We start from the raw sequence: 54,569 nt of genomic DNA, 5'->3' as shown, positions 1-54,569 counted from the left end.
ACCCGAGCAGCCGATCACCGTCATCCTCATGTCAGGCCGCCCGCGAACTGGCTGGCCGAGACCATCTCCGGGCCGAGGAAGCGCCGTCCGATGGTCTCGAACTCGTCGGGCGAGCCCGTAGTCACGAAGCTGTAGGCCGGGTCGCCGGTCTCGCGCATCAGGCCGGTCCCGACCAGCATCTTGTAGACGTCCTTGGCGCACTCCTCGGCGCTGCTGACCAGGGTGACGTCGTCGCCCATCACGTAGGAGATGACGCCGGTCAGCAGCGGGTAGTGCGTGCACCCGAGGATCAGGGTGTCGACGCCGGCCTCGGTGAGCGGGTCGAGGTAGTCGTGGGCGACGGCGAGCAGCTCGTCGCCGCCGGTGATCCCGGCCTCGACGAAGTCGACGAAGCGCGGACAGGCCCGGGTGGTCAGCTCGACCTGCGGAGCGGCCGCGAACGCGTCGTCGTAGGCCATCGACTCGGCAGTGGCCGCGGTGCAGATCACGCCGATCCGGCCGCTGCGGGTGGCGGCGACGGCCCGGCGGGTGGCGGGGTAGATCACCTCGACGACGGGTACGTCGTAGCGCTCGCGGGCGTCGCGCAGCATCGCGGCGCTGGCGGAGTTGCATGCGATGACCAGTGCCTTGACGCCCTCGGCCACGAGGTGGTCGAGGCACTCCAGTGCGTACTCGCGCACCTCGCTGATGGGCTTGGGGCCGTAGGGCTGGCGGGCGGTGTCGCCGACGTAGCGGATCGACTCGTGCGGCAGCTGGTCGATCACCGACCGCGCCACGGTGAGCCCACCGAACCCGGAGTCGAAGATGCCGATGGGGGCGTCCCGGAGTTCGGCGTCGGTGAGTGGCGGCACGAGGGAAGCGTAGGTGCTCACCAGCCTCAACCGCACGAGTGGCGACGGAGGTCACGTCGTGGCGTCCGAGCGGCGAGCGGACCCGCCGTAGGGTCGTCCTATGACGTTGCGTTCCCGGGCCGTGGCCACGCTGTGCCTGATCCCCCTGCTGACGGTCGCGTCGGCCACCGCCGCGCCACCTGCCCCCCCGGTCTCCCCGGACCCTGCCGGCCGCGCCGAGACCACGCCCCGCGTGCTCGCGATCTCGGTCGACGCACTCAACCCGCAGGCCATGACCAAGCTGGGTCGCGACGCGCTCCCGCACCTGTGGCGGCTCGTCGACGAGGGCGCGGCGACGCTCAACGCGCGCAGCCAGTACGAGCTCACCAAGACGCTGCCCAACCACACCAGCATGCTCACCGGGCGCCGGATCAACGCCGCCAAGGGCGGCCACGGCGTCACCTGGAACACCGACCGCCCCGGCACGACGGTCCAGAAGGCCGCCGGACACGGCGTCGCGTCGGTCTACACCGTGGTCCACGCCGACGGTGGCACGACCGCCTTCTTCGGCACCAAGCCGAAGTTCAGCATCTTCGAGCGCTCGTGGGACGCCGGCATCGACCGGATCGTCCTGCACGACGAGCAGGACCTCCGCGTGGTCAAGGCGGTGCGAGCCGACCTGCTGACGCAGCACCGCGCGTTCACGTTCCTGCACCTGGGCGTCGCCGACCGCACCGGGCACGACCACGGCTTCATGTCGCCGGCCTACCTCGACGCCGTACGCCGGGTGGACGCCCTCGTCGGCAAGCTCCTGGCCGCGATCGACAACCACGACGAGCTCGGCGACCTGGTCATCGTGCTGACCGCCGACCACGGCGGGGTCGGCCCGAGCCACTACCAGGTCAACGAGCTGGGAGACATGCGCGTGCCGTTCATGGCCTGGGGACCCGGCGTCGAGCACGGCGACCTCTACGCCATGAACCCCTCCTACGAGAACCCCGGCCGCACCCGGCCCGACCTCGCCGGCCGGCAGCCGGTGCGCAACGGCGACGTCGCCAACCTGGTCACCGACCTGCTCGGTCTGGGGCCGGTGCCGGGCAGCCGTTTCAACGCCACCCAACAGCTCCGAGTCTTGACCGACTGATATTCGCGAGTCGCCGCACAAGACCCCTCTTAGGGACACACTGGCGGCATGGTCCGACTCCAGGAGCTCATCGCGCTGGCTGCCGCGTCCGACGAAACATCCGCCGTCCAGTCCGTCGTCGACGAGCTGACGCTGCTGCTGGCGGCATCGGTCGAGCGCGAGCACGTCGTGGCCGCCGAGCTGGCCACGGTGCTGCTCGAGCAGGCCCGGGCGCGCAAGGTGGCCGAGGAGGAGCTGGCCAGCCTCACCCAGCGGGTCGACAACGCCCAGGCGCTGGCCAACATGGGCGACTACGACTGGCACATCCCGACCGACACCAACCGCTGGTCCGACCAGCTCTACCGGATCTACGGCCACGAGCCGCAGTCGTTCAACGCCACCTACGAGCGGTTCCTGGGTCACATCCACGCCGACGACCGCGAGCGGATCACCGCCATCCACCAGCACTCGTACGCCACCGGCGAGCCCTACGAGATGGTCGAGCGGATCGTGCGCCCCGACGGCGAGGTCCGCTACCTCTCCTCCAACGGCCAGGTCGTCATCGACGGCACCGGCAGCCCGATCCGGATGCGCGGCACGTGCATCGACATCACCGACCGGGTGCACGCCGAGGAGGAGCGCCAGGCCGCCGCCGTACGTCTCGGTGAGGCGCACGAGCGCCGCCGTCAGGCCTCCGAGATCAACGACAACGTCGTCCAGGGGCTGACCGCCGCGATCTACGCGCTGGAGCTCGAGGACTCCGAGCTCAGCTGGAAGTACCTCAAGGGCACGCTCGAGGCCGCGCGCAAGCTGATGGCCGACCTCGGTGGCACCGAGCCCGGTGACGAGGAGCGCGGCGACCTGCTGCGCACGACCGCGGCCGACATCGCGCCGACGATGTAGGAGCTAGCGCAGCTCGCCCAGAGTCGGCCACGGGTTGAACCGGCAGCCCCCGAGCCCCTTGGACTGCTGCATCATCACCGGCGCCAGTCGGCCCGGGCCGGGGCAGCCCGCGTGCCCACGGCCGAGCCAGTGGCCGGTCTCGTGGTTGACCACCATGTGCCGGTAGTCGCGCAGCACCCCGTTGGCCCTGTTCCAGGCGGGCGACGCGTGCTTCCACCGGGTCTGGTTGATGATCACGAACCGGCCCACCCGGCAGCTCCAGTCGCTGCTGCAGCCCGACGAGAAGACGGGCACCCGGGGCGCCTCGGCGAGCACCAGCGTGAACGAGCCGCCTCGGTCGACGCGCACGAACTGCACGCCCTTGGCCCGCCACCCGCGCGGGTCGCTGTAGGTCTCCTGGGCCAGGCGGGCGAAGTCGCGCACGCTCGTGGTGATCTTGCCGCGCGTCTCGACGTGGTAGGTGACGGTGCGTCGTACGTCGACCCGGTGCGCCACCTGCTCGGCACGCGGCGAGGTCGCGGTGGCGGGGTGGTAGCCCGCGGCCCGCACGACCACCCGGACCCGGACCCGGCGGCCGACGTCCTCGGGGGCGTAGTGGTAGCGGCGGTGGGTGGCGCCGGGGATCGGGCGGTTGCCGCGCAGCCACTGGTACGACGCCCGCTGCGGGTCGTGGGACCAGCGGCCCAGCGAGGCCTCGACGGTGTGCGTGAAGCGCTTGGTGCCGATCACGCCGGGCGGACGCCGGTTGTCCAGCCGTCCGCGCACGACACGGTCGGTCGGCTCCGAGGTCGCGGTGCCGGTGCCACCGTCGGTGCTGGTGGCCGTGACCCGGACCGCGAGCCGGTGGCGCAGGTCGGCCGGCTCGATCCGGTAGCCGCGTCCGGTCGCTCCCGGGATCGGCGTAGCGTCACGCAGCCACTGGTAGGTCACGGTGACCTCGGACGGCTCCCAGGCGCCGCGCCCCGACCGCAGCACCTCGCCGACCACGGCCGAGCCCTCGACGACGGGCGGCTGGGTGCTGACCGGGTCGACGGCGACGCCGAGTGCGGCGGCGGGGGTCACGAACCAGGCGGTGGCGCACAGGGCGAGGGCGAGAGCACGAGCGAACATTGGTCGACGGTATCCCGCCCAGCACCCTCGACACTTCGCCCTGCGCGGGAGCAGTATCAGCCATGACCCGAATGACTCCCCGAATCACCCACGTGGTCGTGCTCGCGCTCACTGTGCTCGTCGGTTTCTCCGGCGGCGCCGTCGCAAAGGCCAATTACGACGCCAAGAACGCGCACAAGGTCGACGGCAAGCACGCCGTGTCGGCCGGCGCCCCCGTCGCCAAGCGCAAGGGCAAGCTGGTGGCCACCAACGCCGCAGGCCGGCTCCCCAACAACATCATCGCGAAGGCGCCCGACGCAGCAAGGCTCGGTGGCTTCACCCATGCCCAGACCTCGGCGATGACGATCCCCCCGCAGGGCGTCGGCAGCAGCGGCGCCGCGATCGTCGGCGCCGACGGCGTCACCCTTCCGGCGGCCGGCACCGGCGAGCTGCGGTTCGGTGTGGTGGTCCCGCCCGACCACGTCCCGGACGCCCCGTTCGAGGTCGACGTCGTCTACCGGGAGGACAGCCCCGGCGCCTGCTCGTGGTCGGTGGCGACCTCCGGCCTGGAGGGCCCCGACTCCGACACCGGGTCGGACATCCACAACGGAGGCTGGCAGTTCCCCGGGAGCGGCAGCGGCTACAGCGGTCTCGTCTCGGTGCCGGCCGGTGACGGGTCGGTGCACACGCTGACCCTGTCCTGGCCGTTCCTGGACAACCCCGGCATGTTCATCCAGCTCGGGCTCGCGCGGGTGGGCGGCGACGCCGCGGACACCTGCTCGACGGTGTCGGTCTACGGCATCCAGCTGAGGTACTGACGAGCCGCCGAGGGCCGGCTCAGGCCCAGAGCTGGCCCTCGAGGCGGTCCTCGGCCTCGTCGATGGTGCCTTCGTAGGCGCCGGTGGAGAGGTACTTCCAGCCGCCGTCGCACACGACGAACGCGATGTCGGCGCTCTCGCCTGCCTTGACGGCCTTCGCGGCCTGGCCCAGCGCGGCGTGCAGGATCGCGCCGGTGGAGATGCCGGCGAAGATTCCCTCGAGCTCGAGAAGCTCACGGACCCGGCGGACGGCGTCGCGCGGACCGACCGAGAAGCGCGAGTCGATCAGGTTGGCGTCGTACAGCTCGGGGACGAAGCCCTCGTCGAGGTTGCGCAGGCCGTAGACGAGCTCGCCGTACCTCGGCTCGGCGGCGACGATCTTGACGTCGGGCTTGGCCTGACGGAAGTAGCGACTGACGCCCATCAGCGTGCCGGTGGTGCCGAGGCCGGCGACGAAGTGGGTGATGCCGGGGAGGTCGGCGAGGATCTCGGGGCCGGTGCCCTCCTCGTGGGCGAGCGCGTTGGCGGCGTTGCCGTACTGGTAGAGCATCACCCAGTCGGGGTGCTCGGCCGCGACCTTCTTGGCCACCCGCACGGCCTCGTTGGAGCCGCCGGCCGCCGGCGAGGACACGATCTCGGCACCCCACATGCGCAGCAGCTGGCGGCGCTCCTCGGAGGTGTTCTCCGGCATCACGCACACGAGCCGGTAGCCCTTGAGCTTGGCCGCCATCGCCAGCGAGATGCCGGTGTTGCCCGAGGTGGGCTCGAGGATCGTGCAGCCGGGGCGCAGCGTCCCGTCCTTCTCCGCCTCCTCGATCATCTTCAGCGCAGGACGGTCCTTGATCGAACCGGTCGGGTTGCGGTCCTCGAGCTTGGCCCAGAGGCGTACGTCGGGGCTCGGCGACAGCCGCGGCAGGCCCACCAGCGGGGTGCCGCCGACCGAGGCGAGCAGGTTGTCGTAGCGCATGAGCGGGGTGTCCTTCGGGATCGGCCGGGCGGGGGGCGTCAGCGCAGGAAGCGCTCGGGGTCGAAGTCGTCGAGCTCGATGATCCGCACGCGCGGGAGCGGGACGTTGAACGCCTGGACGTCGTCCTCGAGGTCGTGGATCTCGATGTCGAGGTCGTTGTACTGGATGCTGACGTACTCGTTGAGCCCGACGACGCCGATGCGGCGCCGGCCACCGAGGAGCCGCTCCAGGTGGGGCGCGAAGTCCGCGTCGTGGCTGACCAGCAGGACGTCGTCGTCGTGGCCGACCAGCGCGTCGAGGGTGCGCTGGATGCCGACGTCGACGACCTTCTCGTCACTGCGGCCGGCCAGCGGGATCGGCCGGTAGTCCATGGCCAGCAGCGCCTGGATGAAGCTGCCCGGCAGCTGGCCGTTGGAGGCGTTGAGGAAGAACAGGCCGACGACCGGCTGGTCCCACAGCGACGCGGCGTACGCCGTCACGCGCTCCCAGCGCGGGCGCTCCTCGGGCAGCGGGCGCCGTCCGAGCAGGGAGTTGCCGAGCGTGGCGTCGATGTTCTCGCCGTCGACGAGGACGAACGTCCTCCGGCCCGACACCTGGCCCGACAAGGGGCTCAGCCTCCGGCTACGGCCGGCAGCACGACGACCTCGTCGCCGTCGCTCAGCTCGGCGTCGAGGCCACCGATGAAGCGCACGTCCTCGTCGTTGACGTAGACGTTGACGAAGCGGCGCAGATCGCCGTTGTCGAGGAGACGCTCCTTGAGCCCGGGGTGGTTGGTCTCGAGGTCGTCGATCAGGGCGCTCAGGCTCGCGCCGTCACCGCTGACGGCCTTCTCACCGCCGGTGTAGGTGCGCAGGATGGTCGGGATCCGGACCTCGATGGCCATGTCAGAGACTCCTAGTTGCTGCTCAGTTGCGCGACGACGGCGACCTCTTCCTCGGTCACCTCGCCGTCGACGATTCTGTATGACCTGAACTCCACCGGGCCGTCGTTATTCCCGTGCTCGCGCGTGCTGACCAGCACGTAGTGGGCCTGGGGCTCCTGCGCGAGGCCGATGTCGGTGCGGCTGGGGTAGGCCCCGGTGGCGGTGTGTGAGTGGTAGATCACCACCGGCTCCTCGTCGTTCGCGTCCATCTGCTTGTAGAGCTGGAGCAGATCCATGGAGTCGAACTCGTAGAAGGTCGGGCTGCCGGCGGCGTTGACCATCTCGACCAGGCGCTCGGCGCGGTCGCTGCCCTGCGGGCCGGCGACGATGCCGCACGCCTCGTCGGGGTGGTCACGCTTGGCGTGCGCGACGATGGCGTCGTACGTCGCCTGGTCGATGGTCAGCACCACCCCAGGGTAGTGGGGTCAGGTCGTGAACCGGGTCGCCGTCTCGCCCGACAGACCGGCCTCGATCCGCTTCTGGAGGAACGGGCTCATCTCCGGCAGGCCGTCGAGGGGCCACCACCGCACGTCGGTGTTCTCGTCGTCGGCGACCCGCGCCTCGCCGGCCACCCAGGTGCACGCGAAGGTCAGGTCGAGGTAGACCCCGAGGTCACCGTTGGTGTGGGTGATCTGCGGACTGACGCTGACCGAGGCGAGCCGGTCGACCGTGACCTCGACGCCGGTCTCCTCGAGGGCCTCGCGCCGGGCCGCGACCGCCGGCTCCTCCCCCGGGTCGACGATGCCGGTCACCGGCGCCCACTGGCCGTTGTCGGCGCGCAGCGTGAGCAGCAGGTGCCCGTCTCGTACGACGATCGCGGTCACCGCCGGCAGCCAGAGCTCGCGGGTGCCGACGAGCTTGCGGAGCTCGACGACGAACGGGGGGATCGGCACGCCTCAGCCCTTGTTCTTCTTGTTCTTCTTCTTCTTGTCCTTGTCCGGAGTGCTGCTGCAGTCGAAGGTGGCGGTGACGCCGGCCTCGGCACCCTCGACGTCGAGGGCAGTGAAGTCCAGGTCGATGCCGGAGCGGTCGCCCCGGATGTCGAGGCCCTCGGCGCTCCCGGGCTTGTTGGCGAAGGTCCGGTCGCCCACGGTCACGGTGACCGACGTGGGGAAGTCGGGCCCCTCGGCGTAGGCCATGAGCAGGTTGTCACCGTTGACGGCCTGGTAGATCGCCTCCGGGCCGTCGGCGTCGCCGACCCGGACCGTCCCCCGGCCCTCCCACGAGGCGGTCGCGGCGCCTTCGACCTCGATCTTGACCTTGCACGGCCCCTGGGCACCAGGCGCGTTGGGGTCGTCGGTCGCCGGCGATGTCGAGGCCGGCGGGTCGTCGCCCTCGGGCTTGTCGTCACCGCTACAGGCGGTCAGAGCGGCGGCGAGTGCCAGGGCAGCGATGAGCAGTCGTGGAAAACGCATGGTCCGGAGTCTTTCATCCGCACCGTCGTCACCGACTCAGGGCATCGACCAGCGTCTCCTGGAGGTAGCCCACCCAGGCGTAGATGTCGTGGGCCTGGGCCCGTGGGTCGTCGTCGGGAAGGCTGAGCCAGTAGTCGTCGTCGTCCTCCTCGACGCCCAGCCGGCTGGCCAGCGCGAGGCGGACGTCGGTGAAGGAGCGCAGCCAGGTCTCGGCGGTCGGCTCGTCCAGCTCGACGTCGATCATCAGCCCGTCCTCGCTGAGCTGCTCGGGCAGCCCGGCCTCCTCGAGGGTGTCGATGACGGTGCAGGCCGCGGCGGCCTTGCCGTCGCGCAGTGCCCCCTCGGTGAACCGACGGAACTCCGAGGCGGCCTCCTCGTCGCCAGGGTAGGCGGTCGGGAACAGCCTGGCCAGCACCGGGTCCTCGGGCTCGGAGGTAGGCCCGGAGAAGTCCATCATCGCCTCGAACGGGTCCTGGTCCTCGCGGGGCACGGCCGACTCGTTGCGCAGCAGCTCGACCAGTTGGGAGGCCAGCGAGCGCAGCAGGTCGGCCTCGAAGCCGGTGAAGTTGGCGATGACCCGCTGGCTGCGGCGGTGCCGGGTGAAAGCTCCCACGCCGCTACTCGGACTTCTGGAGCGTGGCCCACAGGCCGTACTCGTGCATCGCCTGGACGTCGCGCTCCATCTCCTCGCGGCTGCCCGTGCTGACGACCGAACGGCCGTCCTCGTGGACCTCCATCATCAGCTTCTCGGCCTTCAACTTGTCGTACCCGAAGTGCTTCTGGAAGACGTAGGTGACGTAGGACATGAGGTTGACAGGGTCGTTCCAGACGATGGTCACCCAGGGGGTGGCCAGGACCGTCATCTCGTCGTGAGCGAGGTCCTTGTCGGTGTCTGGCTCGACCTCGACGGGGCTGGCAGCGGACACGGATCCATGGTGGCACACTCCCCGCATGCACTCAGGCACGGATCTCCAGACACGCCTCGACGACGGCGCTCTATGGCTCACGCTCGACCGGCCCGAGGTGTTCAACGCCCTCAGCCCGGAGATGGCCGTCGACCTCGCACGGCTGACCGAGGAGGCCGTCAGCCGCGACGACGTGCGCGTCGTCGTCCTGACCGGCACGGGGCCCGCCTTCAGCACCGGAGCGGACATCTCGGGCGACAACGCGCACGAGCAGTTCGACGTGCGCGCGATGGACGCGGCCAACCGGATCATCCGGGCCATCGTCGGCCTCGACAAGCCGGTGGTCGCGGCGGTCAACGGGATCGCCGCGGGCGTCGGCTGCTCGGCCGCACTGGCCTCCGACATCGTGGTCGCCGCGGAGTCCGCGAGCTTCCTGCTGGCCTTCACGAGGATCGGCTTCATGCCCGACGGCGGCGCGTCGGCGACCGTGGCCGCCTCCATCGGCCGGGCCCGGGCGATGCGGATGGGCCTGCTCGCGGAGCCGTTGTCGGCGCAGGAGGCCTACGACGCCGGCCTGGTCACCCACCTCGCCTCCGACGCGGACTTCCCCGCCGTCGTGGAGAAGATCGTGCGCCGTCTCGCCGCCGGCCCCCCACTGGCCCTCGCCGCCACCAAGCGCTCCATCAACGCCGCCACCCTGACCCAGCTGGAGCCCGCACTCGAACGAGAGCGCACCGGCCAGACGCTGCTGATGCGCACCGGCGACGTCGCCGAAGGCATGCGTGCCTTCAGCGAACGTCGCCGGCCCGTCTTCAGAGGTGAGTGATCACCAGGCGGTCACTGGGCCATCGGCACCTCGATCACGACCGGGTTGGCGTCGTCGGCGTTGACCACCACGGCCAGCCGGTCCGGCGCGCCGTCACTGAACTGCGCCGGGATCGTGACCTTCACCGACCCGTCACCGACGGCCTTTCCGACGACGTCGAGGAACCCGCCGTTGGCGTTGAGGGTGATCAGGCTCATCGGCTGGCCCGCGAACGGCTGCGGCAGGTTGATCTCGACCTCGTACGGGAAGGTCTGCTCCGGGGTGGGCGGCAGCGGGCGGTAGACCGTGGTGAACTGCCGAGGCTCCAGGATCAGGAACTGCTTGGTCCCGCCGTACATCTTCATGGTCGGGTCACCGAAGAGGTGCCACAGGTAGAGCTCGTTGCGGGTGTTGCCATCTCCCCCGGCGATCCCCGGTCCCGACGGCGGCGCCAGGCCGGCCAGGCGGAGCTTGCCGTTGACGAGCGCGTCGCCGACTCGCAGCTTGGTCGACGGGCCCTCACCGAGCAGCACGTGGGGCAGCAGGCCGTCGAGGAACCCGAGGCCGATCTGCGAGTTGTGCCAGCTCGGGGAGTTGCGCGTGTCACCGAAGGCGGCGACCGCCCCACCGGTCTCCTTCACCAGTGCCTGCTGGACGAACGACGTCTCGTCGTTGTCGTAGCTGGCACTCGCGCAGTTGATGCTCATCAGGACCGGCAGCTGGTCGTTGGTGTTGGTCAGGGCGTTGACCTCGGTGGTCGTGAAGTAAGGGTCACCCCAGCCGTCGGACCACCCGTGGTCGCGGTGGACCATCAGGAACCGGCCGGCGTTCCACGCCGCCGTCACGTCGGCCCCGTCGCCGTCCCAGGCGAACCCGGGCCGGAGCAGACCCGAGGGCAGCGCCGTGCCGTCGTTGAAGTGGGTCGGCGTCGTGGCGGGGTTGTCGTCGTAGATCCGGTCGACCGTCACCACCCGCCGCATCAGTCCCGTGCGCGCGGTCTCTGCGAACTGGATGAACGTCCGGTCCTCGCGGCCGTCGTTCACCTCGCCCGCGTCGTCGGTGTCCTGGAACTGCGCGGCGATGCTGGCCCGCGTGAGCATCGCGCCCGTGGGCGGCGTCGCCGTGTAGTGGTTGATCTTGGCGATGAAGTTCTGCAGCTCGGTCGTGGTGTTGCCCAGGATCCGGCCGACAGCGACGTCGGGCAGCTCGTCGGCGTTGTTAGCCGTCGAGTACGGGTTGTCCGAGGGGATGCCTCCCGGCCCGGTGGTGAAGGTGGGCACGTACTCGTCGTCGCCGATGATCGTGACGTAGCTCGGTCGGATGCAGGTGGCGCTGTTGAGGTGCGAGCGGATGAACGTCTGGATCGCCGTGGCTGTCGTTCCCAGGGCGCGCCCGAGCGTGTAGACCCGGGTGCGGAAGCCGTCGGCCGTCCGCGCGTCGGCGTAGGTCTGGGCCTCCGAGAAGGTGGCGGCGCTGGTGATGACCATCAGCTCCTCACCGCAGCGGTACGGCTCGAACACGCCGCCGTTGTGGATGAGCTCCTCGTTGAGGAGCCCACCGACCAGTCGCGAGGCTGACAGCTCCCACGGCGACGAGAGCGGGGCGTCGAAGCCCTTCCCGTTCTTGAACCTCACGTCGAACACCAGGTTGGTGAACACCTTGAGGGTGTCCGTGGACGGGGTGTACTGGGCCGTTGCCAGCCCCATCCGTCCGATGCGGACGTCGCGCGCGGTCCCCAGCAGGTCCGCGTCGGCCGGCCGCTGCGGGAAGGTGCCCTTGAGCGGTAGCTCCGCCACGAAGTCCGGCGCGCTGAAGGGCGGCGCGTCGAAGTCGGGTGCCGGCTCGTCGTCGACGGGCTCCGGCTGGGTGGGGAAGAGCTGCACGTTGTCGAGGGTCACGGATTTCGAGGAGGCGAGGTCGACCGAAACCTCGGCGCCTTCCGGCACTCCGAACAGCTCCGAGACGATCGGGATCCCCGGCTGCCCGGGCCGCCCCGGGGTCACCGTGTCGGGTGCCAGCAGCCTGACGTACGACTTGCCCCCGACCCGCTCGGGCATCATCACGACCCGCGGCATGGCCACCGCGAGCTTCAGGTGGTTGCCGGTGCTGGCCAGCACGGTCGTCTTGGAGTCGTCGCGGGTGCTCGGCGTGACGCCGCCCCCGCACTGCCGGGTCTTGGGGGACGCCAGCAAGAGAAGGCTGGCCCGGGTGGAGAGGGTGTTGAGACCCGCGAGCCGGTTGAGCGTCCGGGTCCTCAGCGCCTTGGGCCTGGGTCGCACCTTGGTGCCCTTGAGCACGGTCCGGTACCTCGCCAGCTCGGCCACCGAGCGGCACGGCGCGGCGGCCGCGTGACTGCGCGCCGCTCGGGAGAGCTTGACCAGCCGGGTGCGAGAGGGTGGCCTGACGGCCTTCCTGGACAGCTTGCCGGTCTGGGTGACGAGGGTCCGCAGCGCCTTGTTGGCGGCCGGGCTCGCCTTCTCGGACGACCGGGCAGGTTCCCGAGCCGACGGGGCGTCTCCGGTTGCGGCCGGCACAGAGGCGGACAGCGAGACGACGAGGACCGTCGTGGTCAGGAGAGCGAGTATGGAGCTGCGCAGTGAGCAGAGCGAAAGTCGGGGCATGGGGGAGGCCTACCGATCGATGAGGGGATGTCTTGACCGCGAGGCGCCCCCCAGGGGCTCACGCCACCACCTCGTGTTCAAGGTAGCCCCGGGCTCCGATGCCGAGGCAAGGGTGATATAGACCGGTTTCGACAATGGGAGGGGCTGGGGGATGAGCAAGAGAAGGCCGGACACGCTCGCGCCGCTGCGCGAGCAGAACTTCCGTTGGTACTTCTACTCCCGCCTGGTCAACATGGTCGGCGGCACCATGGCCAGCGTCGCGCTCGCGTTCGCCGTCCTGGAGGTGAGCGACTCCCCCAGCGCGCTCGGGACCGTGCTGGCGGCGATGAGCATCCCGATGGTGGTGTTCCTGCTCGTCGGTGGCGTGGTCGCCGACCGGTTCGGGCGCACGCTCGTCATCCAGTCGGCCAACGTCGTCTCCGGGCTGTGCCAGCTGGGCATCGCGTCGCTCGTGCTCAGCGGGCACGCCCAGGTCTGGCAGCTGGTCTGCCTGGCCGCGATCATCGGCACGTCGTCGGCCTTGAGCTTCCCGGCGCTCGCCAGCGTGCTGCCGCAGCTCGTCCCGCGCGACCAGCTGCAGCAGGCCAACGTGCTGATCTCGATGATGCGCGGGACGCTCACCGTCGTCGGGCCCTCGGTCGCCGGCATCCTGGTGGTCACGGTCGGTCCCGGCTGGGCGCTCGCGGTCGACGGCACGTCGTACCTCGCCGCCGCGGCCCTCCTGCTGCGGGTCAAGATCCCCGCGCCCGTGCGGCGTGAGGACGCCCCCTCGATGCTCGTCGAGCTCCGCGAGGGCTGGACGGTCTTCCGGTCCACGACCTGGCTGTGGGTCGTCGTCCTGGCGTTCGGCGCGCTCAACGCCATCCACTCCGGCGCGATCTCGACGCTCGGCCCGGTCCTGGCCAAGCAGAGCGACATCGGCGAGCGCGGGTGGGGCCTGATCCTGTCGGCCGAGGCGGTCGGGCTGCTGGCGATGACGTTGGTGATGACGCGGGTGCGGCTGGAGCGGCCGCTGCTGTTCGGGATGGTCGGCATCGGTGCGCTCGCGCTGCCGATGGTGATGCTCGGCCTCCATCCGCAGGTCGCCCCGGTGATGGCGGTGGCGGTCCTGGCCGGCGCCGGCACGGAGATCTTCAACCTCGGCTGGAACCTCGCCATGCAGGAGAACATCCCCGACGACATGCTCTCGCGCGCCTACTCGTACGACGCCCTGGGCTCGTTCGTCGCGATCCCCGTCGGGCAGCTGCTGTTCGGGCCGCTCGGCGTGGCCTTCGGGGTACAGCGGGTGATCCTGTTCGGCGGCCTCGCCTACCTCGCGATCGTCGCGCTCACCCTCGCGTCGAGGGCGGTGCGCACCCTGCCGCGCGTCAGCACCACTTCTGACGTAGCGCCCTGATCACCGTCACGTTGCGGTTGGTGGCGACGCCGAGGACCTTCTCGACGGCGGCGTTGCTCAGCGTCGCCTCGTGGTAGTTCTCCCCGAGCAGCAGGTGCACCGCGCGCCCGGCGACGTGCACGCGTTCCTCGGGGGTGCTGCGCTCCTCGATCGCCCGTGCCTGCGCCGGTGCGGGCGGGTCCTTGAGCAGCGAGACGTAGTGACGGCCCGCATGCCCGTCCCCCAGGCGGTCCGCCTCGGCGGCGATGTCGCACAGCTCGGCCTGGGTGAACACGATCGTCGGCACCTCGAAGCCCTGGGACGCTTCGTACGCGCGCTCGAGAGCGGCCTCGATCCTGGCGCGTGACCGCATGGCGGTGTCGAACCGGACATTTCCGGTGTTGATGTGCGTCGCCGCGTTCGTGAAGCCCGCGGCCTGCGTTGCCGCGACGATCGCGTCCTTGGGGAACTTGCGCTTCACGCCGAGGTTGATCGCCCGAAGAAACCCCACGTACGTGACCATTCCGGGATCATGCCAGTTCTCGGGATAGCCTCCAGGCATGTCGTCTGGGGAGACCGACGGACGTTCCTCGCGCTGGAACGTCCACCGAACTGAACGCCGCGCCGAACTGGTGGCCGCGGCGGTGACAGCCATCGACACTCACGGGCCCGATGTCAGCATGGCCCAGATCGCCTCCGAGGCCGGCGTCAGCAAGCCGGTGCTCTACCGCTACTTCGCCGACAAGCACGAGCTCCACGCAGCCGTGGGGCAGTGGGGGGCCGACGAGGTGCTGCGTCGAGTGGTCCCGGCGATGCTCGCCGATGGCCCCGTGCGCGACAAGTTCGCGGGTGCCATCGACGGCTACCTCTCGATGATCGAGGAGCACCACCAGCTGTTCGTAATGCTGGTGCGCCACCGCCCCGGGGGCGACCCGCTGGCCGACGGCAAGGTCAAGATCGTCTCGACCCTCGCGCACTTCCTCAGCGAGACGCTGCGCGGCCTCGGCCTCGACGACAGCGGTGCCGAGGTCTGGGCCCAGGGCATCGTCGGCAGCGGGCTGGCCATCGGCGAGTGGTGGCTCGAGACCCGCACGATGACGCGCGAGCAGGTCGGCGGCTACCTCAGCTCGTTCGCGTGGCACTCGATGGAGGGCACCGCCCGCGAGCTCGGCATGCCGCTTTCGGTCCTCGACGCCTGAGCCGCCTCAGAGGTTGCCGCGGGCGTCCTGCTCGCGCTCGATCGCCTCGAAGAGCGCCTTGAAGTTGCCCTTGCCGAAGCCGAGCGAGCCGTGGCGCTCGATGAGCTCGAAGAAGACGGTGGGCCGGTCGCCCAGCGGCTTGGTGAAGATCTGGAGCAGGTAGCCGTCCTCGTCGCGGTCGACCAGGATGCCCCGCTTCTGCAGCTCCTCGATCGGCACGCGGACGTTGCCGATCCGGGCGCGCAGCGCCGGGTCCTCGTAGTAGGAGTCGGGCGTCGTGAGGAACTCGACGCCGTTGGCCCGCAGGGCGTCGACCGAGGCGACGATGTCGTTGGTCGCGACCGCGAGGTGCTGGGCGCCGGCGCCCCGGTAGAACTCGAGGTACTCGTCGATCTGCGACTTCTTCTTGGCGATCGCAGGCTCGTTGAGCGGGAACTTCACGCGGTGGTTGCCGTTGGCGACGACCTTGCTCATCAGCGCGGAGTAGTCGGTGGCGATGTCGTCACCGATGAACTCGGCCATGTTCACGAAGCCCATGACCCGGTTGTAGAACGACACCCACTCGTCCATGTGGCCGAGCTCGACGTTGCCGACGATGTGGTCGAGCGCCTGGAAGAGGCGCTTGGGCTGTCCGTCGCGCTTGACCCAGGTGCTCTCCCGCGTGACGTAGCCGGGGAGGTAGGGGCCCTGGTAGCCGCTGCGGTCGACGAGCGTGTGGATCGTCTCGCCGTACGTCGCGATGGCCGCGATCCGGACCGTGCCGTGCTCGTCGGTGACGTCCTCCGGCTCGCGTACGACGGTCGCGCCGGCCTGGCGTGCCTGGGCGATGCAGCGGTCGACGTCGGGCACCTCGAGCGCGATGTCGACGACGCCGTCTCCGTGCCGGCGATGGTGATCGGCCAGCGGGCTGTCGGGGTCGACCGCGCCGTTGAGGACGAACTTGATGGAGCCCGACCTCAGCACGAACGACTTGTGGTCGCGCTGGCCGTTCTCGGGCCCGGAGTAGGCGACCAGCTCCATGCCCCAGGCCGACTGGTAGTAGTGCGCGGCCTGGGTGGCGTTGCCCACCACGAAGACGATGGCGTCCCAGCCCGTGACCGGGAAGACGTCGCCCTCCTCGTCGTACTCGACGAGGCCGACGAGTTGGCGCAGCTGCTCGAGCGTGAGGTCGGCCTTGAGCTCGTCGGCGGTCAGGGCGCCACCGGTGGAGGCAGTCGTCGTCATGGCGTCAGGGTGTCTGCTGCTGACATTTTGTGCAACAGTCCGATGAGCAAGTGTGCAACTTGTCCAAGAACGGAGCCTCACGTGGACGACCTGGACCGCAGAGTGATCGAGCTGTTCGCCGACGACCCCCGCATCGGCGTGCTCGAGGCGTCGCGGCGCCTGGGTGTCGCCCGCGGCACGGTGCAGGCACGCGTGGACAAGCTCACCTCCAGCGGCGTCATCACCGACTGGGGGCCCAACCTGTCCCCCGAGGCGCTGGGCTACCCGGTGACGGCGTTCCTGACCCTGGAGATCAAGCAGTCCTCGGGCCACGAGGCCGTGGCCGAGCAGCTCGCCGGCGTGCCCGAGGTGCTCGAGGCCTACACGATCACCGGTGCCGGCGACCTGTGGTGCCGGGTGGTCGCCCGCACCAACGCCGACCTCCAGCGGGTCATCGACCGGGTCGTGTCCCTGACCGGCGTCGAGCGCGCGTCGACGGTGATGGCCCTGGCGACGCAGGTCCCCTACCGGGTGCTGCCCCTGGTGCGCGAGCTCAGCTGAAGATCATGCAGCTGCTGGTCGCGTGCGCGACCAGCTTGCCGTGGGCGTCGAACACCTGCGCCTCGGCCAGCGCCGTACGCCGTCCGCGCTGGATGACCTTGCCCACGGCGCGCAGCAGGCCGGACTCGACCGTCGCCGGCCGCAGGAACTTCACGGTGAGGTCCAGCGAGGTGTAGCCCTCCCCGACCGCCAGCGTCGAGTGGACCGAGCAGCCGGCGGCGGTGTCGAGCATCGTCGACAGGACGCCGCCGTGCACGGAGCCCAGCGGGTTGTAGTGGCGGAGCTCCGGCGTCAGCTCGACCGAGATCGCGCCGCGCTCGCCGCCGAAGTTCACGAGCCCGAGGGTCTCGGCGATGGGAGGTGGCGGAAGCCGGCCGTCGCCGATCGCGAGGAGCTGCTCGTAGCCGTCCATCGCGGAGGGATCCACCTGAGTCTGAGTCATGGACCCAGCCTGCCTCGTCCTTGCTGGGTCTGTCAACAAGACCTAGGCTGCGCGCATGAGCCCGCACCCCGCTCCCCCGGCCCTCGCCTTCGCCACCGACAACTGCACCGTCGGCCGGACGATGACGATCCTCGGCGAGCGCGGGACGCTGGTGGTCCTGCGCGAGGTCTTCAACGGCGTACGCCGTTTCGAGGACATGCGGCGCCACACCGCGATGCCGCGCCAGGTGCTCACCAACCGGCTCGGGCTCCTGGTCGACCACGACATCCTGCGCAAGGAGCCCTACCAGGAGCCCGGCGAGCGGCTGCGCCATGAGTACCGCCTCACCGCCAAGGGGCTCGACCTCTACCCCGTGATGGTCGCGATCGCCGCCTGGGGCGACCGCTACGTCGCCGACCCCGAGGGCCCACCGGTCGAGTTCGCGCACCGCGACTGTGGTGCCCAGATGAACGCCGTCCTGGAGTGCGCCGACGGCCACCGCGTCGACGACGTGCGCCGGGTGGCGCCGCGTCCCGGCCCCGGGGCGCGTCCGTTCTAGCTCAGCGCAGCCGCTCGGCGACTCGGGCCGCGACCTCGACCACCTGCGGGCCGACGCCCTCCTCGTCGAGGTCGCCGAGCGTCACGATGCCCACGCTCGCCTCCAGTCCCTCGACGCCGAGCACCGGAGCGGCGAGGCCGCGCGCACCGGTCTGGAGCTCGCCGACGGTGAGCACGTAGGGCGTCGACTCCCCCGCCCGGCCGGCCAGGATCGCCTTGCCCGCGGCGCCCTGGGTGAGCGGGTGGCGCGAGCCGACCCGGTAGCTGACGTGGAAGTCGGTCCAGGACGGCTCGACGACGGCCAGGGCCTGGGCCTCGTCACCCTCGGCGACGGTCAGGTGGGCGGTGCAGCCGACCGACTCGGCCAGCTCACGCAGCAGCGGGTTGGCGACGTCGCGCACCAGCGGGTGCACAGCCGAGGCGAGGTGCAGCATGCCCAGGCCGATGTGGAGTCGTCCGCGCGCGGACCGACGTACCAGTGCGTGCTGCTCGAGCGTGCTGACCAGGCGGTAGACGACCGTGCGGTTGATGTCGAGGCGTACGGCGAGCTCGGAGATCGTGAGCCCGTCGGGCGCACCGGCGAGGACGCTGAGGACGCGCACCCCCCGGTCGAGCGTCTGGGAGGTCTCCGCGGCCATGGCCCCAGCCTAGGACGACTTGCGCGCCGCCCACTCCCGCACGCGGTTGATCCGGATCTGGAGCTGCTCGGCGTTGGCGACCGCGGCCGCCGGGCCGCCGCACTCCTTGCGGAGCGCGGCATGGGTGATGCCGTGCGCCTGTCCGGTGCGGTGGTGCCACGCAGCGACCAGCCCGTTGAGCTCGCGCCGGAGCACGGCCAGCTGCTCGTGGGCCAGGAGGCTCTCGGTGGCGTCGGTCGGGTCGGGCGGGAGCGCCGAGCGCTTCTGCTGCTTGGCGCGGTCGCTCTGCCGCTGCTGGAGCAGCTCGCGCATCTGGCCGGGCTCGAGCAGCCCGGGGATGCCGAGGAAGTCCATCTCCTCCTCGGACCCCACGTGCACCTCGCCCGCGTGGCCGAACTCGCCACCGTCGTAGAGCACCCGGTCGAAGCGCGCCTCCGAGCCGAGGGCCTCGAACGGCAGCCCCTCGTCGCCGGCCTCGGTGTCACCGGCCTCGGCCTGGGCGAGCAGCTCCTTCTCGGCGGCGAAGAGGTCACCCTCGTCGGAGACCTTGCGGCCCAGCACGTGGTCGCGCTCGACCTCCATCTCGGAGGCGAAGCCCAGCAGCGCCGGCACCGACGGGACGAACACCGACGCGCTCTCGCCGCGGGAGCGGGCACGCACGAAGCGGCCCACCGCCTGGGCGAAGAACAGCGGGGTCGAGGTGGTGGTGGCGTAGACTCCGACCGCCAGGCGGGGCACGTCGACCCCTTCGGAGACCATCCGTACGGCGACCATCCAGCGCGCCTCGCTGGTGGCGAACCCCGCGATCTTCTTCGACGCCGCCTTCTCGTCGGAGAGCACCACCACCGGCGGCTCACCGCTGATCCGGCGCAGCACCTTGGCGTAGGCGCGAGCGGAGTCCTGATCGGTCGCGATCACCAGCCCCCCGGCGTCGGGGACGTGGCGGCGCACCTCGGAGAGACGGCGGTCGGCCGCTTCCAGCACCGAGGGGATCCAGGAGCCCGAGGGGTCGAGGGCGGTGCGCAGCGCCTGGGAGGTGAGGTCCTTGGTCAGCGGTTCCCCCAGCCGCGCGGCGATCTCGTCGCCGGCGCGGGTGCGCCAGGTCATCTCGCCGGAGTAGGCCATGAAGAGCACGGGGCGCACGACGTGGTCGGCCAGCGCCTGCGCGTAGCCGTAGCTGTAGTCGGCGACCGAGCGGGGTACGCCGTCGGGGCCAGGCGCATAGGTCACGAACGGGATCGGGTTGATGTCGGAGCGGAACGGCGTGCCGGTCAGCGCCAGCCGGCGGGCGGCCGGCTCGAAGGCCTCGCGCACGCCCTCGCCCCACGACAGCGCGTCGCCGGCGTGGTGCACCTCGTCGAGGATGACCACGGTCTTGAAGCGCTCGGTGCGGATGCGCATCGCCAGCGGGTTGACCGCCACCCCGGCGTAGGTCACCGCCACCCCGAGGTAGTCGCTGGAGATCTTGCCCTTGCCCGCGGAGTACGCCGGATCGATCGGCACCCCGGCGCGCGCGGCGGCCTCGGCCCACTGGAGCTTGAGGTGCTCGGTGGGCGCGACCACGATGATCCGGTCGACGACGCGGCGGCCGAGCAGCTCGGCGGCGACGGACAGCGCGAACGTCGTCTTGCCGGCGCCGGGCGTCGCCACGGCCAGGAAGTCGCGCGGGGAGCGCTCGACGTAGTCGCGCATCGCCGCGGTCTGCCAGGCGCGCAGCGAGGGCGCCGTGCCCCAGGCCGCACGGTCCGGCCAGGCCGGGGTGAGCGCGGGAGTCAGTTCTGGGACGGGGGCGGCGGTGGCGTCGTGATGGTCAGCGCCTTCGGTCACTCGTCGGCGCCCTTGAAGTTCTCCCAGGCTTCCTTGCACTCCGGGCACACCGGGAACTTCTCGGGCGCGCGGCTCGGCACCCAGACCTTCCCGCAGAGGGCCACCACGGGGGTGCCCATCACCATCGCCTCGGTCAGCTTGTCCTTGTCGACGTAGTGAGAGAAGCGCTCGTGGTCACCCTCGTCGGTGGGGACGGTACGACGGTCCTGCTCGACGATGGTGTCCGTCTTGGTCGAGAAGCCGATGGAGGTCACGCCCCCAACTCTAAGCCCTGTCCGGGCCCGGGAAACCAGGTGGGATTCAGGCGAGCCGGCCATGGGCGGCCAGGGCCTGCCGCGGGTCCACGGGGTCGGCGCCGCCCGGGCGCACCTCGAGGTGCAGGTGGGGCCCGGTGACGTTGCCGGTGGAGCCCACGGTCCCGATCGGCTGGCCGGTGCGGACCCGCTGCCCGGTCGTGACCAGCTGCTCGTCCTGGTGGCAGTACCAGATCTCGGTGCCGTCCTCGAGGGTGACGACGGTCTTGTAGCCGTAGGACCCGTCGTACTCCACGAGGGTGACCATGCCTCCGGCGACGGCGCGGATCGTGGAGCCCTGCGCGGTGGCGAAGTCGAGGCCGGTGTGGGCGCTGGCCCAGTAGTAGTCGGAGGCGCCGAAGCGACCGGTGAGCCGGTAGTCGGTGACCGGGAGGGCCCACGGCGCGGGCTGGAACGTGTGCCCGGCGCGGACGAGGTAGGGGGGCGCCTGGACCTGGGCGCTCGTGGGGCGGACCGCGGGGGTCTCGGCGTACGACGTGCCGAGGAGGCCGACGGCGACGGCGGGCACCACGAGGAGGTGCTGGAGACGGAGGCGCATGGAACGGGCTGCTTTCTGGCGACGCTGCTTGCTCTTGCAAGCAGGGAGTTAGCAACCAGTGGGCCAGATGGGCGTCGGACGCCTCAAATCCGCCAGTCTCCAGGCGTAACCGCGGTCACACCCCGGTGCTAGCTGCCCCGCTCAAGAGGGTAAAACGGCGCGACGGAGGTCACGCCCAGGCCACGCGCAGGGGGGAGGTCAGTTGAGGTCGGGGTCGACCGGGCGCGTGGAGTGCCAGGCAAGGTCGCCGGGCTGACGGCGCATCACGTCGCGCCACAGGTCGGAGGGGTCCTCGCGGAAGACGTCGGCGGCGTGCGCCGGCACGACGTACCAGCTGCCCTCCTCGATCTCGCCCTCGAGCTGGTCGGCACCCCAGCCGGCGTAGCCCGCGAAGATTCGCAGCGAGTCCAGGCTGTCACCGAGCAGCTCGACAGGGGTGTCGAGGTCGATCAGGCCGAGCTGTCCGGTCACGGCACGGAACCCCACCGGGTTGTCGTCCGCCGACCTCAACAGGGCCACGGCGAGTGCGCCCTCGGTCATGACCGGGCCGCCCTGGAAGAGCACCTCGGGCTCGGTGACGACGTCGCGCCACGCGTCGAGCACCTCGGCCACCGGGAGCCCGGAGGGCCGGTTGAGGACGACGCCGAGCGCCCCGTTGTCATCGACGTCGAGCATCAGCACGACCGCGTCGACGAAGTTGGGGTCGTTGAGGGCAGGCGTGGCCACGAGGAGCATCCCCGCCGCCACCTGCGTCATCTCGCCATCATGCAACACCGTGCCGGCGCACGGCAGCCCCGCCTGCCCCCCAGCAGGCGGGTGGTCACGGACTCAGGCCGCCACGACCGCCTTGAGCCGGTCGAGAAGCGTGGGCCGGGCGTGCGCACCGCCGGGTACGACGACCGTCGAGACCCCCCGGTGGTGGAGGCGCGCGGCCTCCTCGAGCTGCGCGCCCACCGCCACCGCCGCTGCGTCGTCGACGCTGGAGCGGCCGGCCGTGGCCGCCAGCATCATGTGCTCCTTGGCGGTGGCCTTGGCCATGGCGCGGGCCATGGCCTCGTCCACCGGTTCGGCGCGGTAGTGGTCCAGGATCAGGCGGATCCCAGGCATCCGGTCGGCCGTCTCGCCCCAGGCGGACTCGACGGCGACGTCGAGGTCCAGCGGCTGGTCGGTCAGGGCCTTCTCCACGTTGCCCGCGAGCCGTGTGTGCCACTTGAGCTGAAGGGCGGCGAGCAGGGTGAGCTCGTCGCCGAACGTCTCGGCTACCCCGTCGACGTCCATCGGGAGGACGCCGTCGCGGCGGGTGTCGGCAGCAGCCGTCACGGAGCGGAGGATCTCGCCCCGGTTGTGGAAGGACTTCCAGGTCATGGCAGTTCCCCTTGAGGTTGCGTCGGCACTCGCATACCGCGAGTACGTACTCAGAGTACGTAGCCGACTGCGAGTACCTCAACCTCCGGCAGGGTGATCCTGACCACCAGTGACCGAGCGCACGCCTATGCTTCGGTCGGTGAGCAAGTCCGCGGTCTCCAAGCTCGTCCCCAAGGTCCCCACCGTCGGTAGCCGACGCGCGGCCTACTCCGCCTCCACGAAGCGGGCGTTGATCGACGTCGCCGAGCAGCTCTTCACCGATCACGGCTACGCGTCGGCCTCCCTCGACCAGATCGTCGCCGGCGCCCAGGTCACCAAGGGCGCCCTCTACCACCACTTCAGCGGCAAGCAGGCGCTGTTCGAGGCGGTCTTCGAGCGGGTGGAGAGTGACGCGGCGCGTGCCGTGAAGGGTGCGCTACGCGGCCACCGCGACCCGTGGGACAAGGCGCTGGCCGGCCTGCGCGCGTTCCTGGAGGTCGTGCAGGAGCCCCGTTACCGCCGGATCGTGATCCAGGAGGGCCCGGCCGTGCTGGGCTACGAGCGCTACCGCGAGCAGGAGGAGCGCTCGACGTTCGCCAACGTGCTCGACATCGTCAAGTCGGTGCTCGCCGCCGGCAAGTGGGACCTCGACGAGGCCATGCAGCAGACCTTCGCCCGGATCTTCTTCGGGGCGATGTCGTCAGCCGGCGAGGCGGTGTCCAGCTCCGACGACCCGATCGCCGCAGCGGTGCGCGTCGAGACCGCGATCGGCTTCATCCTCTCGGGCTTCCAGGCACTCGTCGAGAACGACGTGGCCCTGCCCAACGCGTTCCACGTCGTGGAGTGACCTAGCCAGAGAAGGTGACGTCGCCGCCGGTCTCGGGGACCAGCTCGATCCAGACCCGGCCGGCCGGGACGGTGAGCTTGCCGGCCTGCGTCGAGAGCTCGAGCGCGGAGTCCAGGGACTTCTTGGACCAGGTGCCGCGCACGAGGCGGCCGTCGTGGAAGAGCAGCGCCGCACCCTTGCCCTCGAGCTTGGTCTCGGGGACGGGGTTGCCGGCGGGGTCGGTGTAGCCGGCGTCGCCGACCTTCACCCGCAGCACCAGCACGGTGTCGGCCGGGAAGTGGTCGCCGTCGGCGGCGAAGGTGTTCTCGTTGACGTAACCGCCGTCGCGGAACGCCCAGTTGGTGGTGTGGCCGCCGGAGAAGCTGGCCGCGATCTGCTTGGCGGGCTGCCCGTTGGGCAGGTCGCTCGCGTCACCCCAGGGCAGGTAGTCGCCCGGGCGCTTCTCCTTCTGCTTCACCAGCGTCGCGACGTCGTTCATGTTCGTGAAGAGGTTGTACGGCGCGATGCGGCTGTCGTCGCGGTAGAAGCCCTTGGCTCCCTCGGCGAAGAACGTGATGCCGGCCTCCTTGATCCGCCGGATCGTCACCGGGGCCGCCCCGCTGGTCACCATGGCCGCGTCGGCCGGCGAGACGATGCCGATGTCGCTGGCCCGCATGGAGCGCACGGGACCGACGTTGCCGGGGACCTGCGAGTAGTAGAAGACCGCCAACCGGGTCACTCCGCCCTCGACCAGCTCCTCGACGACCAGGTCGGCCTTGCCGAGCCCCACCTGGGGCGCGCTCGACTCGGTGTTGTCCATCTTGAGCACCATCACGGGGTGCGTGAGGGCGGCGCTCTTGCCGCCCGGCACCTCCAGGCCTGTCAGCGGCCAGGAGTCCGGGACGTCGGGGGCCGTGCTCGACTCGGCGCCCGGCTCGTCGGGCTCGTCACCCCCGTCGTCGCCTCCGCAGCCGGCGAGCACGAGGCTTCCGGCGACGAGAATGCTGGCGAACATGCGGGAAAGACGCACGACAAGCTCCAAACGTGTAGTGAGTTGATCGACTTCAGTGTGGCTGCGTCAGTCGCCTCGACGGCGCATCCGCGCCGGTGTGTCGGACCCCCAGGGGTCAGCCGAGCTTGGCGCCGCCGTCGACGTACAGGGTCTGCCCGGTGATGTACGACGCCTCGTCGCTGCACAGGAACGCGGCGGCCGCGGCGATGTCCTCGGGGAAGCCCACCCGGCGCACGGGGTTGGCCTCGGCGTTGAGCGCCCGGAACTCGTCGACGTCCATCTTGAGCCGGGCCGCGGTGGCGTCGGTCATCTCGGTGGCGATGAAGCCCGGGGCGATCGCGTTGGCGTTGATGCCGAAGGGGCCGAGCTCGATGCCGAGGGTGCGGGTGAAGCCCTGCACGCCCATCTTCGCGGCGGAGTAGTTGGCCTGGCCCCGGTTGCCGAGCGCGGACACGCTCGAGAGGTTGAGGATCTTGCCGTACTTCTGCTCGACGAAGTGCTTCTGGGCGGCCTTGGTCATCAGGAAGGCACCCTTGAGGTGGACGTTCATGACGAGGTCCCAGTCGTCCTCGGACATCTTGAACAGCAGGTTGTCGCGGGTGATGCCGGCGTTGTTGACGAGGATGTGGATGCCGCCGAGCTCGGCGACCACGCGGGCCACCGCGGCGTCGACGGACTCGCCGTTGCTCACGTCGGCGCCGATGCCGACGGCCTTCGCGCCGTCGGTCAGGGGGAGCTTGGCCGCGGCCTCGGCCGCGGCGGTCTCGTCCAGGTCGATGATCGCGACCGACGCACCCTCCTCCGCGAACCGCGTGGCGGTCCCGAACCCGATGCCGCGGGCGGCTCCGGTGACTACGGCGACGCGTCCGTCGAAACGACCCATGATGTGCAGCTCCTCGATCTCGGTCCAGTCCGCTCTGCTTCTCGGTCGATCACTCTAGAGCGGCGCGAAGACGGGCGGCGTACTGCCCCGCTTCCTGGTCGGCGTACTTGGTGCGGGGCCAGAAGAACCCGCGCAGGCCGTCGCCCTTCGTGCGGGGGACGACGTGCAGGTGCAGGTGCGGGACCGACTGGCTGACCACGTTGTTCATCGCCACGAAGCTCCCCTGGGCGCCCAGCGCCTCGACCACCGCGGCCGCGAGCCGCTGGGCGGCTTCCAGGAAGCCGTCGCGCAGCTCGGCGGGCAGGTCCGGCAGGGTGACGAGGTGGCGGCGCGGCACGAGGAGCACGTGGCCCTTGAAGACCGGGCGCCGGTCGAGGAAGGCCACGAAGTCGGTCTCGTCGAGCACCAGGTCGGCCTCCACCTCGCCCTCGACGATCGCGCAGAACACGCACGTCGGAGACCCCCGCCCAGTCATGGTCGGAGGGTACCGATCGACGCCCGAACGGAAGCGGTGTGGAGGCTTCGCCTAGTCAATTCGGGTGGTCTGTACCACCGGTCTAGTCATTTCTCCGCGAATCGCTAGGGAAAGTGTTACCCGACGTAAAGGATGCGGGCACACCCCCCACCTGAGGAGCACCATGCGCACCCCCTCCACCACGGCCGCGAAGATCGCGGTCACCGCAGCCACCCCCGTCGCCATGATCGCGGCCGCCGCCCTGATCTGGCAGTCGTCGTACGCCGCCTTCAGCGGCACCACGCGCAACTCCGGCAACGACTGGTCGACCGGCTCGATCGCCCTGACCGACGACGACGCCGGCTCCGCACGGTTCCAGGTTACGAACATGCTTCCCGGCCAGACCCAGACCAAGTGCATCACCGTCACGGCTACCACCACCGCACCCGGCACCGTCAAGGCCTACGCCCTCAACGCCGTCGCCTCCACCTCCGGCCTCGAGAGCGCTATCAAGGTCACCGTCAACACCGGGGATGGCGGCTCGTTCGCCGACTGCACCGGCTTCGTGGCCCACACCACCGGGAACCCCATCATCAACAACACCTCACTGGCCAACCTCGCCCTGGCCAGCAGCTATGCCAACGGCGTCGGCGGCTGGCCGGTCATCGCCGGCACCCAGTCGCGGACCTACCAGATCACGTGGACCTTCGACACCACCGGCCTCACCCAGACCCAGGTCGACAACTTCCAGGGCACCCACACCGGCCTCGACCTGCAGTGGGAGCTCCAGAGCAGCTGACCTGCTTGACCTCGCGCTCCCTCCGAGCTCGTCGAGAGGAACCCCATGGCAACCGCCGCCGTGCTGGCTCCTCCCGCCGCGCCCGCAGACAGGGACGGGCGCGAGCGGGCGGCGCTCGCTGCCTGGGCCGGCCTCCTGGCGCACGTCGTTGGACGGGTCTACCGCGCGTTCATCGTGACTCTCCTGCTGGCGGCGATCCTGCCGACGCTGGTCAGCTGGTCCACCTTCATCGTGCGCAGCGGCTCGATGGAGCCGTCGATCTCGGTCGGCGACGTGGTGGTGGCCAAGCCGTTCGCCGCGTCCGAGGAGGTACCGCTCGGTCGCGTGGTGATCTTCGCGAACCCGGCGAAGCCCGGGGAGGACGAGCTGCTCGTGCACCGGGTGGTGGAGAAGCTCGACAGCGGCGAGTTCGCCACTGCCGGTGACGCCAACGCCTCGAACGACGCGACACCGATCACCAGCGAGGACGTCGAGGCCCGGGCCACCCTGCTGGTGCCGTTCATCGGCCGACCACTCGTCTGGTTCGCCGACGGCGACGTCGTGCCTCTCGTGCTGTGGGGAGCCATCACGACCCTGGCGATGGGCCTCGCCTCGCGCGGCTTCGGCCGCAACCGCGACGGCAACGACCGAAGCGCCGGGAACCCGCGCCCGGGTCGCCGCCACCGCGGCTTCGGCCGCCGGCGACCCCTAGCCGTGGTGCCCACCCTGGCCCTCCTGGTCGCGGGCGGGATCGGAGTCTCCGGCGGCGACCTGGCCTCGGCCGGGTTCACGGACACGACGGTCTCGCCCTCCAACACCTGGACGGTGTCAGACTCGCTGGCCCACCGTCTCGCCCTCGCCTCCCCCGGCGCCGTGGTGCGCGGCTCGGTGCCCCTGACCGCGACGCTGTCCAACGCCGGAGCCGACGACAGCTACGTGGTCCGCATGGAGTACGCCGTGCGCGGCACGTCCACCTGGACCACGGCGTGCACGAAGTCCACCGCCCCCTACTCGTGCAGCTGGGCGACGGCCGGAGTCGCCAACGGCGCCTACGACCTGCGCGCAGTCGCCACGTCCGCCAGCACGACCCTGACCTCCTCCGTGGTGAGCAACGTCCTCGTGGACAACCTGGCACCGACGGTCACGATGCAGAACCCGGGCAGCCCGCTTAACGGCACGGTCACCTTCTCCGCCACGGCCACCGACGCCCACTCCGGTGTCGCGCGCGTCGTCATCCAGTACGCCGTCACGGGCTCGTCGACGTACACCGACCTCTGCACCGACACCACGTCGCCGTACTCGTGCCAGGTCAACACTGCGACTCTGGCCAACGGCAGCTACTCCTTCCGCGCCGTGGCGACCGACGTCGCCGGGAGCTCGACGACATCCGCCGTGGTCACCAACCGGGTGGTCGACAACGTCGTGACCTCGGTCGTCATGAACAACCCGGGCGCGATCATCCGCGGCACCGTCAGCCTGACCGCCACCGCGAGCTCGACCTCCGGAGTCGCCTCCGTCCGGATCGAAGGGTCCCCGGCCGGCGCCAACACCTGGGGCCCGGTGTGCACCGACACGTCCTCGCCCTACAGCTGCGCCTACAACACCGCCACCCAGCCCGACGGGCTCTACGACCTACGCGCCATCGTCACCGACGGCGCCGGCCGGACGACGACCTCGAACGTCGTGGTCAACCGCCGGGTCGACAACACCGCGCCCCGGGCCTCCGACGTCCAGACCACCAACGGTGGCGTGACCGGCAGGCTGGAGAGCGGCGACTCGATCAGCTTCACCTACAGCGAGCTGATGACGACCAGCTCGATCAGCTCGGGCTGGGACGGTTCGGCGGTGCCCGTGTCCCTGCGGCTCCGCGACGGCAGGGTCCTGGGCCTGACCGGGAACTCGGACACGGTGGACATCCTGCGCGGCGGTGCACCGGTCAACCTCGGGTCGGTCAACCTCCGCGAGGACTACATCAGCAACAACCTGACCGCCCAGTTCAACGCCACCATGGTGGCGTCGACCGTCACCGTCAACGGCGTACAGGTCACCCGCGTGACGATCTCGGTCGGCGGGCAGGCCAGTGGCAGCGCGGTGCGGACCACCTCGAACGCCTCGACCATGTCGTGGACTCCTTCTGGGCTGGCCACCGACCTGGGCGGCGTGGGCACCAACGTCACGACCGTCTTCGAGTCTGGGGTGTCCGACCACCAGTTCTGAGTACCGCCGGTCGCTCAGTGGCAGTGCACCGCACGCCGAGTCGGCGCTTGTGCACCTCCATTCGACGCCGAGTCGGCGCTTGTGCACGACGTTGGCGCCGACTCGGCGTGTTTCTGGCGTGCACACGCGCCGACTCGCGGGAGGAGGTCAGTGGCAGTAGACGTCCACGCAGCCGCGATAACCCACCACGCGCCCGTGGCGCCGGGCGTCGAAGTGCTGGGTGTCGCCGCGGCCGTAGGTCCAGTGCAGGCCGTGGGAGCGCATGATCCGCACGACCGGGTGGCTGCGCGAGCGCCAGGCCACCAGCGGGTGGGACCGCCCCTGCCACCAGCTGTTGGGGACCAGGCCGGTGGCCGAGCGGTAGGGGTTCTCCCAGGTGTTGACGTCGAGCGACCGGCCGTAGGAGTGCGGTGAGCGTACTCCCGGCCTGTTGACGACCCAGCGGCAGTTGAACGCCGAGGTGTTGCCGGCCGCCATGGACGCGTAGTCGTCGCCACCGTGGAGCCGCCGTGACCAGCCGAACCGGTCGACGCGGTACATCGAGCGGATCGGGAACCCGCGGTCGTACATCTCCGCGAGCGCGCCCCCGATCTGGTCGCTGGCACCCGCCGCCGTCACCACCTCACCGCGCCGCCGGTAACCGTCGTACGCCCAGTAGTTGACGCGCACCAGTCGCAGGCCGGAGCGGCCGACCGGACAGCCGCGGTGCCAGGTCACGCCGGTCATCTCGTCCCAGACCCCGTCCGGGATCGGCGAGACCACGAGGTTGGCGCCTTCGCCCACGGCGCGGCGCGGCACCGGCACCTGGACCCGGGGCTCCGGCGCGCCGGCGGGGAGTACGACGGGGGCGCGCGGCGGCACGTTGTCGAGGACATGGACCCGGCTGAGGTCGCCGTGGACCCAGTCGAGGCGCGGCGCCCGCACCCGCCAGCGTGAGTCCATGCGCGGCGACATGCGCACCGACGCCCGCCCGTCGGCGCGCGTGAGCAGTGTCCCGGCGCGCTTCCAGCCCTGCCCGGCAATCCGTCGCTCGAGGCGCAGCGTCCCACGGACCGGTTGTCCGGAGCCCGTCGTCCAACGCACCCGCAGCAGCGCCGAACGCTCGTCGACGACACGCACGGGCCCGGTCAGGCGGACCGTGGCGTTGCGGCGGCGCAGGGAGGCGCCTGCCTCGTCGGCCGACGGCGCGTACGTCGCGTCGCCGGCGTACGACGCCCTCCAGAGGTTGTCGGCCGCCGCCCGGGAGAGCGTCTGCTCCAACGTCGCCGAACCGGCGTCGTCGGTGGTCACCGCGCCGACCACCGCCCACGCGTCGCCGACCCGGCGCTCCACCACCACCTGGGCTGCGGGCACCGGAGCGCCGTCGGCCTGCGTCAGCGCGATGGCGAGCGTCGTGTCCTCGCCCGCGTAGCCGCCCGGCGCCGTCAGCGTGAGCACGGTCGGCTCGGCCGCGCTGGCCGCCGGCGCGACGGACACGAGCATCGCGGCGGAGAGCGCGGTGGACACCAGGAAGAGGCGTGACCGCCCGAACGACATGGGGGCAGTGTGCCCTCTGCGGACTAGTCCAGCCAGTCGTCTCGCGCGTCGACCGCGGAGTCGGGGTGGTCGGCGAAGATGCCGTCGACACCGGCCTCGAGCAGGGCGAGCACCTCCGCGTGCACGTCACCCTTGGCGATCGGGTTGACCCCGCGGCGGAAGTTCGTGGCCATGAACTGGTTCTCGTCCCGCACCGTCCACACGTGCACGACCAGGCCACGACGGTGGGCGTCGGCCACTAGCCGGCTCGGCTCGGTGGTGGCGCCGGTCGCGGGGTCGCGCGGCAGCACGAGGTCCTTGTTGGCGCCCACACCGTCGGCGTACTCGGCGATCTCGGCGAGGCCGGCCGGCGTGACCAGGTCACGGTAGGTGCGCGGGTCGCCTGCGGCGACCAGGTCGTACGGCGCGCCTGAGGCGTCGACGAGCTGCGCGAGCGGGACCCGGGTCATCGTGTCGAGGTCGCGCAGGTTGGCCGTCTCGAACGACTGGATGATCACCTTGGAGCGCGTGCGGTCCAGGCCGAACCGGTCGAGCGTGCGCACCAGCGGCTCCTCGAGCGACAGCCCGATGGAGTCGAAGTAGGTCGGGTGCTTGGTCTCCGGGTAGACGCCGATCGTGCGCCCGGTGCGCTTGGACTCGGCGCGCACGAGCTGCAGCACCTCGACCAGCGTGGGGATCTCGAAACGACCGTCGTAGCGGGTGTTGTCCGGGCGGACCTGGGGCAGCCGCTCCTTGGCGCGCAGGGTCTTCAGCTCGGCGAGCGTGAAGTCCTCGGTGAACCACCCCGTCACCGGACGGCCGTCGATCGTCTTCGTCGTACGACGGGCGGCGAACTCGGCGTGGTCGGCGACGTCCGTGGTGCCGCTGATCTCGTTCTCGTGGCGAGCCACCAGCACGCCGTCCTTGGTGGAGACGAGGTCCGGCTCGACGTAGTCGGCACCGAGCTGGATCGCGAGCCGGTAGGAGGCGAGCGTGTGCTCGGGGCGGTAGCCGGACGCGCCGCGGTGCCCGATCACGATCGGGTCGGCCCGGCGTTGGCTGTGCTTCGCGTGGGAGTCCCCGGCCTCGGCGGCGACCGGGGCGGCCACCAGGGTGGGCCCGACGAGTCCGCCGAGGCCGGTGAGGACGAGCAGGAAGAGGGCAGGGCGTCGTACGCCGGTCCGAGAGGTCATGGCGCCGAGGCAACCGCGCCCAGGTGACTCACGAGCGTGGCGCCGGTGAACCGTCGCCGTCGGGCGGCCGACAGTTCAGGCCGGCCTCGCGTGCAGCTCGTCGAGGGCAGGGCGGAACCGCGACATCAGGGAGCCGAGGTCGCCGACCAGGTCGGGACAGCTGAGGGCGGAGAAGTTCATGCGATCGACGTAGGACCACGCGGTGACGTTGAGGCCGATGCCCTCGAGGATCGGTCCGACGCTGTAGAGGTCGCTCAGCCGCGCCCGGTCGATCTGGGCGGGCTCTCTCGGGCCGGGCACGTTGGAGACGATCACGTTGAACGGCGCGGCGTGCAGCGAGGCGGCGCGCGACCGCGAGTAGAGGCGCATGCCGGCACTGAAGGGCGCCGGCGGCGTGAACTGCACCCAGTCGGCCAGCATGTCCAGCCCGAGCGTGTTCTGCACCTGTTTCGCCTCCCCCGTCGTGCGCGAGATGAGCTGGAGCCGCGCGATCGGGTCGTCCACGTCAGTGGCGAGCGTGGTGAACAGGTTGGAGACCCGGTTGCCGCCGAGACGCGGTGGTCCTCCCCGTTGGTCGGTGCCGACCGGCACTCCGGCCAGCAGTGACGAGGTCGGCCGCTCGCCGCGCGCGTCCATCCAGGAGCGGAGGGCACCCGCCACGACCGCCAGCACGACGTCGTTGACGCTGACGCCGTGGAGCCGTCGTACGGCCTGGATCTCGTCGAGCGGGAGCGAGCAGGTCGCGAAGACCCGGCGGCTGCTGAGCGGCCCGTTGAAGGAGACCCGCGGCGCGTCGAGCACCGGCCTCGGAGTGGGGACGATCGAGCGGCGCTTGTGCCGGGCGACCGCGACCAGTGCCCGGACCGTGCGCCACACGAGGCCCGGCACGCTGCCGATCTGGACGATGGCGTCGGCGAGCGCGGAGCGCACCAGGTCGGCCCGGCCGGGCGTCGGCTCCAGGCCGAGGCCGGCGGTCGCCTGGTGCCGCCCTGCTGCGGCCACGTCCGTGACGTTGGCGAGCAGCGCGTTGGCGGCGTTGCCGTCGGCGACGGCGTGGTGGAGCTTGGCGACCGTGGCGAGGCGGCCCTCAGCCAGGCCGTCGCAGAGGTGGATCTCCCAGAGCGGTACGTCGCGGGCCAGCGGGGTGCTCGCGATCCGGCCGATCACCTCCTCCAGCTCGGCCAACCCGCCGGGCGCGGGCACGTGGTGGTGGAAGAAGTGGCGCTTCGGGTCGATCGGCCGGTCTGCCACCCACACGGGGTGGTTGAGCGCGAAGGGCACCGGCAGCACCCGGCGGCGCAGTGGCGGCAGGTCGTCGAGCCGGTCGAGCAGGCCCGTCGAGAAGGCCGCGAGGTCGAGACCGGGGGCCGGCTCGATCAGCGCCACCTTGAGGGTGTGCATGTGCTGCGTGGGCGTCTCCATGTAGAGATACCCGGCGTCGACACCCTCCATCCGCTCCACGCGCTAGTCCGGCCCACCGTCGGCGACCAGCTCGCGCTTCATGACCTTGCCCGTGGCGTTGCGCGGGAGCTCGTCGAGCAGCGTCACCTCGCGCGGCACCTTGTAGGCCGCGAGGTGCTCCTTGATGTGGAGCTTGAGGGCGTCGGACGTCACGGTGGCTCCCGGCACGGGTACGACGAACGCGACCAGGCGCTGCCCGAAGGCCTCGTCGTCGACCCCGACCACCGCGGCCTCGCGCACCGCCTCGTGGGCGGTGAGCATCTCCTCGACCTCGAGCGGGTAGACGTTCTCGCCGCCCGAGACGATCATCTCGTCGTCGCGCCCCACGACGTAAAGCCGGCCGGTCTCGTCGACCCGGCCGATGTCGCCGGAGACCATGAACGACTCGTGGAACTGCTTGCTGTCACCCGAGGTGTAGCCCTCGAAGTGCGAGTCGCTGAGCACGGTGATCTTGCCGACCTCGCCCTGGGGCACGTCGCGCCACTCGTCGTCGACGATGCGCAGGTCGGTGCCCACGACCGGGCGTCCGGCCGTGTCGGGCGCGACCCGCAGGTCGGCCGGGGTGGCGGTGCTGATCAGGCCGGCCTCGGTCGCGTTGTAGCTGTTGTAGACGACGTCACCGAAGCGGTCCATGAACGCGGTCACCGCGTCGGTGCGCATCCGTGAGCCGCTGGCGGTCACGAAGCGCAGGCTGTCGCAGCGGTAGCGGTCGAGCACCTCGGTGGGCAGGTCGACGATCCGCTCGAGCATCACGGGCACGACGGCCAGGCCGGTCGCCCGGTGCTCGTCGACGAGGGCGAGGGTGGCCTCGGGGTCGAAGCGGCGGCGCATCACGACCGTGCAGGTCATGGTGGCCGCGATCGCCAGCTGGCCGAAGCCCCAGGCGTGGAACATCGGGGCGGCGACGACCGTGACCTGCTCGCCGCGCCACGGGATCCGGTCGAGCATCGCGGCCAGCGCCGCGGCCCCGCCACCACCGGAGCGCCGTGCGCCCTTGGGGGTGCCGGTCGTGCCCGAGGTCAGCAGGATGACCTTGCCCGCGCGGGGCGCCTTGCCCGGTCGCTGACCGAGGTGCTGCTTCACGAGCGCGTCGACGGTGAGCGGGCCGGCGTCCGGGGCGTCGGTCCAAGCGACGACCTCCTTCAGGCCGTCGACCCCCTGGCCGGCGAGCGCGACGATGCCGGCGAACTCCTCGTCGTACACGATCACGCTGGCGCCCTCGCGCTGCAGCACGTCGCTGAGCTGGGGGCCGGAGAACGCGGTGTTGAGGAGCAGCACGTCGGCGCCGAGCTTGGCGCCGGCGCCGAGCGCCTCGACGAAGCCGCGGTGGTTGCGGCAGAGGATGGCCAACGACCCGACCGGGCCACCGACGAGCGCACCGATGCCGACGGCGAGGGCGTCGGTGTGCGCCTCGAGCTCGCCCCAGGTCAGCGAGCCGCGCTCGTCGACCAGTGCGGTGCCCTTCGGGCGTCGGGCGGCGGCCAGCGAGAATCCGGTGGTGGCGGTGACGCCCTGGCGGCGGATCACGGCACCCATCCGGAGGTACTTGTCGGGGCGCAGCGGCGCGATCATGCCGCTGACGAGCAGCATCTTGAAGACCCACAGCCGGCGCCCGAGGCGCCTCACCCAGGTCATCCGAGCACCGGGAAGCGTCGGGCGCGGGCGAGGTCGTCGAGCACGGCCTGCATCCGGCGTCGTACCTCCGCGTCGACCTCGGCGATGTCGGGGTCGTCGCCGAACTCCGCGCGGATGTCGATCGGCTCCAGGACCTGGGTGACGATCTTGGTGGGCAGCGGCAGGTTGGGCGGGAACGCGAACGTGAGCCCGAAGGGGAAGCCGAACGTCACGGGCATGTATCTCGTGCGCAGCAGCCGCTCGAGCTGGAGGAGCTTGGCGAGCTGCTCCCCCCGAGCGAGGTGGAGCTGGGCTTCCTGGCCGCCGATGCTGACGACGGGGACGAGCGGTACGTCGTTGGCCAGCGCCGTGCGCACGTAGCCGGTGCGGCCGGCGAAGTCGATGGTGTTGTTCTTGGTGAACGGGCGGAACGTGTCGTAGTCGCCGCCCGGGAAGACGATCGTGACTCCCCCGGACTGCAGCACCGCGTTGGCGTTGGCGCGCGTGGCCTTGAGGAACCCGGCCCGGGAGAAGACCGGCTCCGCCGACCCGGTGAAGAGCATGTCGTGGGCGAGCACGTAGAGCGGCCGCTCCTCACCGAAGTGGTCGAAGAACGCCACCGCGATCACCGGCACGTCCATCGCCATCAGCCCGCCGGAGTGGTTGGACACCACCAGCGCCCCGCCGTCGGGGATCCGGTCGATGTCACGCACGTCCGAGCGGAACCACCACTTGGTCGCGAGCCGCAGCAGCGGCAGCAGCTTGGCGACGTACTCAGGGTCGCGCTGAGACAGGTCGACCACCTCGTCGCCCGTCTGGTCGCTCACGCGATCCCCCTTCGGTCGGTCCCCACGAACCTCACCGGAGACTAGTGCCGCCGTCAACCCGCCAGGTGCCGGATGCCGTGGCGAGCGGGCAGGAAGCCATGATGGCGGCATGAGAGTGCTGCTGACGGGCTCGGCCGGGTTCATCGGCAGCGCCGTGGAGTCCGCGCTCGCGGCGCGTGGGCATGAGGTGGTCGGCGTCGACCTGATGCTGCCCGAGGCCCACGGCACGTCCCAGGCGCCCGCCGGGACCCACCGGCTCGACGTCCGCGACGCGTTGCAGTGGGTCGAGCTGCTTCGCGGCGTCGACGCGGTCTGTCACCAGGCGGCACTCGTGGGTGCCGGAGTCCGCGTGGGCGACCTGCCGGCGTACGCCTCGCACAACGACCTCGGTACGGCGGCCCTGCTCGCTGCCATGCACGAGGCCGGGGTCGCCTCGTTGGTCCTCGCGTCGTCGATGGTCGTCTACGGCGAAGGGCGGTACGAGTGCCCGGCACATGGCCATCAGGTGCCGCCCGCACGGTCTCGCACCTCGCTGGATGCAGGCGACTTCGAGAACCACTGCCCACGTTGCGGTGACCGGCTGGCGTGGGCCCTGGTCGAGGAGTCCGCCCGCCTGGACCCGCGCAGCACCTACGCCGCCAGCAAGCTGGCTCAGGAGCACTACGCCGCCACCTGGGCGCGCCAGGCCGAGTCCGCTGTCGTGGCCCTGCGCTACCACAACGTCTACGGCCCCGGCATGCCACGGGACACGCCGTACTCCGGCGTCGCCGCGATGTTCCGGTCCTCGATCGAGCGCGGCGAGGCTCCGAAGGTCTACGAGGACGGCGGGCAGATGCGCGACTTCGTGCATGTCGCTGATGTCGCCGCCGCCAACGTCCTGGCGATCGAGGCCGCGGTCGGCTTCTCGGCGGGAGGGGTCGCGGCATACAACGTCTGCTCCGGCGAGCCGGTCACGATCAAGCGGGTCGCGGACCTGGTCATCAGTGGGACCGGCAGCGACCTGGCGGCCGAGGTGACGGGCCAGTACCGGGCCGGCGACGTGCGGCACGTGGTGGCCTCGCCGCGGTTGGCCCGTGAGGAGCTCGGTTTCTCGGCGGCCGTGTCCCCGGACGAGGGGTTGCCGGCGTTCGCGGTCGCACCGTTGAGGGCCTGACTCACCAGGAGGTGTGCAGCAGGTGCTGCAGGACCAGCGCTGAGGCGAGCTGGAGCCCCAGCCCTGCCTGGCGCCATCGTGGCGGCAGCGCGGACGTGGCCAGCAGGAGCCACGGCACGAAGGGGAGCCAGATGCGCTCGACCTCCGCCTTGCTCATCTGGGACAGGTCGGCCAGGACGATCGAGGCCGCCGCGGCGCCGACCAGCAGCAGCACCGGTCTCTCGACGCGAAACCGCTCCGACCACAACCGGCCGAGTCCGGCGCCCAGGACCGGTCCGGCGCTGAGGACCAGGGCGGCGAGGTTTGCCCAGGTCCAGTACGTCGCCGGCCGCTCCGTCGCGATGCCGTCCCAGTAGCGCTCACGGAGGACCGGGAAGGCCTCCCAGAGCGCGAAACCACCGGCGGCGAAGGCCAGCACCACGGCCGTCGCAGTGACGGCAGCGACCGGTAGGGGGCGCCACGAACGCGCGGCCGCGAGCACGGCCAGGGCGAGCAGCCCCAGCAGCGGCAGTCCGTAGGACATCATCACGCAGTAGCCGAGCAGGACACCGGCGACCGCGGACCACGCAGCGCTCTCACCACGCCCGGAGCGCGTGGCGGCGACGGCCAGCGCCGCCAGGCCCCACGCGGCGACGGCGGTGAAGACCGCGTCGGCCGAGACGCACAGCCACAGCGCGGCCGGTCCGAGCACCAGGAACGGCGCGGCGCGACGGGCCGGGCCCTCCCCGGTGAGGGTCTTCACGGTGGTCATGACGGCGGCGGGGACCGTGGCGGCCACGAGGGTCACCACCAGCCCCGCGGCGCCGTCGCCGCCCAGTCCCAGGCGGTCCAGGACCACGAAGAACAGCAGCGCGCCCGGTGGGTGTCCGGCCACGTGCGTCGGCCAGTTGTCCTGAGCGTCCAGCGGAATACGGCCGACCCACTCCCGCAAGGCTGCTGGGAAGTCGTTCGTGACCCGCGCGGTCTCGAGGTACTCGTAGGGGTGCGCGAGCACGGACGAGACCCCGTCGACACCATCGACCAGGGCCAGGCTCAACATCCAGGCCAGCCCGACCACATAGGTCCCTACCAACAGCGTGCGCCACGGCAGCCGCTCCGCGAGTCCGAGCGCGTGACGCCACCCCAGCAGGGCGATCAGGACAGCCGGGATGGTCCCGGGACCGACCCGGGGGTCCCACAGGGCATGGAGCGGCGCCACGTCCTCCGGGCTCGGGTTGGCGTGTGAGTAGACCTGCCAGTCGAACAGCACGGGAACGAGCACGGCCGCGGCCACGAGTGACAACGCTGCTGCCAGCCCTCCCCACATCGCCGACGGTCGCATGCCCACACCGTAGGGGCGCTCCCATGACCGGGTCGCCTCTACGGTGAGGGGATGGAGCCCGTCTGCGATCTCGTCCTGCCCTGTCGGGACGAGGGACCGGCGCTCCCGGCGCTGCTGGCACAGGTGCCGGCCGAGTTCGCCGTGATCGTGGTGGACAACGGCTCGAGCGACGACACCGCCGGAGTGGCCGCCGGTCTCGGAGCACGCGTGGTGCACGAGCCGATAGCTGGCTACGGCGCCGCAGTGCATGCCGGGCTGCTCGCGGCCACCCATGAGTACGTCGCGTTCATGGACGGCGACGGGTCCTTCGACCCCACCGAGCTGCTGCCGATGCTCGGCGACGTCCGGGCCGGCCGGGGCGAGCTGGCTGTCGGCCGCCGGCGCCCGGTCAACCATCGTGTGTGGCCGTGGCACGCACGACTGGGCAACCGCCTGATCGTGGCGTGGTTGCGGCGTCGCATCGGCATGACGGCGCACGACATCGCGCCGATGCGCGTGTGCCGCCGCCAGGACCTGCTCGACCTCGACGTGCGGGACCGGCGCTTCGGCTACCCGGTCGAGCTGCTTCAGCTCGCGACACTGGCCGGTTGGCGGCTGGTCGAGCGGGACGTGACCTACCTACCGCGGGCGGAGGGCACCCGCTCAAAGGTGTCCGGCTCGGTGAAGGGCACGCTGCGCACGGCCCGGGACTTCTGGAAGGTGTTGTCGTGAGCCGCGTCCTCGTCCTCGCCAAGGCCCCGGTGGCCGGTGCGGTCAAGACCCGTCTGGGTGCGGACATCGGGATGGACGCCGCGGCCGACGTGGCGGCGGCAGCGCTGCTCGACACCCTGCGCGCGTGCGCTGCGGCGTACCCGGCGCCCCGGCGCCACCTGGCTCTGGCCGGTGACGTCAGGTCGGCCGTGCGGGTCGACGAGATCGAGGCCGCACTCGTTGGCTGGGACGTCTTCTCGCAGCAGGGCACGGGTCTCGCCGAGCGACTGGCGCACGCCCACGCTACGGCGGCGGGCCGGGGCGGCGGGCCGGTCGTCCAGATCGGGATGGACACCCCCCAGGTGACGCCCGACCTGCTGAAGGGCGCGGAGCGCGCTCTCGGCGAACCGGACGACCCGGCCTCCTCGGACGCCGTGCTGGGCCCGGCCGGTGATGGCGGCTGGTGGGTGCTGGCGCTGCGGGACGCGCGCCGCGCCGCGCCATTGAGCCGGGTCGCCATGTCGATGCCGACGACGTACGACGACACCCACGACGCCCTGACCAGCGCCGGACTGCGGGTGACGGCCACCGTCGGCCTGCGCGACGTGGACACCGTCGCCGACGCGGACGCCGTTGCCATGGACGCGCCCCACGGACTGTTCGCCGAGGCGTGGCGCCGCCTGAGAAGCCCTGAGGGTGTGCGGCGGGTCACATGACCAATCCGATCGACGGGTGGGAGCGAATGACCGGGGACAGCACGACGTAACCCAATGTTAGGAAGCTCCCCATGCGCACCACATCGAAGCGTCTCGCCGCCGGCATCGCCGCGGCCACCCTGCTCGCGTTCCCGCTCACCGCCTGCGGCAGTGAGGACGACACGTCTGGCGGCTCCTCTTCGAGCTCCAGTCCCGAGCCGGTCGCCGTGATCGACGCCCTCACGGGTGAGAGCACTGCCATCGCCCTCGACAAGGGCTTCACCGACGCCCTCGCGAGCCTGAAGCTGACCCCCGGCGTGACCGGTGGGGCCAAGCTGGAGAAGGGCTCGCTCATCTTCCCCATCACCGGCGGCAACGTGTCGGTCTTCGAGCCCGGCTCGGTCCCCAACTACGTGGTCGGCCAGATCCAGCACGAGGACTCCGGCCTGTCGCTGACCGCCGGTGGCACCACGGTTGAGCTCACCAACTTCAACGTCGACCCGGGCGTCTCGCGCGTCTACGGTGACGTCGCGGTGAACGGCAAGACCGTCGTGACGAGCGCGTTCCTGTTCAACCTGAACGGCAGCACGCTCAAGCCCCTCGAGACCAAGGGCAACACCGCGATCCTGCAGGGCACCCAGGTCCAGATCTCCGACGTGGCCGCCCCGCTCCTGAACGACACCTTCAAGACCGACGCGGTCAAGGCCGGTCTCCTGGTCGGCATCGCGACCATCACGGTCAACACGAAGTGACATCGCATCCCCACGCTCGTGGGGATGTCCGAGAGAGGGCGGCGTCAGAGGGGCCAGTGCTGCAGAGCACCGAGGCCTTCGACGCCGCCTTCTCCGGCCAGTCCTGTGAGGTCGTGCGCGCCAACGGCTCGACGCACGCCCTCGCCACCCATCTGTGGTCAGGGGACACGACGGCCACCGATGTCTCCCTGTTCGTGGACCCGTGCCACGGGCCGACCCTGGACGTCGGCTGTGGACCTGGCCGCCTGGCGGGAGCTCTCGCGTCACGGGGACTCGAGGTCCTGGGCATCGACACCTCGCCCGAGGCCGTCCGGCTCACCCTGGCTCGCGGCGCCATGGCGCTCCGCCGCGACATCTTCGACGAGCTACCGATCGGCTCCCAGTGGAGCCATGTGCTGCTGGCCGACGGCAACATCGGCCTGGGTGGGGACCCCGTTGTCCTCCTACGGCGCATCCTCGAGCTGCTGGACGAGAACGGCACCGTCCTGGTCGAGCTCGCCGGGCCCGGCGTACCCTCGGGTCCCGAGCAGCTGCGACTGAAGGTGGGAGACACCATCAGCACCTCGTTTGCCTGGTGCGTCCTCGGTGTCGACGACATCGAGCGGGTCGCCGCGGACGCCGGCCTCATCGTCATGGGCGTCCGGAACCAGGGCGGCCGGGTCGTGGCCACCCTGCGTCCACGCGGGGTCTGAGAGCCATGGCCGAGAGCACGACGTACGCCTTCCCGGCCCGACTCTGGGCAGGGATTGCGCGACGCCGTCCTCCCGGCATCGACCGGATCGTGTGGCGCAGCCCGCTGCGCGGGCCGTGGCTGACGTCGGCCTTCGGCGCCGTCCTGCTGGCCACCATCCCGATCGTCATCGTCACCGGGCTCCTGTCGTACGTCGCCTACGGCGACCAGGCCCGCCCCACCGACGTGGGCTGGCTGCGGCTGCCGATGTTCGACTGGCCGACCAACCCCTCCTGGCTGTTCCGCCTCACGCAGGGACTGCATGTCGGGCTCGGGCTGGTGCTGGTCCCGGTCGTGCTGGCCAAGCTGTGGTCCGTGGTGCCACGGCTCTTCGTGTGGCCCCCGGCCCGCTCGATAGCGCAGGTGCTCGAGCGGATCACCCTGCTGATGCTCGTGGGCGGGCTCCTGTTCGAGATCGTCACCGGCGTCCTGAACATCCAGTACGACTACGTCTTCGGGTTCAGCTTCTACACCGCCCACTACTACGGCGCCTGGGTGTTCATCGTAGGTTTCGTGTCGCACGTGGCGCTCAAGCTGCCGACGATGGTGCGGTCGCTCCGCTCCCGCTCCTTCGCCCAGGAGCTGCGGACCCGACGGACCGACACCGTCCCCGAGCCTGCCGACCCCGATGGCCTGGTAGCCGCCGACCCGTCCGCGCCGACCATGAGCCGCCGGGGCCTGCTCGCGCTCGTCGGCGGTGGCTCGCTGCTGACGTTCGCCCTCACCGCCGGCCAGACCATCGGCGGACCCACCCGGCAGCTCGCGCTGCTCCTCCCCCGCGGGCTCGACACCGGCGACGGACCCAACGACTTCCCCGTCAACAAGACCGCCGAGGCGGCCGGGATCAGACCGGGTGCGACGGAGTCGGGATGGCGGCTGGCGCTGGAGGGTGCGGGAGCCTCCGTCACCCTCGACCGCGCGCAGCTCGCGGCCATGCCGCAGCACACCGCCGTACTGCCGATCGCGTGTGTCGAGGGCTGGTCGACCACCCAGACCTGGACCGGCGTTCGGATCCGGGACCTGGCGGACCGGGTAGGGCTCGCCGATCCCAGCGGCGCGCTCGTGCAGTCCCTCCAGGAGGAGGGCGCCTTCAAGGAGGCCGTCCTCAACGAAGGTCAGGTGCGGCACCCCGACGCCTTGCTCGCCCTCCAGGTCAACGGTGTCGACCTCTCGCTCGACCACGGTTTCCCGGCCCGGATCATCGTCCCGGCCATGCCGGGTGTCCTCAACACCAAGTGGGTCAAGTCGATCCGCTTCGAGGAGGCCTGATGTCGTCGGCGAGGGCGGCCCGGTGGTCGCGTGCCTACGGCGCCTCCGGCTGGCACCTCGCCCTCATGCTCGCGAGCCTGGCTGTGGTCACGTACGTCGTCCTGACCGTCGGCCTCGCCGCCTTGTGGGATCCGGACGTGTGGTGGCAGTCGATCGCGGTCTGGTTCGTGGGCGCGGTCGTGCTGCACGACCTCGTGCTCTTCCCGGCGTACGCGCTGGTGGACCGGCTGCTGCGACTTCGCCTCGGCCCTAGCGCGGGTCGACGGGCCACGCCTCGCGTGCCGCTGCTCAACTATGTGCGCGTCCCCACGCTGGTCGCGGGCCTGACGTTCCTGCTGTTCTTCCCTGCGATCCTCTCCCGCGGCGGCAGCACCTACGCGAACGCCACCGGCCTCACCCAGGAGCCGTTCCTCCAGCGCTGGCTGCTGCTCGTGCTCGCCGCCTATCTCCTCAGCGCGCTTCTCTACGTCGTCGCCCGTCTCCGCCACCGCACCTGACCCAAATCGACGTTGACCCGCCCGAAAGTTTCGGGCGGGTCAACGGTTGGATCGGTGTGTTGCGGTTGCTCAGGCGTCGATGACGATCGGGATGATCAGGGGGGTACGGCGGAACGTCTTGTGCGCCCAGCGTCCGACGTCGCGGGCCAGCATCTGCTCGAGCTGACGGGCGTCGCCGATGCCCTCGCGCGCAGCGTGCGCCAGGGTCTTCTCGATCACCTGGATTGCCGGGTCGAAGGCCGTGGGCTCGTGGATGAAGCCACGGACCAGGAAGTCGGGCGGGTCGGCGAGCAAGCCTGAGTCGGCGTCGACGATGGCGAGCACGGTGACCACGCCCTCCTCGGCGAGGGTACGACGGTCCTTCAGCGTGGCCTCGGTGACGCCGCCCACGGTCTGGGCGTCGACGTAGATGTTGCCGGCGGAGACCTTGCCGGTGATCGTGGCCTTGCCCTGGTGGAGGTCGACCACGACGCCGTCCTCGGCGAGCACGACGTTCTTGCGGTCGAGGCCCGTGCTGATCGCGAGGTCGGCGTTGGCGCGCAGGTGGCGGTACTCGCCGTGCACCGGCATGACGTTCTTCGGCTTCACGATGTTGTAGCAGTAGACGAGCTCACCGGCGCTGGCGTGGCCAGAGACGTGCACCTTGGCGTTGCCCTTGTGGACGACGTTGGCGCCCCAGCGGGTCAGGCCGTTGATGACGTTGGAGATGGCGTTCTCGTTGCCCGGGATCACCGAGCTGGCCATCAGGATGGTGTCGCCCTCCCCCACGCGGATCTTGTGGTCACGGCTGGCCATCCGCGACAGCGCGGCGAGGGGCTCGCCCTGCGAGCCGGTACAGATGAGCGTGGCCTTGTTGGCCGGCATCTTCTCGAGCTGGTCGAGCGGGACGATCAGGTTCTGCGGCACCTTGAGGTAGCCGAGGTCCTGGGCGACGCCCATGTTGCGCACCATCGAGCGGCCGACGAACGAGACCTTGCGGCCGTGCGCGTGGGCGGTGTCGAGCACCTGCTGGATGCGGTGCACGTGGCTGGCGAAGCTGGAGACGATGACGCGCCGCGGCGCCGTACGGAAGACCTGCTCGATCGCCGGGGTCAGCTCGCGCTCGGAGGTCGTGAAGCCCTGGACCTCGGCGTTGGTGGAGTCGGTGAGGAACAGGTCGACACCCTCCTCGCCCAGGCGGGCGAAGCCGCGGAGGTCGGTGATCCGCTTGTCCAGCGGGAACTGGTCCATCTTGAAGTCGCCCGTGTGCAGCACCATGCCGGCGCCGGTGCGGATCGCGACGGCGAGGCCGTCGGGGATGGAGTGGTTGACCGCGACGAACTCGAGGTCGAAGGGCCCGTACGTCGCCCGCTCACCCTCTTTCACCTCACGGCGCTCGGGGCGGATCCGGTGCTCCTTGAGCTTCTCGGTGATCAACGCCAGGGTCAGCCGCGACGCGATGAGCGGGATGTCGGCGCGCTCGCGCAGCAGGTAGGGGACGCCACCGATGTGGTCCTCGTGCCCGTGCGTGAGCACGATGCCGACGATCGAGTCGAGGCGGTCCCGGATCCAGCTGAAGTCGGGCAGGATCACGTCTACGCCGGGCTGGTGCTCCTCGGGGAAGAGCACGCCGCAGTCGACGACGAGCAGCTTGCCGTCGTACTCGAAGACGGTCATGTTGCGGCCGATCTCGCCGAGGCCGCCGAGGGCCACGACGCGCAGGGCGCCCTTCTGCAGCTTGGGGGGCGTCTGCAGCTCGGGATGGGGATGGCTCACGGGGAGCTCCGTTCTTGGTCTGTGGAGCATTGCTCCATGGTCAGCTACCGCTCGCGGGCAGCTGTTCGAGCACGATTTCGGGGTGGTCCCGCTTGGCGGTGTGGGCGCGCCACTTGTCCGGGAAGAGGGCGAGGAAGGCGCCGTCGGAGCGGCGCATCACCTCGACGCCGCGGACGCCGTTGAGCACGTCGACCCCGTCGGCGTCGGTGAGCATGGCGAGCTGGTAGTCGAGCCGCTCGAGGCGGATCGCGGCGCCGTACTCCGACTCCATCCGGGCGCTGACGACCTCGAACTGCATCGGGCCGACGGCGGCGAGCACGGGCGCCTGGTCACCACGCAGGTCGGAGCGCAGCACCTGGACGACGCCCTCCTGGTCCATCTGCTCGATGCCGCGGCGGAACTGCTTGAAGCGGCCGGTGTCGGCGGCGCGCGCCGACATGAAGTGCTCGGGGGCGAAGCTGGCGATCGGCGGGAAGCGCACCGGTGTGCCTTCATAGATCGTGTCGCCGACGCGCAGGGCGTTGGCGTTGACCAGGCCCACGATGTCGCCGGGCAGCGCGGTCTCGACGACGGTGCGCTCGCGGCCAAACACGGCCTGGGCGTACTTCGTCGCGAACGGCTTGCCGGTCTCGCCGTGGTTGACCACCATGCCGCGCTGGAAGACGCCCGAGCAGACCCGGGCGTAGGCGAGGCGGTCGCGGTGGTTGGTGTCCATGCCGGACTGCACCTTGAACACGAACGCGCTGAACTCGTCGTCGACCTCGCGGGCGCCACCGTCGACGGTCGGCGTGGCGGTGGGGGCCGGCGCCAGCTCGAGGAGGACCTCGAGGAGCTGGGCGACGCCGAAGTTCTGGAGAGCGGAGGCGAACAGCACCGGCGTGGTCCGGCCCGCCAGGAAGCGCTCCTGGTCGTGGTCGGCGTCGTCCATCTCGAGCAGCTCGTGGCCCTCGAGGGCCGCGGCCCAGGCGTCGCCGGCCACGTCGGCGGCCTCGTCGGCGGGGACGTGGCGCTCGGGAGCGCGGGTGGCGCCGCCCGCCGTACGCGTGAAGTGGATGAAGTGGCCGGTACGGCGGTCCAGCACGCCCTGGAACTCCCCGGACTGTCCGACCGGCCAGGTGAGCGGGGTCGGCTTGAGGCCGATCTCCTTCTCGATCTCGTCCATCAGGGCGAGCGGGTCGAGGCCGGGGCGGTCCCACTTGTTGATGACGGTGATGACCGGGATGCCGCGGTGGGCGCACACCTGGAAGAGCTTGAGGGTCTGCGGCTCGAGGCCCTTGGCGGCGTCGACCAGCATCACGGCCGAGTCGACCGCGGAGAGCACGCGGTAGGTGTCCTCGGAGAAGTCGGAGTGACCGGGGGTGTCGACCAGGTTGACCACGTGGTCGCGGTAGTCGAACTGCAGCGCCGCCGACGTGATCGAGATGCCACGCGAGCGCTCCATCTCCATCCAGTCCGACACGGTCCCGCGGCGGCCGGACTTGCCGTGCACCGCGCCCGCCTCCGAGATCACCCGGGCGTGCAGCGCCAGGGCCTCGGTGAGGGTCGACTTGCCGGCGTCGGGGTGGCTGATCACCGCGAAGGTGCGGCGGGCGCGGGTGTCGGTGGGGCTGCTCATCGGGTCAACTCTCCCAGGTCAGGGCCGATTTCCCGCAACGGGACGCGTCTCACCAGGTGTGTCCGGTCAACCGCAGCTCGTCGGGCAGGTGCGACATGTCGTTGAACACCACCATGGTCGGCGGCCGGTCCGTGGAGTACCGAAGCACGGTCAGCGCGGCGTGGCCGTTGTCGAGCCCCAACCAGCGCCACGGCGGAGCACCGCACGCATGGCGGACCAGCCACCCCACGGTGAAAGCGTGCGTCACGACGAGATGGTGGCTGTCGCCGTCACCCTGCTCCGGCCCGGTCAGCAGCCGGATGGCCTCCGCGGCGAGCTCGGCTCCCTGTGCCGCTTCCGCCGACGAGACGTCCGCCAGGAACGCCATGACACCAGCCCGGTGCTCCGGGTCGACCTCGTCCGGGGACGGCACGTGGGGGACGTAGTCCCCCGCAGCCTCAAGCTCGACGACCGGCACCTGGCTGCCGAGCTGCCGGGCCACCAGCTGCGCGGTCTCCGTGGCCCTCGGCAGCGGGCCGTGCTGGACCGATCCGAAGGGCACCTTCGACAGGCGCCGCCCGAGCAGCTCGGCCTGCTGGACACCCCGCTCGGTCAGCCTGCCGTCATCGCCCGGCTCGGCGTGCCGCGCGAGGTACAGGTGGCGCACGGGCATGCCCGGCATTCAACCACCAGCCCGGGCCTGAGTCAGAGCAGCGGCACGAACCGGTAGCTGCCGTGCCGGGTCACCCGGGGCACGTCTCGGGGCTCCCCCTCCTGCTGCTCGACGAGCAGCATCGTCCCGTCGACTGGCAGCACCATCCGGCCGCCCGCGCCGAGCTGGGCCACGAGTGCCTCCGGGAGCCGGCGCGCCTGCGCGGACACCAGGATCCGGTCGAACGGCGCGTGGTCCGGCAGCCCGAGCACCCCCGGCCGGGCGGCGACGATGTAGGCCCACGTCGGACCGACCCGCGCCAGGTTGGCCGCGCCGAACGCGACCAGGTCGGGCTTGATCTCGACCCCGATGACATAGCCGGCCGGCCCGGTCAGGTGCGCGAGCAGCGCGGTGGCCCACCCCGAGCCCGAGCCCACGTCGAGCACGCGGTCGCCCGGCTGCACCTCGAGCAGGCGGAGCATGGCCGCGACCGTCCTCGGCTGCGAGTTCGTCTGCCCGTGGCCGATGTCGAGCGGCCCGTCGTACGACGCCCGCTCGCGCTGGTCCCGCGGCAGGAACTCCTCGCGCGGGGCCGCGGCGAACGCGGCGTCCACCGGGTCGTACACGACTCGATTCAAGCACGCAGGAGGCGCCGGAGCCTCTCGATCTGGTCGGGGCCCAGGCCCGCGTCGGTCAGGTACGCCGCGACGTCCATGTCGTCCAACCACTGGAGGAGCACCGGCCGGCGGTCGGCCAGGGCGGCGTCCAGCTCGGCGGGACTCCACTCATCGTCGTCAGCGGGCACCCACTCACCGGCGTCCGGGTCGTAGCCGAGGCCGTGCCCGCGGTGCTCGCCCGCCCCGCGGAAGCCCTGCTCGTAGTGGTCAGCGATCGCGTCGCGCTCGACGCCGGCCAGCGACAGCAGCATGGACGTGACCAGGCCGGTCCGATCCCGACCTCCGGCGCAGTGGACGAGCACCGGGCCGGGCGAGTCCGCGATGGCAGTGAACACCCGGGCGAGCTTCTCGGGGTAGCGCGCGGCGTTGGGCGCCCAAGACCGCGGGTGGTCGAGCCACGGACCGCACTCCTCCAGGAACTCAGGGTCGTCGGGATCCTCGGTGGGCGCGAGCACCACCTCGATCCCGCTCGTGACCGCCTCGCCCACGACCGGATGCTGCTCCTGGCGACCGCGCTCCATCTCGTTGCGGAGGTCGACGACGCGGACCAGTCCCGCTTCGCGCGCCGCCTGCCAGCCGGTCGCCGTCATCCACTCCGTAGCGGCCGAGCGCCAGACCCGTCCGTACGCCGTCCTGTCGCCATCGACGGTCGGCAGACCACCGAGGTCCGCCAGGTTCCGAGCGCCGTCCCAGTCCACGCCCCGATCCAAGCACGCACCCCGTTCATCAAGCTGTGACGCATAGGACTGAAGCCGGAGGCGCGGAGTCACCCTCGCGGGCCGGGCCGGCCGGGGCGTCAGCCCCGGCGCCGCATTGGCGCGACCTGCACCCGCGCGTGCACGAACGCGTGGTCGGTGGCGTAGCGGATCGGGTCGCCGTAGTCGACGCGGTGCCTGGAGAAGTCGACCCGGCCGCCGGTGCCCATGACCCAGTCGACCTTGATCGGGGCGGCGCCGGTGTTGCAGCGCCGGGAGTGGGAGGCCCCGTTGGAGGCGACCATGCCGGTCTTCGCAGCGACGCGGCAGACGAACTCGGTGTGCTCGTTCGTGTCGCCCAGGATGAAGACGGGCTTGCCCGAGTCGCGCAGCCTCTTGATGAGCGCGATCTGCTCCGCGGTGGCGGAGTCGCGGGCGCGCTCCTGGTCGCGGGGCGAGTTGTGCACGTCGATGGCGTAGAACTGCCCGCCCGAGGCCCGGTTCTCCAGCCGGACCCACGGGATGGGGCGCTGCTGGTGGTCGAACGTCGTGGTGATGGAGCCGGAGTCGACCAGGGAGAACATCGACTTCCGCCAGGCGATCTGCAGGCGGACACCCTGGTTGCCCAGGGACTGTCCGGGCCAGATCCGGTAGCCGGGGCGCCGGTCCTTCAGGACCGCGAGCTGGTCGTCCTGGACCTCCTGCAGGCCGACGAGGTCGACGCCGCGGTCCCGGATGGCGCGCGCGAGCGCGGCGGCACGTTTGGTGCCACGGCGCGCGTGCTGGCTCCCGAGGATGTTGAGGGTGCCGATGCGGAAGGAGAACGGGTCGCCTGGCTTCGGGGGCGTCGCCTTCGTGGACGTCTGCTCAGAGCGGTCCTCGACGGCGGCTCCGGGGGCGGGCTGGAGCGCTCCGGCTCCGACCGCGGCGCCCGTGACGATCGTCGCGGCGAGCATGGAGGCTCGGAGGGCGGTAGGTCGAATAGGCATCAGGGGACCATAACGAGGATGAGCACGAGTGCCACATCGCGGCGGGTCAGCACACAGCAGAGCCGTGCCGACGCGAGGTCGGCACGGCTTGTGCTTTCAAGAGGGCAGAACGAGTGGAGCTGGCGGGAATCGAACCCGCGTCCTCGAGCGTCGAACCAGGTCTTCTCCGGGTGCAGTTCGTGATGTCGCTTTTCTCGGCCCCGGGGCTCGCACGAACACGTCCCCGACAGGCTCAGTCACGGAATTGTCCCGCTCAACCTCCGCGACGCGGATTGAGCGGCAAGTCTCCTAGATGACGCACAGATCCGGGACGGAGACGGGTGCCCGGGTGTGCGCTTCGATCACTGCTCAGGCAGCGAGAGCGAAGGAACTGCGATTGGTGTTGGCAGTTATAGGTTTCCAACGATCGTTTACGAGATGACGTTGGCTTCTCGACCCGCTTCCCCTGGAACTAACGTCCCAAGTCGAAACCGATCAGCCCCTCTTGAGTTGTGACTTCAGTCTACGGGGCGCACGGGCAAGGACCTAAGCCTGGATCCACCGATCTCCGGCTGCTACGCGACGCCGCCCATCGGTGGATCCAGGCTAAGCGGTTGTCCCGAAGAGCCGGGCCCCGTTGAGCCAGCAGACGTCACGCAGCCAGTCGTCGCCCAGGCCGGTGCGGGCGAGCCCCTCGAGCTGGTGGGAGTAGGGGTAGGGGATGGTCGGGAAGTCGCTGCCGAGCAGCACCTTGGGCTGGAGGTCGCGCAGCCGCGGGAGCAGCTCCCCGGGATAGGCCGGGAAGAAGTCGGTGAACACCATGGTGGTGTCGAGGTGGACCCGCTCGTAGGTCTCGGCGAGCACGAGGAACTCCTCGCACTCGGGAGCACCCATGTGCGCGACGACGACGCACAGCCGTGGGTAGCGCTCCAGCACCCGGCGCAGCGGGTCGGGACCGGTGAACTCGTTGCCGACCGGGCCGGAGCCGGCGTGCACGACGATCGGTGTGCCGGCGTCCTCGAGGAGCCCCCAGACCGGGTCGAGGAGCGGGTCGTCGAGGTGGAACTCCCCCACCTGGACGTGGATCTTGAACACCTCGACGCCGCCCGCGACCTGCTCCGCGACGTACGCCGGCGCGTCGGGCTCGGGGAAGAACGTCGCCGAGCGGAGCACCTCGGGCACCCCCGCCGCGAAGTCGCGCGACCAGTCGTTGAGGTAGGTCGCGACGCCGGGCTTGTGGGCGTAGGGCAGTGTCGAGAAGCGGCGTACGCCGAAGCCGCGCAGCACCTCGACCCGCTCGGCGTGCGGCAGTCGGTAGCGGATCGGCCACTCCCGCCCGATCTTGGGCCCGGCCGCGTCGAAGACGGCGTAGACCGCGCGCTGGATGTTCTCCGGCAGGAAGTGCACGTGCACGTCGAACAGCCCGGGCAGCCCGAGCTCCTGCCAGAACGCACGAGCCGCAGGAGTGTCGGGGTGGGCCTCAGTCATCCATGCCCTTGAGGCGGCGGCCGACGGCCTGCTCGACCTCGCGGGAGGCCTGGCGCTCGGCCAGCGTGTGCCGCTTGTCCCACGACTTCTTGCCCTTGGCCAGGCCGATCTCGACCTTGGCGCGACCGTCGACGAAGTAGATCGCCAGCGGGATGACCGTGAGGCCCTTCTCGTTGACTCGGCGTTCGATCTTGTCGATCTCGACCCGGTTGAGCAGCAGCTTGCGCTTGCGGCGGGCGGGATGGTTGGTCCAGGTGCCCTGGGTGTACTCCGGGATGTGGACGCCGTGCAGCCAGGCCTCGTGTCCGTCGATGTCGACGAACCCGTCGACCAGCGAGGCCCGGCCCATCCGCAACGACTTCACCTCGGTGCCCTGGAGGACCATGCCGGCCTCGAAGGTGTCCTCGATGAAGTAGTCGTGTCGCGCCTTCTTGTTCTGCGCGACGTTCTTGCGCCCCTGCTCCTTTGGCATCTCACCAGTCTCTCAGGACCGGTCAATGCGGATTACATGTACCTCATCGGGTCGACGGGCTCACCGTTGACCAGCAACGTGAAGTGCAGGTGGCATCCGGTCGACCAGCCGGTCGACCCGGCGTACCCGACGACCTCGCCGCGAGCCACGCGCTCCCCCTCGGCCACCCGATAGCCGGCGGCATGGTTGTAGACGACGGTGATGTTCTTGCCGTTGTACTGGCCGACGTTGAGGTAGAGGCGGTTGCCGTAGACCGAGGAGTAGTAGGTGTTGGACACCGTGCCCCCGGCGACCGCGAACAGCGACTGGCCACAGCCGACGCCGAAGTCGGTGCCGTCGTGGAGGCCGTAGTAGCCGTAGATCGGGTGGACGCGGTAACCGAACGGCGAGGTGACGTAGCCGTTGACCGGCATCGCGAAGATCCCGCCGGTGCTGCCCTGGTAGCCCTGCCTGCCGTTGCGGGCGGCGCGGGCAGCGGCCCGGGCGGCGGCCGCGATGATGGCCCGCTTGATCCGCTCCTCGCGCTTCTTGAGCGTGCGCAGCACCTGCTTGTCATGGGCGCGGGCGGACAGCGCCACCTGGCGGGCCTCACGCGTCGTCTGGAGCCGGGTGATGACGTTGGCCCTCGCGACCCGCGCCTCCTCGAGCAGGTCGCGCACCATGGCGAGGTTCTCGGCGGCGTCGGCACGCCGCGTCTCCATCTCCTCCTTGGCGTCCTCGACTTCGATCTCGCGCACGCGCAGGAGGATCTCGGCCTCCTGGAGCCCGGAGTAGGCCCGGTCCTCGCTGGCGACGATCGCGTCGGTCGCGCCGCGCCGGCGGACGAGGTCCTCCGGGGAGTCGGCGTCGAGCAGCGAGGCGAACGCCAGCAGCTGGGGGTCGCCGGCGGCGTAGATCGAGTTGACCGTGTCGACGACCTCTTCACGCTGTACGGCGAGCGCCGCCTGGCCGTCGAGGACATCCTGGCGGGCCTGAGCGAGGGCCGCCTGCGCCTCGAGCAGCTTGGCCTGCATCTCACGGTCGCGCGCCCGGGCGGCGGCGAGCCGCGTGCGTACGTCGGCCAGGTCGGCCTTGGCGGCCAGGAGCTGGGAACGGGCCGACTCGAGGGCGGCAGTCGCCCGCTGCACTCGCTTGCTGGTCTCGCCGAGCTCGTCGTGGGCGCGCTCGATCTGCTGCTCGACGTTGTCCTGTCGGTCTCGCAGGTGGTCGTCGTCGACGGTCGCGTTGGCCAGGGGGACTACGGACCCGCCGAGCGCCGCCGCCAGGGCCAGGGAGGCCACCGCGGTACGCCGACGAGACGCGCTGGGGAAGAAGCGCACAGGTCTGCCTTAGGTGTTCGGGGAAGTGAACGCCTCAACCGTAGGTGGCGCGGGTCAGACTTTGATGTATTTGCGGGTCAGTAGGAGTGTCGGAAGCAGCGTCAGCACCGGGCCGAGGGCCCCGATCACGATCACCGTGACGGTGTACTCCTCCCAGCCGACCCACGGCATGAACGTCAGACCCTGGCTGGCGCGGTCGATGATCCCGAACTTCAGGAACGCCGCGAGGGCCCCGGCCGCCATCGCGACCCCGAGCAACGCGGTCACCAGCGCCTCCATCAGGAACGGCAGTGCGATGTAGAGCGTGGAGGCTCCCACCAGGCGCATGATGCCGATCTCCTTGCGACGGGCGAGGGCCGCGAGCCGGATGGTGTTGGCCACCAGCAGCAGTGCGGCCAGCACCAGGAAGGCGGCGGTGCCGATGGCGGCGTACTTGAGCGCGTCGATCGAGTTGAGGATCGGCCCGACCACGTCACGCAGGTCCTGGATGCTGGCGACCCCGTCCCGGCCCCGCAGCTCGCTGACGATGCCTTCGTACTCGTCGGGGTCCTCGAGCGTGATCCACACCGACTCCGCCATATCGTCGGCGGTCAGCGCGGCGTCCGGGCCCTCGAACCGCTCGGGCCCGAAGAGCTCCTTGACCTTCTCGAAGGCCTCCGCCTTGGACTCGGTGTGCCAGTCGGCCACCTCGGGGCTCTCGTCGACGACCCGCTCGATCTCCTGCTTCTGGGGGTCGGTGACCTCGGAGAGGCAGGCGGGGTTGTCGTCGCTGTCGCGGCAGAGGTAGACGGTGATCTGGAGCTCGCTGCCCCACTGGTCGGCGGCACGGACGGCCTGCTGGTTGAGCAGGACGCCGAGCCCGACGAGCGTGAGCGAGACGAAGAGGGTGAGCACGACCGCGATGTGCATCGACACGTTGCGGCGGAGCCCCTGGCGGAGCTCGGTGAAGGAGTGGCGCAGCTGCACGTCAGCCCACCTGCGATCCGTAGCCGCCGCGAGCCTCGTCGCGGGTCACCCGGCCGTGGTCGAGCTCGACGACGCGCTTCTGCATCTGGTCGACGACCGACTCGTCGTGGGTGGCCATCAAGATGGTGGTGCCGGTCTCGTTGATCCGGCCGAGCAGGTTCATGATCCCGGCCGACGTGGTCGGGTCGAGGTTTCCGGTGGGCTCGTCGGCGATCAGGATCATCGGCCGGTTGACGAACGCGCGGGCGATGGCGACACGTTGCTGCTCGCCTCCCGACAGCTCGTCGGGCAGCCGGTCCCCCTTGCCCTGGAGATCGACCAGCTCGAGCGTGGCGGGTACGACGCGGCGGATCTCGGACTTGGGCTTGCCGATCACCTGGAGCGCGAACGCGACGTTCTCGGAGACGGTCTTGTTCGGCAGCAGCCGGAAGTCCTGGAAGACGGTGCCGATCTGGCGGCGCAGCCGCGGGACCTTCCAACCGGCGAGCCGGTTGACCTCCTTGCCGGCGACGTAGACCCGACCGGCGGTGGGACGCGTCTCGCGCGTCACCAGGCGCAGGGCCGTGGACTTGCCGGAGCCGGAGGCGCCGACGAGGAAGACGAACTCGCCCTTCTCGATGTCGACCGACACGTTGTCGAGGGCGGGTTTTCCCGGACCGGGGTAGGCCTTGGAGACCTTCTCGAAGCGAATCACTGAAAAGACAGTAGCCGAGACGGATCGGCGTTCTCCGTATGGTGGTCGCGTGCGCGTCGTCCGGTCCCTCCTCCTCGCGCTGGGCGCGACGGCGGTCGCGGTCGGAGTCGGCGTACTGGTCACCGACGGCGAGGAACCACAGGCTCCGGCCACCGTCGACGTGCCCAGCGTCCCGCTCAGCGAGTTCGACACGACCGAGCTCGTCGCGCAGCGGACGGAGTTCTGCGACACGGTGCCCGACGAGGCCGTGACCGAGGCGCTCGCCGGCGAGTCCATCGCCACCGCCGCCTACGGCAACGGCGACCGCGCCAAGGTCGCGGGCACGGTCCGTGACGTTGCTCACGAGTTCAGCTGTGCCTGGCGCGGTGCGGACGGCACGGTGGCGCGCGCCTGGGTGTTCGTGCCACCGGTGACCCCAGCGGCGGCCGACTCCCTGATCGACGAGGCGCGCAAGCGCGCGGGCTGCGAGCCCGACGCCGGCGCCCCGGCGTACGGCGTGCCGTCACTGGCACTCGTGTGCGAGGACGGCGGCACGCGGCTGCGGTCCTACCGCGGCCTGTTCGGCGATGCCTGGCTCACCTGCCAGCTGTCGACGCCGACGACGGTCGCTGCCACCGCCCAGCAGGACCGCGCGAGCCGCTGGTGCGTCAGCATCGCGACCGCTGCCGCAGACGGCTAGGGCGTGTCTCCTAAAGACAGCGGGGTCGGTCCGGGATTGTTGACTCATGTCGCGTTCTGCTGTGCTGACTGACGCTCAATGGGCTCGGGTCGAGCCTCTGATGCCCTCCTCTGACGGGCAGCGGGGACGGCCGTTCCGCGATCACCGGCAGGTGATCGAAGGCATCGTCTACCGGCTCCGGACCGGGGTGGCGTGGCGGGACCTGCCGGAGTCCTTCGGGCCGTGGCAGACGATCTGGAAGCGTCACAAGCGGTTCAGCACGGACGGAACCTGGGACAAGATCCACGCTCGTCTGGTCGCTGAAGCCGACGCTGCTGGCGCCGTGGAGTGGAACGTCTCGGTCGACT

Annotated in this window: 61 protein-coding genes and 1 other RNA gene (1 of these 62 running past the window's edge); 20 read left to right on the top strand and 42 right to left on the bottom strand. The window is 70.8% G+C overall.

The features are described 5' to 3' along the window. Nucleotides 1-30: the start of an MBL fold metallo-hydrolase gene (locus BLR90_RS18320; RefSeq protein WP_091026681.1), read on the bottom strand. 729 nt of this gene lie to the left of the window's left edge; only the first 30 of its 759 coding nucleotides appear in the window; it begins with the start codon at nucleotides 28-30; its stop codon lies off the left edge, out of view. Beyond that, nucleotides 27-851, bottom strand: coding sequence for a glutamate racemase (gene murI / locus BLR90_RS18315; RefSeq protein ID WP_091026744.1), 825 nt, complete (start codon nucleotides 849-851; stop codon nucleotides 27-29). Before murI ends, BLR90_RS18320 begins: the two co-directional genes overlap by 4 nt. Before the next feature lie 100 nt (nucleotides 852-951). Between murI and BLR90_RS18310 the strand changes: the two genes are divergently transcribed. Then, a complete protein-coding gene (locus BLR90_RS18310; protein WP_091026680.1) occupies nucleotides 952-1,974 on the top strand; it encodes an alkaline phosphatase family protein in 1,023 nt (340 codons plus the stop codon). A 48-nt stretch (nucleotides 1,975-2,022) separates the two neighbouring features. Then, nucleotides 2,023-2,856: a PAS domain-containing protein gene (locus tag BLR90_RS18305; protein WP_091026679.1), complete on the top strand. Its 834-nt coding sequence runs from the start codon at nucleotides 2,023-2,025 to the stop codon at nucleotides 2,854-2,856. Between the two features lie 3 nt (nucleotides 2,857-2,859). Here BLR90_RS18305 and BLR90_RS18300 read toward each other — a convergent pair whose 3' ends face one another. Next, a complete protein-coding gene (locus BLR90_RS18300; protein ID WP_091026678.1) occupies nucleotides 2,860-3,966 on the bottom strand; it encodes a DUF3152 domain-containing protein in 1,107 nt (368 codons plus the stop codon). Nucleotides 3,967-4,028: 62 nt separating this feature from the next. Here BLR90_RS18300 and BLR90_RS18295 point away from each other — a divergent pair, with 62 nt between their 5' ends. After that, nucleotides 4,029-4,763, top strand: coding sequence for a hypothetical protein (locus tag BLR90_RS18295; RefSeq protein WP_143016264.1), 735 nt, complete (start codon nucleotides 4,029-4,031; stop codon nucleotides 4,761-4,763). Between the two features lie 19 nt (nucleotides 4,764-4,782). Here BLR90_RS18295 and BLR90_RS18290 read toward each other — a convergent pair whose 3' ends face one another. Genes BLR90_RS18290 through clpS form a run of 8 tightly spaced genes read right to left on the bottom strand, consistent with a single transcriptional unit; the run spans nucleotide 4,783 to nucleotide 8,993 of the window. Then, nucleotides 4,783-5,730: a PLP-dependent cysteine synthase family protein gene (locus BLR90_RS18290; protein ID WP_091026676.1), complete on the bottom strand. Its 948-nt coding sequence runs from the start codon at nucleotides 5,728-5,730 to the stop codon at nucleotides 4,783-4,785. Between the two features lie 38 nt (nucleotides 5,731-5,768). After that, nucleotides 5,769-6,335 (bottom strand): NYN domain-containing protein, encoded by a 567-nt coding sequence (locus BLR90_RS18285; RefSeq protein ID WP_245715389.1) that lies wholly within the window; start codon nucleotides 6,333-6,335, stop codon nucleotides 5,769-5,771. Between the two features lie 5 nt (nucleotides 6,336-6,340). Continuing rightward, nucleotides 6,341-6,613, bottom strand: a complete 273-nt coding sequence (locus BLR90_RS18280) for a MoaD family protein (RefSeq protein ID WP_091026674.1) — start codon at nucleotides 6,611-6,613, stop codon at nucleotides 6,341-6,343. Between the two features lie 11 nt (nucleotides 6,614-6,624). Then, a complete protein-coding gene (locus BLR90_RS18275) occupies nucleotides 6,625-7,059 on the bottom strand; it encodes a M67 family metallopeptidase (protein WP_091026743.1) in 435 nt (144 codons plus the stop codon). Nucleotides 7,060-7,077: 18 nt separating this feature from the next. Then, nucleotides 7,078-7,545: an NUDIX hydrolase gene (locus BLR90_RS18270; RefSeq protein ID WP_091026673.1), complete on the bottom strand. Its 468-nt coding sequence runs from the start codon at nucleotides 7,543-7,545 to the stop codon at nucleotides 7,078-7,080. Nucleotides 7,546-7,548: 3 nt separating this feature from the next. Continuing rightward, the gene (locus tag BLR90_RS18265; RefSeq protein ID WP_091026672.1) at nucleotides 7,549-8,067 is read right to left on the bottom strand and encodes a hypothetical protein; all 519 of its coding nucleotides are present in this window, start codon (nucleotides 8,065-8,067) and stop codon (nucleotides 7,549-7,551) included. A gap of 28 nt (nucleotides 8,068-8,095) precedes the next feature. After that, nucleotides 8,096-8,680, bottom strand: a complete 585-nt coding sequence (locus BLR90_RS18260) for a DUF2017 domain-containing protein (protein WP_091026671.1) — start codon at nucleotides 8,678-8,680, stop codon at nucleotides 8,096-8,098. A gap of 4 nt (nucleotides 8,681-8,684) precedes the next feature. Then, on the bottom strand, nucleotides 8,685-8,993 hold the full coding sequence (gene clpS, locus BLR90_RS18255; RefSeq protein WP_371863180.1) for an ATP-dependent Clp protease adapter ClpS: 309 nt from the start codon (nucleotides 8,991-8,993) through the stop codon (nucleotides 8,685-8,687). A 25-nt stretch (nucleotides 8,994-9,018) separates the two neighbouring features. Between clpS and BLR90_RS18250 the strand changes: the two genes are divergently transcribed. After that, the gene (locus BLR90_RS18250) at nucleotides 9,019-9,798 is read left to right on the top strand and encodes an enoyl-CoA hydratase-related protein (RefSeq protein WP_091026669.1); all 780 of its coding nucleotides are present in this window, start codon (nucleotides 9,019-9,021) and stop codon (nucleotides 9,796-9,798) included. Between the two features lie 11 nt (nucleotides 9,799-9,809). Here the strand turns inward: BLR90_RS18250 and BLR90_RS18245 are convergent, their stop codons facing one another. Beyond that, complete coding sequence (locus BLR90_RS18245; protein WP_091026668.1) at nucleotides 9,810-12,398, bottom strand: C25 family cysteine peptidase; 2,589 nt, start codon at nucleotides 12,396-12,398, stop codon at nucleotides 9,810-9,812. A gap of 151 nt (nucleotides 12,399-12,549) precedes the next feature. On the opposite strand from BLR90_RS18245, the gene BLR90_RS18240 reads away from it, so the two are divergent. Then, entirely contained in the window at nucleotides 12,550-13,794 is a 1,245-nt protein-coding gene (locus BLR90_RS18240) for an MFS transporter (RefSeq protein WP_091026667.1), read from the top strand. On the opposite strand, the gene BLR90_RS18235 is transcribed toward BLR90_RS18240, so the two are convergent. Next, entirely contained in the window at nucleotides 13,766-14,296 is a 531-nt protein-coding gene (locus BLR90_RS18235; protein WP_091026666.1) for a DUF1697 domain-containing protein, read from the bottom strand. The genes BLR90_RS18240 and BLR90_RS18235 overlap by 29 nt on opposite strands. Nucleotides 14,297-14,333: 37 nt before the next feature. On the opposite strand from BLR90_RS18235, the gene BLR90_RS18230 reads away from it, so the two are divergent. Beyond that, the gene (locus tag BLR90_RS18230) at nucleotides 14,334-14,972 is read left to right on the top strand and encodes a TetR/AcrR family transcriptional regulator (RefSeq protein ID WP_091026665.1); all 639 of its coding nucleotides are present in this window, start codon (nucleotides 14,334-14,336) and stop codon (nucleotides 14,970-14,972) included. A gap of 6 nt (nucleotides 14,973-14,978) precedes the next feature. Here the strand turns inward: BLR90_RS18230 and hppD are convergent, their stop codons facing one another. Beyond that, nucleotides 14,979-16,196, bottom strand: a complete 1,218-nt coding sequence (gene hppD, locus BLR90_RS18225) for a 4-hydroxyphenylpyruvate dioxygenase (RefSeq protein WP_091026664.1) — start codon at nucleotides 16,194-16,196, stop codon at nucleotides 14,979-14,981. A gap of 81 nt (nucleotides 16,197-16,277) precedes the next feature. Here hppD and BLR90_RS18220 point away from each other — a divergent pair, with 81 nt between their 5' ends. Beyond that, complete coding sequence (locus BLR90_RS18220; protein ID WP_245715387.1) at nucleotides 16,278-16,736, top strand: Lrp/AsnC family transcriptional regulator; 459 nt, start codon at nucleotides 16,278-16,280, stop codon at nucleotides 16,734-16,736. Here the strand turns inward: BLR90_RS18220 and BLR90_RS18215 are convergent. Next, the gene (locus BLR90_RS18215) at nucleotides 16,729-17,178 is read right to left on the bottom strand and encodes a PaaI family thioesterase (protein ID WP_091026662.1); all 450 of its coding nucleotides are present in this window, start codon (nucleotides 17,176-17,178) and stop codon (nucleotides 16,729-16,731) included. The two genes, BLR90_RS18220 and BLR90_RS18215, sit on opposite strands and share 8 nt — an antisense overlap. A 55-nt stretch (nucleotides 17,179-17,233) precedes the next feature. Here BLR90_RS18215 and BLR90_RS18210 point away from each other — a divergent pair, with 55 nt between their 5' ends. Then, nucleotides 17,234-17,716, top strand: a complete 483-nt coding sequence (locus BLR90_RS18210) for a winged helix-turn-helix transcriptional regulator (RefSeq protein ID WP_091026661.1) — start codon at nucleotides 17,234-17,236, stop codon at nucleotides 17,714-17,716. A gap of 1 nt (nucleotide 17,717) precedes the next feature. Here BLR90_RS18210 and BLR90_RS18205 read toward each other — a convergent pair whose 3' ends face one another. From BLR90_RS18205 to BLR90_RS18180, 6 genes are all read right to left on the bottom strand, one after another. Beyond that, nucleotides 17,718-18,353 (bottom strand): IclR family transcriptional regulator, encoded by a 636-nt coding sequence (locus BLR90_RS18205; RefSeq protein WP_091026660.1) that lies wholly within the window; start codon nucleotides 18,351-18,353, stop codon nucleotides 17,718-17,720. Between the two features lie 9 nt (nucleotides 18,354-18,362). After that, on the bottom strand, nucleotides 18,363-20,180 hold the full coding sequence (locus BLR90_RS18200; protein ID WP_170254373.1) for a DEAD/DEAH box helicase: 1,818 nt from the start codon (nucleotides 20,178-20,180) through the stop codon (nucleotides 18,363-18,365). Beyond that, nucleotides 20,177-20,434 carry a DUF3039 domain-containing protein gene (locus BLR90_RS18195; protein WP_371863179.1) on the bottom strand — a complete coding sequence of 86 codons (258 nt, stop codon included), beginning with the start codon at nucleotides 20,432-20,434 and terminating at the stop codon, nucleotides 20,177-20,179. Before BLR90_RS18195 ends, BLR90_RS18200 begins: the two co-directional genes overlap by 4 nt. A gap of 46 nt (nucleotides 20,435-20,480) precedes the next feature. Beyond that, a complete protein-coding gene (locus tag BLR90_RS18190; protein ID WP_091026659.1) occupies nucleotides 20,481-21,032 on the bottom strand; it encodes a M23 family metallopeptidase in 552 nt (183 codons plus the stop codon). 198 nt (nucleotides 21,033-21,230) lie between these two features. Then, entirely contained in the window at nucleotides 21,231-21,788 is a 558-nt protein-coding gene (locus BLR90_RS18185) for a YqgE/AlgH family protein (protein WP_091026658.1), read from the bottom strand. A gap of 72 nt (nucleotides 21,789-21,860) precedes the next feature. After that, nucleotides 21,861-22,397: a hypothetical protein gene (locus tag BLR90_RS18180; protein WP_091026657.1), complete on the bottom strand. Its 537-nt coding sequence runs from the start codon at nucleotides 22,395-22,397 to the stop codon at nucleotides 21,861-21,863. Between the two features lie 139 nt (nucleotides 22,398-22,536). Between BLR90_RS18180 and BLR90_RS18175 the strand changes: the two genes are divergently transcribed. Beyond that, entirely contained in the window at nucleotides 22,537-23,223 is a 687-nt protein-coding gene (locus tag BLR90_RS18175) for a TetR/AcrR family transcriptional regulator (RefSeq protein ID WP_091026740.1), read from the top strand. Nucleotide 23,224: 1 nt separating this feature from the next. Here BLR90_RS18175 and BLR90_RS18170 read toward each other — a convergent pair whose 3' ends face one another. The 3 genes from BLR90_RS18170 to BLR90_RS18160 form a co-directional block, all read right to left on the bottom strand. Further along, nucleotides 23,225-24,232: a DUF3048 domain-containing protein gene (locus BLR90_RS18170; protein WP_143016263.1), complete on the bottom strand. Its 1,008-nt coding sequence runs from the start codon at nucleotides 24,230-24,232 to the stop codon at nucleotides 23,225-23,227. Between the two features lie 97 nt (nucleotides 24,233-24,329). Then, nucleotides 24,330-25,097 (bottom strand): SDR family NAD(P)-dependent oxidoreductase, encoded by a 768-nt coding sequence (locus tag BLR90_RS18165; protein WP_091026655.1) that lies wholly within the window; start codon nucleotides 25,095-25,097, stop codon nucleotides 24,330-24,332. Nucleotides 25,098-25,146: 49 nt separating this feature from the next. Then, the gene (locus tag BLR90_RS18160) at nucleotides 25,147-25,572 is read right to left on the bottom strand and encodes an HIT family protein (protein WP_091026654.1); all 426 of its coding nucleotides are present in this window, start codon (nucleotides 25,570-25,572) and stop codon (nucleotides 25,147-25,149) included. 163 nt (nucleotides 25,573-25,735) lie between these two features. On the opposite strand from BLR90_RS18160, the gene BLR90_RS18155 reads away from it, so the two are divergent. Further along, entirely contained in the window at nucleotides 25,736-26,350 is a 615-nt protein-coding gene (locus BLR90_RS18155) for a hypothetical protein (RefSeq protein ID WP_091026653.1), read from the top strand. A 45-nt stretch (nucleotides 26,351-26,395) separates the two neighbouring features. Further along, nucleotides 26,396-28,546, top strand: coding sequence for a signal peptidase I (locus tag BLR90_RS18150; protein ID WP_091026652.1), 2,151 nt, complete (start codon nucleotides 26,396-26,398; stop codon nucleotides 28,544-28,546). A 147-nt stretch (nucleotides 28,547-28,693) separates the two neighbouring features. Here BLR90_RS18150 and BLR90_RS18145 read toward each other — a convergent pair whose 3' ends face one another. From BLR90_RS18145 to BLR90_RS18125, 5 genes are all read right to left on the bottom strand, one after another. Beyond that, nucleotides 28,694-30,082: a M15 family metallopeptidase gene (locus BLR90_RS18145; RefSeq protein ID WP_091026651.1), complete on the bottom strand. Its 1,389-nt coding sequence runs from the start codon at nucleotides 30,080-30,082 to the stop codon at nucleotides 28,694-28,696. Nucleotides 30,083-30,105: 23 nt separating this feature from the next. Further along, nucleotides 30,106-31,254, bottom strand: a complete 1,149-nt coding sequence (locus BLR90_RS18140; protein ID WP_091026650.1) for a glycerophosphodiester phosphodiesterase — start codon at nucleotides 31,252-31,254, stop codon at nucleotides 30,106-30,108. A gap of 75 nt (nucleotides 31,255-31,329) precedes the next feature. After that, the gene (locus tag BLR90_RS18135) at nucleotides 31,330-32,706 is read right to left on the bottom strand and encodes a wax ester/triacylglycerol synthase family O-acyltransferase (protein WP_245715396.1); all 1,377 of its coding nucleotides are present in this window, start codon (nucleotides 32,704-32,706) and stop codon (nucleotides 31,330-31,332) included. Between the two features lie 12 nt (nucleotides 32,707-32,718). Continuing rightward, complete coding sequence (locus BLR90_RS18130) at nucleotides 32,719-34,341, bottom strand: AMP-binding protein (RefSeq protein ID WP_218029457.1); 1,623 nt, start codon at nucleotides 34,339-34,341, stop codon at nucleotides 32,719-32,721. A gap of 5 nt (nucleotides 34,342-34,346) precedes the next feature. Further along, nucleotides 34,347-35,156 (bottom strand): 1-acyl-sn-glycerol-3-phosphate acyltransferase, encoded by an 810-nt coding sequence (locus BLR90_RS18125; protein WP_218029456.1) that lies wholly within the window; start codon nucleotides 35,154-35,156, stop codon nucleotides 34,347-34,349. 109 nt (nucleotides 35,157-35,265) lie between these two features. On the opposite strand from BLR90_RS18125, the gene BLR90_RS18120 reads away from it, so the two are divergent. Then, nucleotides 35,266-36,309, top strand: coding sequence for an NAD-dependent epimerase/dehydratase family protein (locus BLR90_RS18120; RefSeq protein ID WP_091026646.1), 1,044 nt, complete (start codon nucleotides 35,266-35,268; stop codon nucleotides 36,307-36,309). 1 nt (nucleotide 36,310) lies between these two features. Here the strand turns inward: BLR90_RS18120 and BLR90_RS18115 are convergent, their stop codons facing one another. Continuing rightward, complete coding sequence (locus BLR90_RS18115) at nucleotides 36,311-37,630, bottom strand: hypothetical protein (RefSeq protein ID WP_091026645.1); 1,320 nt, start codon at nucleotides 37,628-37,630, stop codon at nucleotides 36,311-36,313. Nucleotides 37,631-37,681: 51 nt separating this feature from the next. Here BLR90_RS18115 and BLR90_RS18110 point away from each other — a divergent pair, with 51 nt between their 5' ends. The 6 genes from BLR90_RS18110 to BLR90_RS18085 all read left to right on the top strand — a co-directional run bounded on the left by BLR90_RS18110 (nucleotide 37,682) and on the right by BLR90_RS18085 (nucleotide 42,263). After that, the gene (locus tag BLR90_RS18110) at nucleotides 37,682-38,341 is read left to right on the top strand and encodes a glycosyltransferase family 2 protein (RefSeq protein WP_091026644.1); all 660 of its coding nucleotides are present in this window, start codon (nucleotides 37,682-37,684) and stop codon (nucleotides 38,339-38,341) included. Continuing rightward, nucleotides 38,338-39,036, top strand: coding sequence for a TIGR04282 family arsenosugar biosynthesis glycosyltransferase (locus BLR90_RS18105; protein ID WP_091026643.1), 699 nt, complete (start codon nucleotides 38,338-38,340; stop codon nucleotides 39,034-39,036). Before BLR90_RS18110 ends, BLR90_RS18105 begins: the two co-directional genes overlap by 4 nt. 71 nt (nucleotides 39,037-39,107) lie before the next feature. Continuing rightward, nucleotides 39,108-39,767: a hypothetical protein gene (locus BLR90_RS18100; protein ID WP_091026642.1), complete on the top strand. Its 660-nt coding sequence runs from the start codon at nucleotides 39,108-39,110 to the stop codon at nucleotides 39,765-39,767. Between the two features lie 56 nt (nucleotides 39,768-39,823). Then, a complete protein-coding gene (locus BLR90_RS18095) occupies nucleotides 39,824-40,459 on the top strand; it encodes a class I SAM-dependent methyltransferase (RefSeq protein ID WP_091026641.1) in 636 nt (211 codons plus the stop codon). A 5-nt stretch (nucleotides 40,460-40,464) separates the two neighbouring features. Then, on the top strand, nucleotides 40,465-41,766 hold the full coding sequence (locus tag BLR90_RS18090) for a molybdopterin-dependent oxidoreductase (protein ID WP_091026640.1): 1,302 nt from the start codon (nucleotides 40,465-40,467) through the stop codon (nucleotides 41,764-41,766). Continuing rightward, nucleotides 41,766-42,263, top strand: a complete 498-nt coding sequence (locus tag BLR90_RS18085; RefSeq protein WP_174812384.1) for a hypothetical protein — start codon at nucleotides 41,766-41,768, stop codon at nucleotides 42,261-42,263. The genes BLR90_RS18090 and BLR90_RS18085 overlap by 1 nt, the downstream gene beginning before the upstream one ends. 69 nt (nucleotides 42,264-42,332) lie before the next feature. On the opposite strand, the gene BLR90_RS18080 is transcribed toward BLR90_RS18085, so the two are convergent. The 12 genes from BLR90_RS18080 to ftsE form a co-directional block, all read right to left on the bottom strand. Further along, nucleotides 42,333-44,018, bottom strand: a complete 1,686-nt coding sequence (locus BLR90_RS18080) for a ribonuclease J (protein WP_245715386.1) — start codon at nucleotides 44,016-44,018, stop codon at nucleotides 42,333-42,335. Nucleotides 44,019-44,058: 40 nt separating this feature from the next. Beyond that, on the bottom strand, nucleotides 44,059-45,633 hold the full coding sequence (locus tag BLR90_RS18075) for a peptide chain release factor 3 (RefSeq protein WP_091026638.1): 1,575 nt from the start codon (nucleotides 45,631-45,633) through the stop codon (nucleotides 44,059-44,061). Between the two features lie 49 nt (nucleotides 45,634-45,682). Beyond that, a complete protein-coding gene (locus tag BLR90_RS18070) occupies nucleotides 45,683-46,285 on the bottom strand; it encodes a histidine phosphatase family protein (RefSeq protein WP_218029455.1) in 603 nt (200 codons plus the stop codon). A gap of 32 nt (nucleotides 46,286-46,317) precedes the next feature. After that, nucleotides 46,318-46,890, bottom strand: a complete 573-nt coding sequence (locus tag BLR90_RS18065; RefSeq protein WP_245715385.1) for a protein-L-isoaspartate O-methyltransferase family protein — start codon at nucleotides 46,888-46,890, stop codon at nucleotides 46,318-46,320. 8 nt (nucleotides 46,891-46,898) lie between these two features. Beyond that, nucleotides 46,899-47,639: a tyrosine-protein phosphatase gene (locus BLR90_RS21165; RefSeq protein WP_170254372.1), complete on the bottom strand. Its 741-nt coding sequence runs from the start codon at nucleotides 47,637-47,639 to the stop codon at nucleotides 46,899-46,901. 98 nt (nucleotides 47,640-47,737) lie between these two features. Continuing rightward, nucleotides 47,738-48,625, bottom strand: coding sequence for an endonuclease/exonuclease/phosphatase family protein (locus BLR90_RS18055; RefSeq protein ID WP_091026635.1), 888 nt, complete (start codon nucleotides 48,623-48,625; stop codon nucleotides 47,738-47,740). A gap of 111 nt (nucleotides 48,626-48,736) precedes the next feature. Beyond that, nucleotides 48,737-49,107: a transfer-messenger RNA gene (gene ssrA / locus BLR90_RS18050) on the bottom strand. A 103-nt stretch (nucleotides 49,108-49,210) separates the two neighbouring features. After that, the gene (locus tag BLR90_RS18045) at nucleotides 49,211-50,092 is read right to left on the bottom strand and encodes an amidohydrolase family protein (protein ID WP_091026634.1); all 882 of its coding nucleotides are present in this window, start codon (nucleotides 50,090-50,092) and stop codon (nucleotides 49,211-49,213) included. Beyond that, nucleotides 50,085-50,564, bottom strand: coding sequence for an SsrA-binding protein SmpB (gene smpB / locus BLR90_RS18040; protein WP_091026633.1), 480 nt, complete (start codon nucleotides 50,562-50,564; stop codon nucleotides 50,085-50,087). Before smpB ends, BLR90_RS18045 begins: the two co-directional genes overlap by 8 nt. Nucleotides 50,565-50,596: 32 nt before the next feature. Further along, on the bottom strand, nucleotides 50,597-51,883 hold the full coding sequence (locus BLR90_RS18035; protein WP_143016261.1) for a M23 family metallopeptidase: 1,287 nt from the start codon (nucleotides 51,881-51,883) through the stop codon (nucleotides 50,597-50,599). Nucleotides 51,884-51,937: 54 nt separating this feature from the next. After that, on the bottom strand, nucleotides 51,938-52,849 hold the full coding sequence (ftsX, locus tag BLR90_RS18030) for a permease-like cell division protein FtsX (RefSeq protein ID WP_091026631.1): 912 nt from the start codon (nucleotides 52,847-52,849) through the stop codon (nucleotides 51,938-51,940). A gap of 1 nt (nucleotide 52,850) precedes the next feature. Beyond that, nucleotides 52,851-53,543: a cell division ATP-binding protein FtsE gene (gene ftsE, locus BLR90_RS18025; protein WP_091026630.1), complete on the bottom strand. Its 693-nt coding sequence runs from the start codon at nucleotides 53,541-53,543 to the stop codon at nucleotides 52,851-52,853. 49 nt (nucleotides 53,544-53,592) lie between these two features. Here ftsE and BLR90_RS18020 point away from each other — a divergent pair, with 49 nt between their 5' ends. Continuing rightward, the gene (locus BLR90_RS18020) at nucleotides 53,593-54,222 is read left to right on the top strand and encodes a hypothetical protein (protein WP_091026629.1); all 630 of its coding nucleotides are present in this window, start codon (nucleotides 53,593-53,595) and stop codon (nucleotides 54,220-54,222) included. Nucleotides 54,223-54,322: 100 nt separating this feature from the next. Then, the coding region (locus tag BLR90_RS18015; protein ID WP_425433648.1) for a transposase at nucleotides 54,323-54,569 on the top strand (247 nt) is incomplete at its 3' end.

It is taken from the genome of Nocardioides szechwanensis (genome assembly GCF_900103935.1).
GTDB classification, from domain to species: Bacteria; Actinomycetota; Actinomycetes; order Propionibacteriales; family Nocardioidaceae; genus Nocardioides; species Nocardioides szechwanensis.
The sequence above is the reverse complement of the archived record's forward strand: the minus strand, read 5'-3'. Positions and strand labels throughout refer to the sequence as shown.

Coding starts and splice junctions, on each gene's coding strand:
- BLR90_RS18135 (WP_245715396.1), bottom strand. CDS start 32,706: ATGGAGGGTGTCGACGCCGGGTATCTCTACATGGAGACGCCCACGCAG.
- BLR90_RS18265 (WP_091026672.1), bottom strand. CDS start 8,067: ATGCGTTTTCCACGACTGCTCATCGCTGCCCTGGCACTCGCCGCCGCT.
- BLR90_RS18180 (WP_091026657.1), bottom strand. CDS start 22,397: ATGACCTGGAAGTCCTTCCACAACCGGGGCGAGATCCTCCGCTCCGTG.
- BLR90_RS18110 (WP_091026644.1), top strand. CDS start 37,682: ATGGAGCCCGTCTGCGATCTCGTCCTGCCCTGTCGGGACGAGGGACCG.
- BLR90_RS18100 (WP_091026642.1), top strand. CDS start 39,108: ATGCGCACCACATCGAAGCGTCTCGCCGCCGGCATCGCCGCGGCCACC.
- BLR90_RS18240 (WP_091026667.1), top strand. CDS start 12,550: ATGAGCAAGAGAAGGCCGGACACGCTCGCGCCGCTGCGCGAGCAGAAC.
- BLR90_RS18115 (WP_091026645.1), bottom strand. CDS start 37,630: ATGCGACCGTCGGCGATGTGGGGAGGGCTGGCAGCAGCGTTGTCACTC.
- BLR90_RS18160 (WP_091026654.1), bottom strand. CDS start 25,572: ATGACTGGGCGGGGGTCTCCGACGTGCGTGTTCTGCGCGATCGTCGAG.
- BLR90_RS18305 (WP_091026679.1), top strand. CDS start 2,023: ATGGTCCGACTCCAGGAGCTCATCGCGCTGGCTGCCGCGTCCGACGAA.
- BLR90_RS18120 (WP_091026646.1), top strand. CDS start 35,266: ATGAGAGTGCTGCTGACGGGCTCGGCCGGGTTCATCGGCAGCGCCGTG.
- BLR90_RS18310 (WP_091026680.1), top strand. CDS start 952: ATGACGTTGCGTTCCCGGGCCGTGGCCACGCTGTGCCTGATCCCCCTG.
- smpB (WP_091026633.1), bottom strand. CDS start 50,564: ATGCCAAAGGAGCAGGGGCGCAAGAACGTCGCGCAGAACAAGAAGGCG.
- BLR90_RS18075 (WP_091026638.1), bottom strand. CDS start 45,633: ATGAGCAGCCCCACCGACACCCGCGCCCGCCGCACCTTCGCGGTGATC.
- BLR90_RS18250 (WP_091026669.1), top strand. CDS start 9,019: ATGCACTCAGGCACGGATCTCCAGACACGCCTCGACGACGGCGCTCTA.
- BLR90_RS18205 (WP_091026660.1), bottom strand. CDS start 18,353: ATGGCCGCGGAGACCTCCCAGACGCTCGACCGGGGGGTGCGCGTCCTC.
- BLR90_RS18210 (WP_091026661.1), top strand. CDS start 17,234: ATGAGCCCGCACCCCGCTCCCCCGGCCCTCGCCTTCGCCACCGACAAC.
- BLR90_RS18055 (WP_091026635.1), bottom strand. CDS start 48,625: ATGCCTATTCGACCTACCGCCCTCCGAGCCTCCATGCTCGCCGCGACG.
- BLR90_RS18295 (WP_143016264.1), top strand. CDS start 4,029: ATGACCCGAATGACTCCCCGAATCACCCACGTGGTCGTGCTCGCGCTC.
- BLR90_RS18150 (WP_091026652.1), top strand. CDS start 26,396: ATGGCAACCGCCGCCGTGCTGGCTCCTCCCGCCGCGCCCGCAGACAGG.
- BLR90_RS18185 (WP_091026658.1), bottom strand. CDS start 21,788: ATGACGCAGGTGGCGGCGGGGATGCTCCTCGTGGCCACGCCTGCCCTC.
- BLR90_RS18145 (WP_091026651.1), bottom strand. CDS start 30,082: ATGTCGTTCGGGCGGTCACGCCTCTTCCTGGTGTCCACCGCGCTCTCC.
- BLR90_RS18215 (WP_091026662.1), bottom strand. CDS start 17,178: ATGACTCAGACTCAGGTGGATCCCTCCGCGATGGACGGCTACGAGCAG.
- BLR90_RS18300 (WP_091026678.1), bottom strand. CDS start 3,966: ATGTTCGCTCGTGCTCTCGCCCTCGCCCTGTGCGCCACCGCCTGGTTC.
- BLR90_RS18230 (WP_091026665.1), top strand. CDS start 14,334: ATGTCGTCTGGGGAGACCGACGGACGTTCCTCGCGCTGGAACGTCCAC.
- BLR90_RS18190 (WP_091026659.1), bottom strand. CDS start 21,032: ATGCGCCTCCGTCTCCAGCACCTCCTCGTGGTGCCCGCCGTCGCCGTC.
- BLR90_RS18070 (WP_218029455.1), bottom strand. CDS start 46,285: ATGCCCGTGCGCCACCTGTACCTCGCGCGGCACGCCGAGCCGGGCGAT.
- BLR90_RS18140 (WP_091026650.1), bottom strand. CDS start 31,254: ATGACCTCTCGGACCGGCGTACGACGCCCTGCCCTCTTCCTGCTCGTC.
- BLR90_RS18245 (WP_091026668.1), bottom strand. CDS start 12,398: ATGCCCCGACTTTCGCTCTGCTCACTGCGCAGCTCCATACTCGCTCTC.
- BLR90_RS18155 (WP_091026653.1), top strand. CDS start 25,736: ATGCGCACCCCCTCCACCACGGCCGCGAAGATCGCGGTCACCGCAGCC.
- BLR90_RS18280 (WP_091026674.1), bottom strand. CDS start 6,613: ATGGCCATCGAGGTCCGGATCCCGACCATCCTGCGCACCTACACCGGC.
- BLR90_RS18090 (WP_091026640.1), top strand. CDS start 40,465: ATGGCCGAGAGCACGACGTACGCCTTCCCGGCCCGACTCTGGGCAGGG.
- BLR90_RS18235 (WP_091026666.1), bottom strand. CDS start 14,296: ATGGTCACGTACGTGGGGTTTCTTCGGGCGATCAACCTCGGCGTGAAG.
- hppD (WP_091026664.1), bottom strand. CDS start 16,196: ATGACGACGACTGCCTCCACCGGTGGCGCCCTGACCGCCGACGAGCTC.
- BLR90_RS18045 (WP_091026634.1), bottom strand. CDS start 50,092: ATGACTGAGGCCCACCCCGACACTCCTGCGGCTCGTGCGTTCTGGCAG.
- BLR90_RS18085 (WP_174812384.1), top strand. CDS start 41,766: ATGTCGTCGGCGAGGGCGGCCCGGTGGTCGCGTGCCTACGGCGCCTCC.
- BLR90_RS18165 (WP_091026655.1), bottom strand. CDS start 25,097: ATGGGTCGTTTCGACGGACGCGTCGCCGTAGTCACCGGAGCCGCCCGC.
- BLR90_RS18290 (WP_091026676.1), bottom strand. CDS start 5,730: ATGCGCTACGACAACCTGCTCGCCTCGGTCGGCGGCACCCCGCTGGTG.